42 protein-coding genes, 2 tRNA genes and 1 pseudogene (2 of these 45 cut by a window edge) are annotated in these 57,671 nt (G+C 59.3%); 30 read left to right on the top strand and 15 right to left on the bottom strand.

The window, feature by feature from the left end; translation table 11 throughout:
• Positions 1-484, bottom strand: the 5' portion of a protein-coding gene (locus O8B93_RS14990) for a methyl-accepting chemotaxis protein (RefSeq protein WP_269710739.1). It extends 1,826 nt beyond the left edge of the window; only the first 484 of its 2,310 coding nucleotides appear in the window; its start codon is at positions 482-484; the stop codon falls past the left edge of the window.
• A 247-nt stretch (positions 485-731) separates the two neighbouring features.
• Here O8B93_RS14990 and ruvC point away from each other — a divergent pair, with 247 nt between their 5' ends.
• The 24 genes and pseudogenes from ruvC to O8B93_RS14870 all read left to right on the top strand — a co-directional run bounded on the left by ruvC (position 732) and on the right by O8B93_RS14870 (position 24,618).
• A complete protein-coding gene (gene ruvC, locus O8B93_RS14985; RefSeq protein WP_004445748.1) occupies positions 732-1,244 on the top strand; it encodes a crossover junction endodeoxyribonuclease RuvC in 513 nt (170 codons plus the stop codon).
• Positions 1,245-1,271: 27 nt separating this feature from the next.
• Entirely contained in the window at positions 1,272-1,889 is a 618-nt protein-coding gene (ruvA, locus tag O8B93_RS14980; RefSeq protein ID WP_269710738.1) for a Holliday junction branch migration protein RuvA, read from the top strand.
• A 128-nt stretch (positions 1,890-2,017) separates the two neighbouring features.
• The gene (ruvB, locus tag O8B93_RS14975; protein ID WP_269710737.1) at positions 2,018-3,058 is read left to right on the top strand and encodes a Holliday junction branch migration DNA helicase RuvB; all 1,041 of its coding nucleotides are present in this window, start codon (positions 2,018-2,020) and stop codon (positions 3,056-3,058) included.
• 51 nt (positions 3,059-3,109) lie between these two features.
• Positions 3,110-3,328: a hypervirulence associated TUDOR domain-containing protein gene (locus tag O8B93_RS14970; protein WP_269710736.1), complete on the top strand. Its 219-nt coding sequence runs from the start codon at positions 3,110-3,112 to the stop codon at positions 3,326-3,328.
• A gap of 38 nt (positions 3,329-3,366) precedes the next feature.
• On the top strand, positions 3,367-3,948 hold the full coding sequence (locus O8B93_RS14965; protein WP_269710735.1) for a DinB family protein: 582 nt from the start codon (positions 3,367-3,369) through the stop codon (positions 3,946-3,948).
• Positions 3,945-4,469 (top strand): NUDIX hydrolase, encoded by a 525-nt coding sequence (locus O8B93_RS14960; RefSeq protein WP_269710734.1) that lies wholly within the window; start codon positions 3,945-3,947, stop codon positions 4,467-4,469. The genes O8B93_RS14965 and O8B93_RS14960 overlap by 4 nt, the downstream gene beginning before the upstream one ends.
• Positions 4,466-4,555: pseudogene (locus tag O8B93_RS27890) on the top strand (NUDIX hydrolase); the annotation flags it as partial. The gene O8B93_RS14960 and the pseudogene O8B93_RS27890, both read left to right, overlap by 4 nt.
• A gap of 38 nt (positions 4,556-4,593) precedes the next feature.
• Positions 4,594-5,034: a tol-pal system-associated acyl-CoA thioesterase gene (ybgC, locus tag O8B93_RS14950; RefSeq protein ID WP_020812213.1), complete on the top strand. Its 441-nt coding sequence runs from the start codon at positions 4,594-4,596 to the stop codon at positions 5,032-5,034.
• A gap of 261 nt (positions 5,035-5,295) precedes the next feature.
• Positions 5,296-6,015: a protein TolQ gene (tolQ, locus tag O8B93_RS14945; RefSeq protein WP_269710732.1), complete on the top strand. Its 720-nt coding sequence runs from the start codon at positions 5,296-5,298 to the stop codon at positions 6,013-6,015.
• Between the two features lie 59 nt (positions 6,016-6,074).
• The gene (gene tolR, locus O8B93_RS14940) at positions 6,075-6,536 is read left to right on the top strand and encodes a protein TolR (protein WP_004445732.1); all 462 of its coding nucleotides are present in this window, start codon (positions 6,075-6,077) and stop codon (positions 6,534-6,536) included.
• 9 nt (positions 6,537-6,545) lie between these two features.
• Positions 6,546-7,715 carry a hypothetical protein gene (locus tag O8B93_RS14935; RefSeq protein WP_269710731.1) on the top strand — a complete coding sequence of 390 codons (1,170 nt, stop codon included), beginning with the start codon at positions 6,546-6,548 and terminating at the stop codon, positions 7,713-7,715.
• A 20-nt stretch (positions 7,716-7,735) separates the two neighbouring features.
• Positions 7,736-9,043: a Tol-Pal system beta propeller repeat protein TolB gene (gene tolB, locus O8B93_RS14930; RefSeq protein WP_269710730.1), complete on the top strand. Its 1,308-nt coding sequence runs from the start codon at positions 7,736-7,738 to the stop codon at positions 9,041-9,043.
• Positions 9,044-9,251: 208 nt separating this feature from the next.
• Positions 9,252-9,785 (top strand): peptidoglycan-associated lipoprotein Pal, encoded by a 534-nt coding sequence (gene pal, locus O8B93_RS14925; RefSeq protein WP_174010210.1) that lies wholly within the window; start codon positions 9,252-9,254, stop codon positions 9,783-9,785.
• A gap of 158 nt (positions 9,786-9,943) precedes the next feature.
• Positions 9,944-10,960: a tol-pal system protein YbgF gene (gene ybgF, locus O8B93_RS14920; RefSeq protein WP_269710729.1), complete on the top strand. Its 1,017-nt coding sequence runs from the start codon at positions 9,944-9,946 to the stop codon at positions 10,958-10,960.
• Between the two features lie 24 nt (positions 10,961-10,984).
• Positions 10,985-12,325, top strand: coding sequence for a tRNA lysidine(34) synthetase TilS (gene tilS / locus O8B93_RS14915; RefSeq protein ID WP_269710728.1), 1,341 nt, complete (start codon positions 10,985-10,987; stop codon positions 12,323-12,325).
• Between the two features lie 154 nt (positions 12,326-12,479).
• Positions 12,480-14,426 carry an ATP-dependent zinc metalloprotease FtsH gene (gene ftsH / locus O8B93_RS14910; protein WP_269710727.1) on the top strand — a complete coding sequence of 649 codons (1,947 nt, stop codon included), beginning with the start codon at positions 12,480-12,482 and terminating at the stop codon, positions 14,424-14,426.
• 188 nt (positions 14,427-14,614) lie between these two features.
• A complete protein-coding gene (gene glmM / locus O8B93_RS14905; RefSeq protein WP_173988975.1) occupies positions 14,615-15,967 on the top strand; it encodes a phosphoglucosamine mutase in 1,353 nt (450 codons plus the stop codon).
• Between the two features lie 184 nt (positions 15,968-16,151).
• Entirely contained in the window at positions 16,152-17,000 is an 849-nt protein-coding gene (locus tag O8B93_RS14900) for an outer membrane protein (protein WP_269710726.1), read from the top strand.
• A gap of 211 nt (positions 17,001-17,211) precedes the next feature.
• Complete coding sequence (locus tag O8B93_RS14895) at positions 17,212-18,390, top strand: phosphoserine transaminase (RefSeq protein WP_269710725.1); 1,179 nt, start codon at positions 17,212-17,214, stop codon at positions 18,388-18,390.
• Between the two features lie 85 nt (positions 18,391-18,475).
• Positions 18,476-20,071 (top strand): phosphoglycerate dehydrogenase, encoded by a 1,596-nt coding sequence (serA, locus tag O8B93_RS14890; RefSeq protein ID WP_174010194.1) that lies wholly within the window; start codon positions 18,476-18,478, stop codon positions 20,069-20,071.
• A 225-nt stretch (positions 20,072-20,296) separates the two neighbouring features.
• Positions 20,297-21,373 (top strand): Tim44 domain-containing protein, encoded by a 1,077-nt coding sequence (locus O8B93_RS14885; protein WP_269710724.1) that lies wholly within the window; start codon positions 20,297-20,299, stop codon positions 21,371-21,373.
• Positions 21,374-21,811: 438 nt separating this feature from the next.
• The gene (locus O8B93_RS14880; protein ID WP_269710723.1) at positions 21,812-23,002 is read left to right on the top strand and encodes an OpgC family protein; all 1,191 of its coding nucleotides are present in this window, start codon (positions 21,812-21,814) and stop codon (positions 23,000-23,002) included.
• Positions 23,003-23,208: 206 nt separating this feature from the next.
• Positions 23,209-24,405: a tRNA 2-thiouridine(34) synthase MnmA gene (gene mnmA, locus O8B93_RS14875; RefSeq protein ID WP_269710722.1), complete on the top strand. Its 1,197-nt coding sequence runs from the start codon at positions 23,209-23,211 to the stop codon at positions 24,403-24,405.
• A gap of 136 nt (positions 24,406-24,541) precedes the next feature.
• Positions 24,542-24,618 (top strand) — tRNA-Met (locus O8B93_RS14870).
• A 289-nt stretch (positions 24,619-24,907) separates the two neighbouring features.
• Here the strand turns inward: O8B93_RS14870 and O8B93_RS14865 are convergent.
• Both O8B93_RS14865 and O8B93_RS14860 read right to left on the bottom strand, forming a co-directional pair.
• A complete protein-coding gene (locus O8B93_RS14865) occupies positions 24,908-25,600 on the bottom strand; it encodes a glutathione S-transferase family protein (RefSeq protein WP_269710721.1) in 693 nt (230 codons plus the stop codon).
• Between the two features lie 232 nt (positions 25,601-25,832).
• Positions 25,833-25,907 (bottom strand) — tRNA-Gly (locus O8B93_RS14860).
• 253 nt (positions 25,908-26,160) lie between these two features.
• Between O8B93_RS14860 and O8B93_RS14855 the strand changes: the two genes are divergently transcribed.
• The 6 genes from O8B93_RS14855 to pbpC all read left to right on the top strand — a co-directional run bounded on the left by O8B93_RS14855 (position 26,161) and on the right by pbpC (position 36,282).
• The gene (locus O8B93_RS14855) at positions 26,161-26,670 is read left to right on the top strand and encodes a prolyl-tRNA synthetase associated domain-containing protein (RefSeq protein WP_269710720.1); all 510 of its coding nucleotides are present in this window, start codon (positions 26,161-26,163) and stop codon (positions 26,668-26,670) included.
• A 53-nt stretch (positions 26,671-26,723) separates the two neighbouring features.
• Positions 26,724-27,692, top strand: a complete 969-nt coding sequence (trxA, locus tag O8B93_RS14850; RefSeq protein WP_269710719.1) for a thioredoxin — start codon at positions 26,724-26,726, stop codon at positions 27,690-27,692.
• 68 nt (positions 27,693-27,760) lie between these two features.
• Positions 27,761-28,432: an LON peptidase substrate-binding domain-containing protein gene (locus tag O8B93_RS14845; protein WP_269710718.1), complete on the top strand. Its 672-nt coding sequence runs from the start codon at positions 27,761-27,763 to the stop codon at positions 28,430-28,432.
• Between the two features lie 10 nt (positions 28,433-28,442).
• Positions 28,443-28,631 (top strand): Trm112 family protein, encoded by a 189-nt coding sequence (locus O8B93_RS14840; RefSeq protein WP_006310303.1) that lies wholly within the window; start codon positions 28,443-28,445, stop codon positions 28,629-28,631.
• Between the two features lie 119 nt (positions 28,632-28,750).
• The gene (locus O8B93_RS14835; protein ID WP_269710717.1) at positions 28,751-34,207 is read left to right on the top strand and encodes an alpha-2-macroglobulin family protein; all 5,457 of its coding nucleotides are present in this window, start codon (positions 28,751-28,753) and stop codon (positions 34,205-34,207) included.
• Positions 34,204-36,282: a penicillin-binding protein 1C gene (gene pbpC, locus O8B93_RS14830; protein WP_269710716.1), complete on the top strand. Its 2,079-nt coding sequence runs from the start codon at positions 34,204-34,206 to the stop codon at positions 36,280-36,282. The genes O8B93_RS14835 and pbpC overlap by 4 nt, the downstream gene beginning before the upstream one ends.
• A 64-nt stretch (positions 36,283-36,346) precedes the next feature.
• On the opposite strand, the gene O8B93_RS14825 is transcribed toward pbpC, so the two are convergent.
• The 12 genes from O8B93_RS14825 to O8B93_RS14770 all read right to left on the bottom strand — a co-directional run.
• Positions 36,347-37,306 (bottom strand): FecR family protein, encoded by a 960-nt coding sequence (locus O8B93_RS14825; protein ID WP_269710715.1) that lies wholly within the window; start codon positions 37,304-37,306, stop codon positions 36,347-36,349.
• A 59-nt stretch (positions 37,307-37,365) separates the two neighbouring features.
• On the bottom strand, positions 37,366-37,908 hold the full coding sequence (locus tag O8B93_RS14820; RefSeq protein ID WP_269710714.1) for an RNA polymerase sigma factor: 543 nt from the start codon (positions 37,906-37,908) through the stop codon (positions 37,366-37,368).
• Positions 37,909-38,258: 350 nt separating this feature from the next.
• A complete protein-coding gene (locus O8B93_RS14815) occupies positions 38,259-39,062 on the bottom strand; it encodes an ABC transporter ATP-binding protein (RefSeq protein ID WP_269710713.1) in 804 nt (267 codons plus the stop codon).
• The gene (locus O8B93_RS14810; protein WP_269710712.1) at positions 39,055-40,029 is read right to left on the bottom strand and encodes a FecCD family ABC transporter permease; all 975 of its coding nucleotides are present in this window, start codon (positions 40,027-40,029) and stop codon (positions 39,055-39,057) included. Before O8B93_RS14810 ends, O8B93_RS14815 begins: the two co-directional genes overlap by 8 nt.
• Positions 40,026-41,075 (bottom strand): FecCD family ABC transporter permease, encoded by a 1,050-nt coding sequence (locus tag O8B93_RS14805; protein WP_269710711.1) that lies wholly within the window; start codon positions 41,073-41,075, stop codon positions 40,026-40,028. Before O8B93_RS14805 ends, O8B93_RS14810 begins: the two co-directional genes overlap by 4 nt.
• The gene (locus O8B93_RS14800) at positions 41,072-41,992 is read right to left on the bottom strand and encodes an iron-siderophore ABC transporter substrate-binding protein (protein WP_269710710.1); all 921 of its coding nucleotides are present in this window, start codon (positions 41,990-41,992) and stop codon (positions 41,072-41,074) included. Before O8B93_RS14800 ends, O8B93_RS14805 begins: the two co-directional genes overlap by 4 nt.
• A gap of 53 nt (positions 41,993-42,045) precedes the next feature.
• On the bottom strand, positions 42,046-44,484 hold the full coding sequence (locus tag O8B93_RS14795) for a TonB-dependent receptor (RefSeq protein WP_269710709.1): 2,439 nt from the start codon (positions 44,482-44,484) through the stop codon (positions 42,046-42,048).
• 133 nt (positions 44,485-44,617) lie between these two features.
• Entirely contained in the window at positions 44,618-45,502 is an 885-nt protein-coding gene (locus O8B93_RS14790) for a ferric iron reductase (RefSeq protein WP_269710708.1), read from the bottom strand.
• A 39-nt stretch (positions 45,503-45,541) separates the two neighbouring features.
• Entirely contained in the window at positions 45,542-46,288 is a 747-nt protein-coding gene (locus tag O8B93_RS14785; RefSeq protein ID WP_269710707.1) for a thioesterase II family protein, read from the bottom strand.
• 14 nt (positions 46,289-46,302) lie between these two features.
• Positions 46,303-47,961 carry a condensation domain-containing protein gene (locus O8B93_RS14780; protein WP_269710706.1) on the bottom strand — a complete coding sequence of 553 codons (1,659 nt, stop codon included), beginning with the start codon at positions 47,959-47,961 and terminating at the stop codon, positions 46,303-46,305.
• Positions 47,962-47,965: 4 nt separating this feature from the next.
• The gene (locus tag O8B93_RS14775) at positions 47,966-55,669 is read right to left on the bottom strand and encodes a non-ribosomal peptide synthetase (protein ID WP_269710820.1); all 7,704 of its coding nucleotides are present in this window, start codon (positions 55,667-55,669) and stop codon (positions 47,966-47,968) included.
• A gap of 11 nt (positions 55,670-55,680) precedes the next feature.
• On the bottom strand, positions 55,681-57,671 hold the end of the coding sequence (locus O8B93_RS14770; RefSeq protein ID WP_269710705.1) for a non-ribosomal peptide synthetase. The gene runs 5,209 nt beyond the window's last position; 1,991 of the gene's 7,200 nt are visible here — the last part of the coding sequence; its start codon lies off the right edge, out of view; it ends in the stop codon at positions 55,681-55,683.

Genomic DNA, 57,671 nt, shown 5'->3' with positions numbered 1-57,671 from the left:
AGACCGCACCGGCGGGATCGATGAAGAGCACGTCGCTGAACGGCGTTCCCTTGAGATAACCGGCCATATCCGTCTGGGTCTTTTCATGGGTGGAATAATAAAAGCCGCTGGGGCTTTCCGGCTTGATAAGTTTTTCCCTGTCACCGAAGGGGTTTTCCTTGATGAAGACGCGTTGCAATTCCGCCTTCGCGTCACCGGAGTTCTTCTGCACCGTGGTCCAGCCGCTGCGCATGGAGACGACCGCCATCTGCAGGGATTCGATCTTGGCAATGGAATCCGCCTGCGTCTTCAGCTGCTCAAGACGCTCCTGGAGCATGTCGCCGCGGAAGACGAGAATGCTCTCCATGGATTTCGACGCCTGTTCCTCGAGAACGCCGCTGCTGCTCTGATAACCGAGAAGCGTGAGAGCCCCGGTCGAGATCGCCATCAGCGCCAGGAAAATGACGAGTACTTTGGTGGATATGGAATGAAAACGGTTCAGCATGGCCGATGCAGCCCCCAATGCCGGATCAGTTCCCACGCCATGCATGAATGGCGCCATCGGACGGCTGATATGGCGAAACTATTGTGCTGCGGATCATCATGTCCGCAGCTCCCCATTTTTTATTTTGTGGGGAAAAATGCGGTACGCGGTTTAAACAGAAGTAAATGCTGCACTGCAAATTTGATGAATGTTGTCGTTTTGTTCACTTATCGCTGGCAGGGTCGCAGCCGGAAAGATAAGGTAGCTCATGCAAAAGACGATTCGAATCATCGGCATCGATCCGGGATTGCGGCGCACCGGCTGGGGTGTCATCGACACCCTAGGCAACAGCCTGCGGTTTGTCGCCTCCGGCACGGTGACGTCGGATGGCGATATGGACCTCGCCTCCCGGCTTTGCCAGCTGCATGACGGGCTGGCGGAGATCGTGCACAGCCATCAGCCCGATGAAGCGGCCGTGGAGCAGACCTTCGTGAACAAGGATGCTGTCGCCACGCTGAAACTCGGACAGGCGCGCGGCATTGCCATGCTGGTTCCGGCAAGGGCGGGATTGCCGGTTTTCGAATATGCGCCGAATGCGGTCAAAAAGGCCGTCATCGGCGTCGGGCACGGCGAAAAGCAGCAAATTCACATGATGCTGAAAATCCTGATGCCGAAGGCGGAATTCAAGGGTAACGATGCGGCGGACGCGCTCGCCATCGCCATCTGCCACGCCCATAATCGCGGCGGTGACAGGATGCGGCGGCTCCTGGCGGCTGGTTAATTTCATTTTTAGTGAGCGGGCGGCATCATGATCGGAAAACTCAAAGGCAGCATCGAGGAAATCGGCGCGGATTACGTGCTGGTGGATGTGCATGGCGTCTGTTACGTCGCCCATTGTTCGGCGCGCACCTTGTCGAAAATCGGCTCTGTCGGGGAGGCGGTCGTGCTGTTCATCGAAACCTATGTGCGTGAGGACCAGTTGAAGCTGTTCGGCTTTGTCTCGGCGCTGGAGCGGGAATGGTTCAACCTGCTGCAGAGCGTGCAGGGCGTAGGTTCGAAAGTGGCGCTCGCCGTTCTTTCCACGCTGTCGCCTTCAGAGCTTGCCAATGCGATAGCGCTGCAAGACAAAACCATGATCTCACGCGCGCCGGGTGTTGGGCCCAAGGTGGCCGTTCGCCTCGTGACCGAGTTGCGCAACAAAGCGCCAGCCTTTGCAGGAGACGCGTCCGCCTCCATCGGGCTCAAGCAGGAACTTGGGGAGGGTGTCGCCTCCGCGCCGGTTGCGGATGCCGTCTCAGCGCTTACCAATCTCGGCTATTCGCGCGACCAGGCCGCCAATGCAGTTGCCGCCGCTTTGAAGAACGGCGGGGAAGGCGGCGATAGCGCAAAGCTCATCCGGCTTGGGCTGAAGGAGCTTTCGCGGTAAAGGCGGCCTGCCAATCGGACGTTGAGCCCATACATATGCTGAATTTCGTGAGGCGCGTTGTCGCGATAGTCATGATATAGCGGCTGCGGTCACCTGATGAATTCGACCAGAACAATGGAATGCCCTGAATGAGCGATGCGGACAGATTGATTACTCCGGAAAAGCGCGGTGAGGACATCGACACCACGCTGCGCCCGCAATCGCTGGATGATTTTACCGGCCAGGCGGAAGCCCGCGCCAATCTCAAAGTCTTCATCGAGGCGGCCAAGAACCGCGGCGAGGCGCTGGATCACGTGCTGTTCGTCGGCCCGCCCGGCCTTGGCAAGACGACGCTGGCGCAGATCATGGCCAAGGAACTTGGCGTCAATTTCAAGTCCACCTCCGGGCCGGTGATTGCCAAAGCGGGCGATCTCGCAGCCCTCCTCACCAATCTCGAGGAGCGCGACGTGCTCTTCATTGACGAAATCCACCGGCTCAACCCGGCGGTGGAGGAGATCCTCTATCCGGCCATGGAGGATTTCCAGCTCGATCTGATCATCGGCGAGGGACCGGCGGCGCGTTCGGTGAAGATCGATCTCTCCAAATTCACGCTTGTGGCTGCCACCACCCGTCTCGGCCTGCTGACCACGCCGCTGCGCGACCGCTTCGGCATCCCCGTCCGCCTTTCGTTCTACACCGTCGATGAGCTTGAACTGATCGTACGGCGCGGCGCGCGGCTCATGGGCCTCAACATGACGGATGAGGGCGCACGCGAGGTAGCGAGGCGCGCGCGCGGCACGCCACGCATTGCCGGGCGGCTTCTGCGCCGGGTGCGGGATTTCGCCGAAGTGGCACGGGCGCAAGCCGTCACGCGCGAGATCGCCGACGAGGCTTTGACGCGGCTTTTGGTCGACAATATGGGCCTCGACCAGCTGGATATGCGGTATCTCACCATGATCGCCGTCAATTTCGGCGGTGGTCCCGTCGGCATCGAAACCATCGCCGCCGGTCTTTCGGAGCCGCGTGATGCCATCGAGGACATCATCGAACCCTATATGATCCAGCAGGGCTTCATCCAGCGCACGCCGCGCGGGCGTATCCTCACCGCGACAGCCTGGAAACATCTCGGCATGCAACCGCCGAAGGATCTCGAGGCGGCGCAGTTCCGGCTCACGCTGGACGATGATTGAGGGAACAAAGCAGACTTGCCGGCTTTGATCGTCTTTGAAATGGAGATGACCATGTCGTCATATCGCAAGGGTACGAAGGTTCGCTGGAAATGGGGTAATGGAACCGGGGAGGGAAAAATCATCGAGACCTTCACGGAAGATGTCGAGAAAACGATTTCCGGTTCCAAGATAAAACGCAAGGCAAGCAAGGAAGAACCCGCCTATCTGATCGAGCAGGACGATGGTGCGAAGGTTCTGAAAAGCAAATCCGAGCTTGAACACACCGATTGAGAGGCGCCCTTATCTGGCGTCGCTGAAAGGGGTAGCCCATGCCTTACGATCCGTTGCGGGTTTTCAGCAAACTCGCTCGCAATAACCGGCTGGCTAATTTCAGGCTGCATCAGGCCTGTCTTCAGCTTTCGCAGGATGATTTCATCGCACACCGCGTCAGTTTTTTCCCGACGCTGAGAGCGACACTCAATCATATCTACACCGTTGACCGGTTCTATATCGACGCCCTCAAGGGCGGCACGCTTGGCTATGCCGCGTTTGCCGAAGAAGAGCCCTTTGCTACCATGGCGGAGCTGCACGAGGCTCAGGTGGTGCTTGATGAGGTGTTGATCGACTTTGTCGATGGGCTCGATGAAGACGGTCTTGCTGAGATTGTTGATATCCATCGTGGCACGCGTATTCAGCAGGATCGCTGCGACGATGTCCTCTCCCATCTCTTCCAGCATCAGACGCACCATCGCGGGCAAGCGCATGCGATGTTGTCGGGAACACCTGTTAAGCCGCCGCAGCTGGATGAATTCATTGTGGGAGATGATGCAAAAGCGAGAAAAGACGACATGGATGCGTTAGGGTGGACGGAAAACGATTTGATGTTTCCAGCCCGCAGGCCAGTACCATGACGCATGATAGCAAGCAGGACACCCGCATCCGCATGAAATTCAAGCCGAAGCGCATCTTCCAGATGCGTGTTGCAGGGCTGGCGTTTCGCGATGGCCATGTGCTGGTGCACCGGGCAACGCATGAAAAATTCTGGACCTTTCCGGGTGGCCGCGCCGAAATGGGCGAACGTTCCGACGAGACGCTGGCGCGTGAAATGGTCGAGGAACTTGGCGTCGAGGCCAAGGTCGGGCGGCTACTCTGGGCAGTGGAGAATTTTTTCCACTATGAAGGCAAGGACTGGCACGAACTCGGTTTTTATTACCTGATGGATTTGCCGGACACACTCGCATTTCACCCCTCTGACATCGTCCACCGCGTTCAGGACGGCGATAATGAGCTTGAGTTCCGCTGGGTCGCGGCAACCCGGAAGGCATTGACGGAGCTTGATATTCCGCCCTATTTCATCGCCGACGAAATAGAGAACCTGCCGAAGGCCACAAGACATCTCGTCTGGCATGACGGCGATCTGGACGATAAATGACCTCTGCGCCTGAACGCCACATGATCCGGCTGGACCGGAAACCGCAGCTTTTCACCATGCGGGTTGCGGCGCTGATCGTTCGCGATGGCCGTCCCCCTGCGGCCGAAATTCTCAAGGAGACAATATGAGCGAACTCGTGGTTTCGCTTTCAGGCGAGCTTATCGAACACGGCCACCGCCTGACCCAGCGGGTCTATTATGAGGACACGGATTTTTCCGGTCTCGTTTATCATGCGCGTTATCTGCATTTTCTCGAGCGCGGCCGCACCGATTACCTGCGTTGCCTCGGCTGCGAACAAAGCGCGCTTCTCACCGCCGATGAGGAGGGTCTGGTCTTCGTTGTTCACCGCATGGAAATCGATTTCAAAAGCCCTGCGCGGATGGATGACGTCTTGACCATCACCACCGTCACCGAAAAGGCGGGCGGCGCGAAAATGGTGCTCAATCAGGAAATCCGGCGCGGCGAAACGCTGCTCGTCGCCGCCAAGGTGATCATCGCCGTTATCAATGCTAATGGTCGGCCAAGGCGCCTTCCGGAGACGGTGGCGGAAAAATTCCTGAAGTAATTGACGGGCCCATCCAGTAAATCCAACCGGCGTGGCCCGGCTGTAACACTCCTTTAACCATAATGGTGTCTTACTTTAGCAACTGGCATTTGTGCGGCGCACGCCTTCCTTTCACCAAATTTATTGGCAAGTAAGGCTTACTGGCAAGTATCGGGGTATGGCAAAGGGGTTAACGGCTGCGGCCGCATAGCTTCGAGCGTTAACACGCGTTTGAATCGCCCGGTCCTGTACCGGGCGTTTGGATTCGGGGATTGGATATTTATGGAACAGGCAGGTTTGGCAGCGGCGACGCACGATGTAAGTCTCTGGGCGCTGTTTATGCAGGCGGGCTTGATCGTGAAGTTCGTGATGATCGGGCTTATCGCCGCCTCGGTCTGGACGTGGGCGATCGTCTTCGACAAATATGTGAGCTTCGGCAAGGCAAAGCGCCAGTTCGATCAGTTCGAACAGGTGTTCTGGTCCGGCCAGTCGCTTGAAGAGCTTTATCGCACGCTGGCGGAACGCCAGAATGGCGGTCTTGCAGCGATTTTTGTTTCCGCCATGCGGGAATGGAAAAAATCCTTTGAGCGCGGCGCGCGTTCGCCCATCGGTCTGCAGATGCGTATCGACCGGGCAATGGATGTGACGATCGCGCGCGAAGGCGAACAATACGAGGCGCGTCTCGGTTCGCTGGCGACGATCGGCTCTGCCGGCCCCTTCATCGGCCTTTTTGGTACGGTCGTTGGTATCATGACCTCGTTCCAGGCGATTGCCGGTTCGAAGTCCACCAACCTTGCCGTTGTGGCGCCGGGTATCGCCGAAGCACTTCTGGCAACGGCTATCGGCCTCGTCGCGGCTATTCCGGCGGTTATCGCCTACAACAAGTTCACGGCCGATGCGCACAAGCTTTCCGCCCGCATGGAAGGTTTTGCCGACGAGTTCTCCGCGATCCTGTCGCGCCAGATCGATGAAAAACTTCAGACACGGCAGGCCGCCCAGTAAGCGACCACGACTGAAATGCCGTTGAGTGATTTGCCGCAAGGCAAAATGGAGTAGATGATATGGGTATGTCAGCAGGTGGCAGCGGCGGCGGTTCCGGTGGACGCCGGGGTGGGCGCGGCGGACGACGCAGAGGCGGCGCGATCAGCGAGATCAACGTCACGCCGCTGGTCGACGTCATGCTCGTGCTGCTCATCATCTTCATGGTGGCCGCGCCGATGATGACGGTCGGCGTGCCGATCGATCTGCCGCAGACATCCGCCAATGCGCTGAACTCGGACACGCAGCCGATCACCATTTCCGTCAACGCCAATGGCCAGATCCATTTGCAGGAAACGGAAATCCAGGCGGCTGAAGTGGCGGACAAGCTGCAGGCGATTGCCACGACAGGCTATAACGAACGCATTTTCGTGCGGGCGGATTCAGTTGCCGCTTATGGCGTCGTTGCCGATGTGATGGCGCGTATCCAGGCGGCAGGCTTCAAGAATATCGGCCTTGTGACCCAGCAGAAACAGGACAATTGACGTAAAGCGATGAAGGGCAGCCTTACCACATCCGCGATCGTGCACGCGTCGCTTCTGGCTTTCGCCCTTGTTTCTCTGGGCTCGCCGGAGCCTCTCGACGTGTCGCAGGCCGAGGCACTGCCGGTGGAGCTGGTGCCGATCGAGGAAATGACCCAGATACAGCAGGGCGACAAGAAGGCGCCGAAGGCCGAGAAGTCCGCCCCTGTTCCCACGACACGTCCTGATATCATCGAGAATGCGCAGAATATCGGCAACAACACCGCCGATATCGAAGCGCCGCCGACGCCGACCACCAAGCCCAACGACAATATCGCAGCTGCCGCCCCGCCCAAGCAGGAGAAGCCGCAGCCGGTTGTCGATACCAAGGCGAACGAGGTGAAGGAAATCGTCAAGGAAGAAACCTCGGCTCCCAAGCCGCAGGAAATGGCCGCCTTGCCGCAGACCAAACCCGAAATAACGCCGCAGCCGAAGACGGAACCACCGCCGCAGGAAACCAAGGCGGAAGAGCCGCCGCCGGCAACGCAGGAGCCGGCCGAAATTCCCGTGCCGCAGAACGTTCCACGTCCGAATTCCAGGCCCGAGCCGCCGAAGCCGGAAGAGCCGAAACAGGCCGAGACGAAGCCCGCCGAGCAGAAGCCGGCCGAAAAACCGGCTGAGAAAAAGCCCGATCAGGCAAAGTCCACGGACAAGCCTTCCGACAAGAAGCCCGGCGAGAAGAAGCAGGAAACGGCAAAATCCGCTTCCTCGAAGGAAAGCGATTTCAATGCCGACGACGTCGCCGCGCTATTGAACAAGCAGGCGCCTTCGGGTGGCGGCGCGAAGCGCTCCACGCAGACGGCAGCCCTGGGTGGCAAAAAATCGACCGGCGGCTCGACGCTTAGCCAGACGGAAATGGATGCGCTACGCGGTGCAATCCAGAAGAACTGGCAGATCATTCCCGGTATGGCGGATGCCTCGGACGTTCGCGTCCGGGTTACCATGAAGCTTGACCGTGATGGGTCCATCATCGGCAGGCCCGAGATCGAAGCAACGGGTGGTTCCGAGGGAACACGCCGTGCGCTTTCCGGCGGAGCCTATCGTGCCATCATGCGTTCTGCTCCGTTCACGAACCTTCCTGCCGACAAATATGATGCATGGAACGAAGTCGTCGTGAACTTCGATCCCAGTGAATTGCTATGAATGCTGAAAGGCCTGGCAACATGAAGATATTTTCGCCGATCCGGCTGGTGCTCGCTGTCGCGGCCCTCATGTCGGTTTTCTCCGCACCGGCTTTTGCGCGGGTGGAAATCAACATCAACAAGGGCAATGTCGAGCCGCTGCCCATCGCCATCACCGACTTCATGTCGAGCGACGGCATTGGCGCACAGGTTTCGGCGGTCATCGCCGCCGACCTGCAGCGCTCCGGCCTCTTCGCGCCGGTCAACAAGAACGCCTTCATCGAAAAAATCAGCAATCCGGATCAGCAGCCGCGTTTCGAGGACTGGAAGGTCATCAATGCGCAGGCGCTTGTGACCGGCCGTGTCACGCGTGAAAGCGATGGCCGTCTGCGCGCCGAGTTCCGCTTGTGGGATACTTTCGCCGGCCAGCAGATGACCGGCCAGCAGTTCTTCACTCAGCCGGAAAACTGGCGTCGTGTCGCCCATATCATCGCTGACGCCATCTACGAACGCATCACCGGTGAAAAGGGCTACTTCGACACCCGCGTCGTTTTCGTCTCCGAAAGCGGCCCGAAGACGGCGCGCAAGCGTCAGCTGTCGATCATGGACCAGGACGGTTTCAACGTCCGCAACCTTACCAATTCGAACGACATCGTTCTGACGCCGCGTTTCTCGCCGAACCGTCAGGAAGTCACCTACATGTCCTTCGAAGGCCAGCAGCCACGCGTTTACCTGTTGCAGCTGGAAACCGGACAGCGTGAAGTTGTCGGCAACTTCCCCGGCATGACGTTCTCGCCGCGCTTCTCACCGGATGGACAGAAGGTCATCATGAGCCTGCAGCAGGATGGTAACGCCAATATCTACACCATGGACCTGCGCTCGCGCACGACGACGCGCCTGACGAATACGGCGGCGATCGATACTGCGCCTTCCTATTCGCCTGATGGTCAGCGTGTCGCCTTCGAAAGCGACCGTGGCGGCCGCCAGCAGATCTACGTCATGAATGCCGATGGCTCCGGCCAACAGCGCGTGTCCTTCGGTGATGGTTCCTATTCCACGCCCGTCTGGTCTCCGCGCGGCGATCTGATCGCCTTCACCAAGCAGTCGGGTGGCAAGTTCTCGATTGGCGTGATGAAGACCGACGGTTCGGGCGAACGCATCCTGACCAGCGGTTTCCACAATGAAGGCCCCACCTGGGCGCCGAACGGCCGCGTGCTGATGTTCTTCCGCCAGAATGCCGGCGCGGGTGGTCCGCAGCTCTATTCGATCGACCTGACGGGCTATAACGAACAGCTCATCAAGACGCCGACCTTCGCTTCGGACCCGGCATGGTCGCCGCTTCTGGACTGATATGACTGCCATGACGGCGCCGGACCCATCCGGCGCCGTCATGTTTTACGCATGCCTACGGGAAACCGCCTCTTTCTTGCCGCAAAGTGTTGTGAGGGAGCAAAAAAGTGGGACGTTTCCTTTCTGTTAACCATAAGCGTTTGCCGGCTATTAACCGCGATCAGTTAGTGTCTGGCAACGTTATTGAAATCCCAAGGAGAGACCGGCGATGAGCCGTACAAACATTTCGGCACTCAGCCCCATGCAGAAACTGGCCCGTAACCCGGCTGTCATCGCCATGACGCTCGCTCTTGCTCTTGCAGGCTGCGCGAACAAGAAGAACATGCCGAACAGCGCCGGTGAACTCGGCCTTGGTGGCGCAGGCTCCGCAACGCCGGGCTCCCAGCAGGACTTCACGGTTAATGTCGGTGATCGCATCTTCTTCGACACCGACTCCACCTCGATCCGCGCCGACGCTCAGCAGACCCTGCAGCGCCAGGCCCAGTGGCTGGCCCGTTACCCGAACTACGCCATCACCGTCGAAGGCCATGCCGACGAGCGCGGTACGCGTGAATACAACCTGGCGCTCGGCGCCCGTCGTGCCGCTGCAACCCGTGACTTCCTGGCTTCCCAGGGCGTTCCGGCAAGCCGCATGAAGACCATCTCCTACGGCAAGGAAAAGCCGGTCGCGGTTTGCGACGACATTTCCTGCTGGTCCCAGAACCGCCGCGCTGTGACGGTTCTCGGTGGCGCGGGCATGTAATTGCCTGACGTTATTGTGAACGAGAATGAAAGGCGGTCTTCGGGCCGCCTTTCGTTTTTTTCATAGTTTGGCCGAAGTTAAGTTGCTTTTTCGGTTGATATGGAAAAAATCCGGCTTGCGCCATTCCGGTGCAAATCAGTTAAGGCAGGACGAATGAGATGAAGAAACTTGTCGTGGCGGGAATGCTGGGGCTTGCAGCCTGCACCGGCTTGAGCGGCACAGCCGTTTCGGGTCCGTTGTTCGGTGCGGGGGGTAGCTTCGGCACGATCAACTCTCAGCAGCCCCCGATTGTTAGGGTTCAGGCTAATGAAGCCTATAAGGTTCAGCAGCTTGAAGAACAGATCCGGCAGCTCAACGGCCGTATCGAAGAAATGAGCTTCCAGCTTCTGCAGATGCAGGAAACGATCCGCAAGGCGCAGGAAGACAACGAGTTCCGCTTCCAGGAACTGGAAGGCGGCAACACAGGCGGCAAGGGTGCGAGCCCGACCGCTGCACCGAAAAAGAAGGCGGAAGCCAGTCCGGTCAATCCGGCCACGCCGCCGACCGACGACGTTGCAACGATCATCGAAACGCCACCCCAGGGTGGCGCTTCCGTTTCTCCGCCTGCTTCCTCCAGCGCTTCGACAGCCGCGCCGGGAGAAACGACGCTTGGCTCCATCGAGCTCGATTCCAAGGGCATGCCTGTCGGCGGCACGCTGAACCAGGGCGCCAACAATTCCTCCGGCAACCTTCCGGGCGTCACCACCGGTAACGGCACCCGCAAGACCGATCCGGTCAATACGGCGGCGCTGACCAGCGAGGGCGATATCTATCAGGCCGCTTACGGCCATGTGCTTTCCGGCGATTACAAACTGGCGGAACAGGGTTTCCAGCAGTATCTGCAGGGTTATCCCAAGGGCACCAAAGCCGCGGATGCGAGTTTCTGGCTGGGTGAGGCGCAGTACTCCCAGGGCAAGTTCAACGAGGCGGCGAAGACCTTCCTCAACGGTCATCAGACCTATGGCAAATCTCCGAAGGCGCCGGAAATGCTGATGAAGCTCGGCATGTCGCTTGCTGCTCTCGACAATACCGAAACAGCCTGCGCCACTCTGCGCGAGGTGCCGAAGCGTTATCCCAATGCCTCGAAGACCGTGCTGAGCAAGGTTGCCAGCGAACAGAAACGGTTGAGCTGCTGATTTTTCCTGCGTCGCGGGTGTTCCATGCCGGTTGATGCCCGCATTCCCAGTGAAAAGACAATTGCGCCGCTTGCGGCGGCGAGGTCTTTTGTCGAAAGCCTCCGCAAACACACCCATATTCTCGTTGCAATCTCAGGCGGCAGCGACTCCACCGGCTTGTTGCTGGCATTACAAGAATCGAAATCGGCTAATGACGGTGGTTTTCGACTTTCCGCCGTCACGGTTGATCATGCGCTGAGACCAGAATCCGCTGATGAAGCGCGCAAGGTTGCCATGCTTTGCGCCGAACTCGGAATTTCCCACACCACACGCCGATGGGATGGCGCCAAACCGGCATCCGGCCTTTCCGAGGCTTCGCGTCTGGCGCGTTATCGCCTGATTGCTGATGTCGCTGATACGATCGGCGCGGACGTCATTGTGACGGGGCATACACAGGGCGACCAAAAAGAAACAATTGCGATGCGTTCCGCCCGCAGCAATCGGGCCGATAATCTCGGTTTGTCTGGCATGTCAGACGCCGTGCTTTATGGTGGGCGTCACTGGGTCATGCGGCCATTTCTGTATTGCGAGCGCCAAGCCATTCGCGATTATCTTCTCGAAAAGGCGCAAGGCTGGATCGATGATCCCAGCAACGAAAACCGCAAATATGAGCGGGTGAGGGTGCGGCAGGCGCTGGATGATACTAATCGTCTTTTTTCGAATGGAACGACCGACATAAGGTCGGAATTATCTGCGCGCGCAGCCCGGTTTATACATCATAACGCTGTTTTTTTTCTCCTTAGTTTAGTCAGGATCAATGCTGAGAGCCTCGGTGAAGACCCCTCCGTTATCCGGTACGCCTTATCGGCGCTATCCGGCGTTATCGGCGGGCGACGATATCCGATGGCCTCCGACACGATGGACAGGGTGATGGCGCTTGTCGCGAATCAAGAACCGGGAAGGATAACGGCGCACCGCGTCGTGTTCGATTACCGCAAGGATGCCCTCTACCTGATGCGGGAAAACAGAAACATTCCATCACTGCGAATGCCGCCGGGCGCGAGGATGGTTTGGGACGAGCGCTTTGACGTGTTCAACCGTTCCGATGCAGAGATAGTCGTCCGCGCTTTTGGCGCCGGAGACACAATGGGTATTCCGATCAAACCTTCCGGTGCCATTCCTCCGGGGATATTGAAACGCTCCAGCCAGACAATGCCGGTCTTCGTGCGCGAAAATCACGATCTGGAATTTCCGGGGTCCGGCGTGGCGGCGATCCGCCCGCTGCTTGCGCCTTATGATCTTTTTCTTCCGCGTTTCGACCTTGAGTTGGCCAATGTGATTGCCATGCGCCTCCTGCGCGCCGCCTATCCACAGCCCCCGGTTTAAATCCGGCCTCTTTTTCGTGAATTGCCATGGAATAGTTTTTACACCAAAACGCATCAGATAATGCGCTTTGCCTTGGCAACGGCATATGTCGTCCTTATGTTAGGGGCACATAATGGCGGGCAGCAGATATGTCCGTGTGAGTTCGGGGAGTTCGATGAACCCAAATTTCAGAAATTTCGCCTTGTGGGCCGTGATCGCCCTCTTGCTGATCGCGCTGTTCAGCATGTTCCAGACGTCGCCGACGCAAACGGGTTCACGGGAGATTCCGTATTCCCAGTTTATTCGTGACGTGGATTCCGGGCGAGTTCGCGACGTGACCGTCACCGGCAACCGGGTTCTTGGAACCTATACCGAAAATGGCACGGCCTTTCAGACCTATTCCCCCGTCATTGACGACAGCCTAATGGAGCGCTTGCAGAGCAAGAACGTCACCATTGTGGCGCGTCCGGAAAGCGACGGCTCCTCGGGTTTCCTGAGCTATCTCGGCACGCTTCTGCCGATGTTCCTCATCCTCGGTGTCTGGCTGTTCTTCATGCGGCAGATGCAGGGCGGCTCGCGCGGCGCGATGGGCTTTGGCAAGTCCAAGGCGAAGTTGCTGACGGAAGCCCATGGCCGCGTGACGTTTGACGATGTTGCCGGCGTGGACGAAGCCAAGCAGGACCTTGAGGAAATCGTTGAATTCCTGCGTGATCCGCAGAAGTTCCAGCGCCTCGGCGGTAAAATCCCGCGCGGTGTGCTGCTGGTCGGCCCTCCGGGCACCGGTAAGACGCTTCTGGCGCGTTCCGTTGCTGGCGAAGCCAATGTGCCGTTCTTCACCATTTCCGGTTCGGACTTCGTGGAAATGTTCGTGGGCGTCGGCGCAAGCCGCGTGCGCGACATGTTCGAGCAGGCCAAGAAGAACGCACCCTGCATCATCTTCATCGACGAAATCGACGCCGTTGGCCGCCATCGTGGCGCCGGTCTCGGCGGCGGTAACGACGAACGCGAACAGACGCTGAACCAGCTGCTGGTCGAGATGGACGGTTTCGAGGCGAATGAAGGCATCATCCTCATCGCCGCCACCAACCGTCCTGATGTGCTTGACCCCGCACTTCTGCGTCCAGGCCGTTTCGACCGTCAGGTCGTTGTGCCGAACCCTGACATTGTCGGCCGCGAGCGCATTCTCAAGGTGCATATCCGCAACGTGCCGCTGGCGCCGAATGTCGATCTCAAGGTTCTGGCCCGTGGCACACCCGGCTTTTCCGGCGCGGATTTGATGAACCTCGTCAACGAAGCAGCCCTCATGGCCGCCCGCCGCAACAAGCGTGTGGTCACCATGCAGGAATTCGAGGACGCCAAGGACAAGATCATGATGGGTGCGGAGCGCCGCTCCTCTGCCATGACCGAGGCCGAAAAGAAGTTGACTGCCTATCATGAGGCCGGTCACGCGATTACCGCGCTGAAGGTTGCCGTGGCCGATCCGTTGCACAAGGCGACGATCATCCCGCGTGGCCGCGCGCTCGGCATGGTGATGCAGTTGCCGGAAGGCGACCGCTATTCCATGAGCTACAAGTGGATGGTATCGCGCCTTGTGATCATGATGGGTGGACGCGTTGCCGAAGAACTGACTTTCGGCAAGGAGAATATCACCTCGGGTGCTTCCTCGGACATTGAGCAGGCTACCAAGCTTGCCCGCGCCATGGTCACGCAATGGGGCTTCTCGGATGCTCTCGGTCAGGTGGCTTACGGTGAGAACCAGCAGGAAGTGTTCCTCGGTCATTCCGTCTCGCAGTCGAAGAACGTCTCCGAGGCAACGGCCCAGACGATCGACACCGAAGTCCGCCGTCTGATCGACGAGGCCTATACCGAAGCACGGCGTATCCTCACGGACAACCACGATGGCTTTGTCGCAATTGCCGAGGGTCTTCTCGAATATGAGACCCTGACAGGTGAAGAGATCAAGGCGTTGCTGAGGGGCGAAAAGCCCGCTCGCGATCTGGGTGACGATTCTCCCGGCAGTCGTGGTTCGGCTGTGCCGAAAGCCGGCGCCAAGAAGGACGGCCCGAGTGAAGCCAAGGGCGATGGCGAGGCCGAAGGCGGCATGGAGCCGCAGCCGCACTGATCGCCTGCGCGAAGGAATGATTGTAAAAGGCCATCCGGGTTTCCGGGTGGCCTTTTCATTTTGGTAACAAGATATAAGCCATTTTTGCGGTAATTTACGTGCTGTTTATCGTGGTTTGTGGCATCTAGCCAAAAACGCTTCCGGCTATTTTATCCTTTGCCGGAATGCCCGAGAGATTTGGAGTTCAAATGGCACGCCGTTATTTCGGAACCGATGGTATCCGCGGACAATCGAACGTCTTTCCCATGACACCTGACCTGGCGATGCGTGTTGGCATCGCCGTCGGAACGATTTTCCGCCGTGGCCATCATCGCCATCGTGTCGTGATCGGCAAGGATACGCGCCTTTCCGGTTATATGCTGGAAAACGCGCTGGTTGCCGGTTTCACCGCAGCCGGTCTCGATGTCTTCCTGCTTGGCCCTATCCCAACACCGGCCGTTGCCATGCTCACCCGATCGTTGCGTGCGGATATCGGTGTGATGATCTCCGCCTCGCACAACCCTTTTTCCGATAATGGCATCAAGCTTTTCGGGCCTGACGGATACAAGCTTTCCGATGAGCTGGAGCTGGAGATCGAGGATCTTCTCGACAAGGATATCTATGCCCAGCTGGCCAAGCCGGCCGAAATCGGTCGCGCCAAGCGCGTGGATGGGGATATCTATCGCTACATCGAATTCGTCAAACGCACCCTGCCGCGCGATGTGACGCTGAGCGGGCTTCGGATCGCCATCGACTGCGCCAATGGTGCTGCTTACAAGGTAGCGCCGGCAGCACTCTGGGAACTGGGCGCTGAAGTCGTCACCATCGGCAATGAGCCGAACGGCATCAACATCAATCTCGAATGTGGTTCCACCCACCCGGAAGCACTACAGAAAAAGGTGCATGAGGTACGGGCTGATATCGGCATCGCGCTCGATGGCGATGCGGACCGCGTCATCATCGTTGATGAGCGCGGCGAGATCGTTGATGGCGACCAGTTGATGGCCGTCATCGCCGATAGCTGGGCCGATGACAACACGTTGCGCGGTGGTGGCATCGTTGCGACCGTCATGTCCAATCTCGGTCTGGAACGTTTTCTTGGAGACAAGGGCCTCACCCTTGCCCGCACCAAGGTTGGCGACCGTTATGTCGTCGAGCATATGCGCAACCACAATTTCAACGTCGGCGGCGAGCAGTCCGGTCATATTGTGCTCTCGGATTACGGTACGACGGGTGATGGTCTTGTCGCAGCCTTGCAGGTTCTCGCCAAGGTCAAGCGCTCCGGCCTCACGGTCAGCGAAGTGTGCCGCAAGTTCGAGCCTGTGCCGCAGCTTCTGAAGAATGTGCGTATTTCCGGCGGCAAGCCGCTGGAAAATCCGGTCGTGCTGCAGGCGATTGCCGATGCGGAAAGTGCGCTGGCCAATAATGGCCGCCTCGTCATCCGCCCTTCCGGCACGGAGCCGCTGATCCGCGTCATGGCCGAAGGCGATGATAGCGCAAAGGTGGAAAAGATCGTCAATGATCTCGTCGGCGTCATCTCCAGTGCCCGCTCGGCCGCGTGAGTTGCCGCGACAGTAACGAAAGACAAAAGCCGGCCTCAAGGTCGGCTTTTTCTTTGAGTATTTGCTAATAAATATAGTGAATGATCGTGGTTAATCGGGACTTAACCATTTTACGCCACTCTCCAGAACTGAACAGTTCACTGGCAGCTGCCGCAACGCACGTGCCTCTTCTGGAGTGGAAGTCATGAAAAACGCCCTGGCCGGATTTCTGGCCGTTCTGCTGACCGGCACAAGCGCCGTCGGCGCCGACCTTTACCAAGCCGAACCAGCACCCGCCTATGTCGATGCACCTGAAGTGACCGTCACCCAAGCGAGTGGCTGGTACCTGCGCGGCGACGTCGGTTATTCCTTCAACAAGCTGCGCGGCGCCCATTATTATCAGGGTGGTCCGGGTGGTTATCTCGCCGATTTCGATACGGCGACGATCAAGGACAGCTATGTCATCGGTGCAGGTGTCGGTTATCAGTTCAACAACTATTTCCGCAGCGACGTCACCTTCGATTACATGGGTAAATCAGACTTCCGCGGCTCGACGAGTGGCGGTTGCGGTGTTTCGCCCTTGGGTGGGTGCGTCTCGACAGACCTGAGCTCGCTCCGCGCCTATACGCTGATGGCCAACGCCTATGTCGATCTCGGCACCTATGGCCGCGTCACCCCTTATGTCGGTGGTGGTATCGGCGGCTCTTACGTCAAGTGGGACAAGCTGCGCAATACCTCGTGCAGCACCAATGGCCTCGGCTGCGATCCGACCACGGAACACGGCGGCAAGGGCAAGTGGCGCTTCGCCTACGCCCTGATGGCCGGTGCCTCCATTGATGTCACCTGTAACCTGAAGGCCGATGTCGGCTATCGTTTCCGCCATATCAACAAGGGCGACATGTTCGGTTACGAGAACAATGGCGGTCCTGGCCGCGACAAGGGCCTCTATTCGCATGAAGTGCGTGTCGGTGGCCGTTATGTCTTCAATGGCTGCGATACGGCACAATACATGCCGCCTGCCGATATTCCGCTGCAGCCTGCCGTTTATAAATAAACGTCACGCCAGACTGCTAGTTTCAAACCGTCCGCATCCTCCGGGTGCGGGCGGTTTTGTTTGACGGCATCTGGTGCGACGCATGACGCATATGGACCAAAATTCTTCTGCGTAGCGACATATTCCGCTTGACTGAGGTCGATGACAGGCATAGCAACGACGGCAGGACACCTCTCCCTAACGAGAGGCGCCTATCTGAAAGGGTAGTCAAATGACAGATATAGTGAAGCCGGACCTCCGTCCGGGCAATACGCATTTTTCCTCTGGTCCCTGCTCGAAGCGTCCCGGTTGGTCGCTAGATGCTCTCTCCGATGCACCGCTCGGTCGCTCGCATCGCGCCAAGGTTGGTAAAGCCAAGCTGAAGCAGGCCATCGATCTCACCCGTGAAATTCTAAACGTTCCCGCCGACTATCGCATCGGCATCGTTCCCGCATCCGACACCGGCGCTGTTGAAATGGCGCTCTGGTCGCTGCTCGGTGAACGTGGCGTCGATATGCTGGCCTGGGAAAGCTTCGGCGCAGGCTGGGTTACCGACGTTGTCAAGCAGCTGAAGCTGAAGGATGTGCGCAAGTTCGAGGCCGATTATGGCCTGCTGCCGAACCTTGCCGAAGTCGATTTCGACCGTGACGTGGTCTTCACCTGGAACGGCACGACCTCCGGCGTTCGCGTTGCCAACGCCGATTTCATTCCTGCCGACCGTAAGGGCCTGACCATCTGCGACGCCACCTCGGCGGCTTTCGCTCAGGACATGGACTTTACGAAACTCGACGTCGTCACTTTCTCTTGGCAGAAGGTTCTGGGCGGTGAGGGCGGCCATGGCGTCATCATCCTTTCGCCGCGCGCCGTCGAGCGCCTGCTGAGCTATTCGCCGGCCTGGCCTCTGCCGAAAATCTTCCGTATGGTCTCCGGCGGCAAGCTGATCGAAGGCATCTTCACCGGTGAAACCATCAATACGCCGTCCATGCTCTGCGTTGAAGACTATATCGATGCGTTGCTGTGGGCGAAGAACCTCGGTGGTCTGAAGGCTCTCATCGGCCGTGCTGACGCCAATGCCAAGGTCATCTACGACTTCATCGAGAAGAACAACTGGATCGCCAACCTGGCGGTCAAGCCGGAAACCCGCTCCAACACCTCCGTCTGCCTGAAGATCGTCGATCCCGAAGTACAGACGCTGGACGCGGCTGCGCAGGCCGATTTCGCCAAGGGCATCGTCACCCTGCTCGAAAAGGAAAATGTCGCCCTCGATATCGGCGCCTACCGTGACGCACCGTCCGGTCTGCGCATCTGGGCCGGCGCCACCATCGAGACGGCCGATATGGAAGCCGTTATGCCCTGGCTCGCCTGGGCTTACCAGACGCAGAAGGCAGCACTTTCCAAGGCTGCCGCCTGATTTTGATACCGGCCCTGCGCAGATGCAGGGCCGCACATTCTCCATTCGCACATTTCAATCGTTTCCTCCAAGGAGCCCGTGAACCATGGCACCTCGCGTACTCGTATCCGACGAACTGTCGGAAACCGCCGTCCAGATTTTTCGTGATCGTGGCGTCGAAGTCGATTTCCAGCCGAAGCTCGGCAAGGACAAGGACAAGCTTGCCGAAATCATCGGCAATTATGATGGTCTGGCCATTCGCTCCGCCACCAAGGCAACCGAAAAGCTGATCGAGGCTGCGACCAACCTCAAGGTCATCGGCCGCGCCGGCATCGGCGTCGACAATGTCGATATTCCGGCAGCCTCGCGCCGCGGTATCATCGTCATGAACACGCCGTTCGGCAACTCCATCACCACGGCCGAACATGCGATTGCGCTGATGTTTGCCGTCGCGCGCCAGCTTCCGGCCGCCGATAGCTCCACGCAGGCCGGCAAGTGGGAAAAATCGAAATTCATGGGTGTCGAAATCACCGGCAAGACGCTCGGCGTCATCGGTGCGGGTAACATCGGCGGCATCGTCTGCTCGCGCGCTCTTGGCCTCAAGATGCATGTTCTCGCTTATGACCCCTTCCTCTCGCCGGAGCGCGCGCAGGAAATGGGCGTAACCAAGGTTGAGTTGGACGAGCTTCTGGCGCAGGCCGATTTCATCACCCTGCACGTGCCGATGACCGACAAGACGCGTGGCATTCTCAACGCTGAAAACCTTGCCAAGACCAAGAAGGGCGTGCGTATCGTCAACTGCGCCCGTGGCGGTCTGGTGGATGAAGCAGCCCTTGCCGAAGCCATCAAGTCCGGCCATGTCGCCGGCGCCGGTTTCGACGTGTTCGAGGTCGAGCCCGCCACCGAGAGCCCGCTCTTTGGCCTGCCCAACGTCGTCTGCACGCCGCATCTTGGCGCGTCGACTACGGAAGCGCAGGAAAATGTTGCCCTGCAGGTTGCCGAACAGATGTCGGATTATCTCGTCAAGGGTGCCGTTTCCAACGCCATCAACATGCCGTCGATCACCGCGGAAGAAGCGCCGCGCCTGAAGCCTTTCATCCGTCTGGCGGATGTCCTCGGCTCCTTTGTCGGCCAGGTGCAGGAAAGCGCCACCAAGGAAATCGAAATCCTTTATGATGGCGCAACCGCCAACATGAACACGAAGGCATTGACCAGTGCATTGCTGGCCGGCCTCATCCGCAGCCAGGTTGCGGATGTGAACATGGTTTCGGCCCCTGTCATGATCAAGGAAAAGGGTATCATCCTCTCCGAAGTCAAGCGCGACAAGACCGGCGTTTATGACGGTTACATCAAGCTGACGGTCAAGACGGAAAACCAGATTCGTTCGGTTGCCGGCACGGTGTTCTCGGATGGCAAGCCGCGCTTCATCCAGATCAAGAACATCAACATGGATGCTGATGTCGGATCGCATATGATCTACATCACCAATACCGACGTTCCCGGCATGATCGGTTTCATGGGCACCACGCTCGGCGAGGCTGGCGTCAACATCGCCAACTTCCAACTCGGCCGTGAAAAGGAAGCCGGCGATGCGATTGCGCTGCTTTACGTCGATGGCCCGGTTTCCGAAGAGGTGCTGGACAAGCTGCGCGCCAACCCGGCAATCCGCCAGGTCAAGCCGCTGACGTTCAACGTCGACTGATCTTATCGTTCCTCCCAAGGGGACAATAAGGCCCGGTGCAGGGGAAACCCTGTGCCGGGTTTTTCGTTTTTCCAGCCATCGTTTTTCCGGCAATATGCGTCTGCTTCGCGTTTTGGTTGCATATCACAAAAAATTTAAGCCGGGTGGTCTAAAAATGATGATCATGAGTTGCTATATGGCCTGCTGAGATGCTGCTCATGGGAGGGCGGCCAACAGGAGATAGTGATGTTTGCTGCCTTTCGGCGCTTCAAGGGTTTGTTCGCAGTCGCCGCGCTTGGTATCGCGGTGTCTTTCGTGGCGGTTGACATGGCAGAGGCGCGCCGCGCCAGTGGCGGTTTCGGCAGCCGTGGTACGCGGACCTATTCCGCTCCGCCTTCGACCAGCACGGCACCCGGCCAGACGGCCCCGATCAACCGCAGCATGACGCCGAACACCAATCAGGCAGCGCCGAGTGCAGCCCAGCCCGCACGCCCGGGCGCGCAGGCGCCGCAGCAGAGCCGCGGCCTGTTCGGCGGCATGATGGGTGGTCTGATGGGCGGCCTGTTGATGGGCGGTCTGTTCGGTATGCTGATGGGCGGTGGTTTTGGCGGCATGGCCGGTTTCTTCGGCATGCTGCTGCAGGTACTGCTTATCGGCGGTCTGGTCATGCTCGCCATGCGTTTCTTCGCCTCGCGCCGTCAGGGCCAGCCGGCCTATGGTTCTGCTGGTGGATCGCAGCGCACGGATCATTCCGGTTCCTCCTATAATGGCGGTTCGCAGGCGGGTCCTTCAGCATCCTCGTTCAAGATTCCGAAAATCGGTGCGCTTGCCGGTGCCGCGGGCGGTACAGCCGCCGCGACTGCCGCCACCGCCAAACCGGTGCCGCATGCCAATGCCGTGTCGGAAGGCGATGAAATCGGCATTACCCAGAGTGACCTCGAAACCTTCCAGAAGATGCTGCAAGACGTTCAGTCGGCTTATGGTGCCGAGGATTACGGCACATTGCGCAAGCTGACGACGCCGGAAGCGATGTCCTATCTGGCCGAAGAACTGAGCGACAATGCCACCAGCGGCGTGAAAAACGACGTGCGCGACGTGACGCTGCTGCAGGGTGATGTTGCCGAAGCCTGGCACGAAGAGGGACAGGATTATGCGACGGTGGCCATGCGCTACTCCGCCATCGACGTGATGCGCGACCGCACCTCCGGCAAGGTGATCGAGGGCGACGAGCAGCATCCGTCCGAAGCGGTGGAAATGTGGACCTTCGTGCGCCGCCCCGGCAACGACAACTGGCAGGTCGCCGCCATTCAGGCCGCCGCCTAAGAAATCGTCGTCGCCCTTTTAAAAATATAAGGCCCGGATCTTGATAGCTCCGGGCTTCTTTTATTTCCGCCCGGATTACCGTCTCGAATGGGCGAAAAAGGACGGCAAAATTTTACCGACGACATCTCGGCATCTGTCTGCCGCAATTTTTTGCTTCGCATTGCTATGCAAGGCTTTACACCCTCAAAGCCGAGGCATATCAACCGCGCATGGCTGCTTCGTTCCACGGAGTCGCCTTTTTTCATTCATCTGTCATTCAGTCCAGGCGTCCTAACCACGGATCGTACACGTCAATGTGACTTTTCGCTTCGGTTCCAAACCGCTCTGGAAAGGGAACCTCAGCCGCAAAACAGCGTTGACAATCCAATTCCCGGCGCCTCGCAGGCCGGGCTGGGTGGCCGGGCAATGCACGGTCCGCGAGAACGGAGAGCTATCGATATGAAACGCTTTGACCTGATCGACGGGATGCGTGGTTACTTCCTCGTCTTCATGCTGATCAACCATCTGGTGTTTGCCGGCGGCTTCTGGCTGGTGGAAATCAATCACCGGCAGTTTGCATTTGTAGAGGATGCGCAAGGCTTCGTGTTCCTGTCCGGTCTGCTGATTGGCATGGTTTATGCGCGCAAGATGATGAAATACGGATACGATGCCGGCAAGCAGATGATCTGGAACCGGGCGATGGAGCTCTATCGTTATGCGATGGGCCTTGTCATCGCCGTGCTGTTCTTCCGCATGGTCATCCCGCATGCGCCTTACATCTGGTACAACTGGCTTGGCATGACGTCTTTTGACGATCCGCTGCGTCTGGCGGCCATTGCGACATTCCTCTTCCAGCCGACCTTCATGGATATTCTGCCGCAATATATCGTCTACATGCTGTTTGCGCCTGTTCTTGTTAAGCTCTGCCTTGATGGCAAGTGGGCTTATGTCATGGCCGGCTCCCTGCTGGTCTGGATGGCCGGTCAGCTTGGTCTTCAGCAGATCGTCACCACGCCGCTCAACGAACTAGTCAAGGGTGCGGACGAGCAGGGCATCCGTGTCAGCTTCAACCTGCTTGGCTGGCAGCTTGTGTTCTATTCGGCGCTGGTGATGGGCGCGATGACAGCACAGAACCGCATTCCGTGGAAGAAGATTTTCTCGCCGGAGCATACGTGGCTGCCGAAGGCGGCGCTTCTCATCTGCCTGTTCTTCATGCCGCTGCGCATCGCCACCGCCTGGGGCCTGATGCCGGAATTCATGATGGGCAAATTCTCCACCATGGAAATCCGCGCCGATTTCGGTCCGGTCTACCTCATCAACTTCCTGGCTGTGGGCGTCGGCCTCACCTGGCTGGTGATTGCGGGTCCATATCACCACCGTCCGCTGGTGCGTTCCATTGCCGAAGGTGTGATCTGGGTGCTGTCGCTGAAGTTCCTGCAGTTGCTCGGCCGCCATTCGCTGCAGGTCTATGTCTGGCACGTGGCGATCGTCTACGGCGTCTATTATCTGGATGGCCGCACGGCGGAGCTTTCGCAGCTGAACAAGACGCTGATTGCCTTTACGGCTATCGGACTGTTGGCCTTGCCCGCCCTGTGGCGGGAGCGTGACAAGTGGTTTGGCACCAGTGGCCAGAAGACCGCCGGCGCATAAATACCTGCCGTCATCGGAATCTGATGGCTTTACGGGGCGGTTTTCCGCCCCGTACTTGCGTGCGCGGCCATTCCTTTCTATATGCAGCCCTTAAATCCGCAGGATAGTGAGGCAAGACGGCTCAATTGATGGCCAGTTTCCCCTTAGCGGATGACCGACAGGCGGCGGGGCCTTTACCCCCGTTATGACTGACGATGGGAAAAAACGTGAATACGCTCGATTTTGACAAGAGGCCGGAAGATACCCGGATCGTTGTCGCCATGTCCGGTGGCGTCGATTCTTCGGTGGTGGCCGGTATCCTCAAGCGCGAGGGCTATGATGTCCTCGGCATTACGCTTCAGCTTTACGATCATGGCGCCGCCGTTCACCGCGCCGGCTCCTGTTGCGCCGGTCAGGATATCGATGATGCGCGCCGGGTCTGCGAAACGCTGGGCATTCCGCATTATGTGCTCGACTACGAGGCGCGTTTTCGAGAAACCGTCATCAATCCCTTTGCCGAAGCCTACGCGATGGGCGAAACGCCTATCCCCTGTGTCGCCTGCAACCAGACGGTAAAATTTGCCGATCTGCTTGCCACCGCGCAGGAACTGGGTGCCGATGCGCTGGCGACCGGCCATTATATCCGCTCGCGCCCCAATCCCGCTTCCGGTCAGCCGGGACGGCGTGCGCTTTACCGCCCGATCGACAGCGATCGTGACCAGAGCTGGTTCCTGTTTGCCACCACGCAGGAGCAGATCGATTACCTGCGGTTTCCGCTCGGCGGCCTCTCCAAGGCCGAAACCCGGGCGCTGGCGGAAGAGATGGGGCTTGTGGTGGCCAAGAAGGCCGACAGCCAGGACATCTGTTTCGTGCCGCAGGGCAAATATACCGATATCATCAACAAGCTGAAGCCGAATGCGGCTCTGGCCGGCGATATCGTCCATCTGGATGGCCGTGTGCTCGGCCGCCACGTTGGCATCGTGCATTATACGATCGGCCAGCGTCGTGGCATCGGTGTTGCCACCGGGGAGCCTCTCTACGTCGTGCATCTCGATGCGCGTGGCCGCCGTGTCATTGTCGGCCCGCGTGAAGCGCTGGAAACCCGCCGCGTCTATCTTCGTGACATGAACTGGCTGGGTGACGGCGAACTGGCTGTCGACGCCGGGCGGGGTTTTGCCTGCTTCGCCAAAGTGCGCTCCACGCGCCCACCAACCGAAGCGGTGCTGCATGCCGACGAAAACGGCATCTATGTGGATCTGATGACCGGCGAAGCCGGCGTCGCCCCGGGCCAGGCCTGTGTGCTCTATTCAGCGCCGGGCGCGGATGCCCGCGTTTACGGTGGTGGTTTCATCGAACGTTCGGAACGCTCGGTGGAAGCCGAGACTTTGCTGAAGGCACTTCTGGAAAAGCCGGTTGCGGCCTGAAACAGTTCGCTTTTTGCCGCGAGGTGGAAAGCGAATTTTTTGCGCATCTTGCGCTTGACACTTTGGGGAGCGGCACCTTATAAGCCGCTCATCCTGATGGAGCGAGCCAGTCACATGACTGTCACGTTTCCCCTGTGGCGGGGTAGCTCAGGTGGTTAGAGCAGCGGAATCATAATCCGCGTGTCGGGGGTTCAAGTCCCTCTCCCGCTACCATTTCTCACATAATTACATATCAAATCTGCGGATAGCTTAACGCTTGCACATCCCATCGCGCAACGATGGCTGACGTGTATCTCCTGCGCTTTATCTGAGTGCCGTCCAAAAAAAGGGAAACCCGCTTACTGTTAAACACAGCCAGCGGGTCTCAACCTTTACCCCCTCCCACAAGGGCGGCTGCACAAAAGCACATGAAATGAAATATGGCAAGATCATGGCGAACATATTCTTGTGATGCATTGCCGCCTTTGGCTGATTTTGGATCAGGAATAGGGTCGCGCCGGGGTCAGTTCTTTGGTGCCGCCGTGAATACTGCCAATTGGGCGTCATAGGCCCGCTGGAACGCCGGACGGACCTTGCCTCGGTCAACATAGGCCAAAAGGTTCCGGTAGTCTTTCAATATGCGTGATGATTCCAGCCGACGTAATACGCAGATCATCAGAATATCTGCGGCACTGAAAGAACCCTCAAGCCATTCGCTGTCGCCAAACCATGCGGATAACTCGTCAAGGCGTTTCAGGAGTTGTTCCTTCACTCGGGCAAGTCGGGCTTCGTGCCAGGGTTCATCGCGCTCGAAGAGCCAGACGGTGGAGAAATTGAGGACGGGTGGTTCGATCGTGTTCAATGCAGCAAACATCCAGGCAATGGTCCGGGCTCGTCGCAGCGGGTCCTCCGGCAGCAGGCCGCTATGATGTTGCGCGATGTAGAGTACAATCGCGCCCGACTCGAACAGAACGAGGTCACCCTGCTCATAGGAGGGTATCTGGCCGAAAGGCTGGTAAGCGAAGTGCGAAGCTTCCTTCATCGCTTTGAACGACAGGCACCGGACATGATAGGGCTGGCCCACTTCCTCCAGCGCCCACCGCACCGGCATATCGCGCGCGAGACCACGGCCGCCATCGGGAGAGCGCTCGAAAACGGTTATCGTAGGGTTCGCCGTCATCTCCGTAGAAGCAGGGACTGTTTCGATATTTGACATCCTGTGTCTCCCATACGAGGTCCATATTTCCGTAAGGAACAACCTCCGCCTTGCGGGACGTTCAGTCAACCGTGCCGCGCTGTACACAGGCCGTATATGTCGATATCGAGATGGGTGAGGACACGGTCTTCGGCAGCGTGGAATGAGAGCGCCGATCGCAAGCCGAAACGGCGACAAAAATCCCGTTATCTGGACGGAATACTGTCTAAATATCGATTTTCCTGGGAAAATTTGGAGCGGGCGAAGGGATTTGAACCCTCGACCCCAACCTTGGCAAGGTTGTGCTCTACCCCTGAGCTACACCCGCTCAAATCCACCGGTCCGGGGTAGTTCGCTGAACCGTGGGCCGCCAAGCGGCGACGGGCGCTATATCGCTCAATCGATTTTGGAATGCAACAGGGAAATGACAAAAACGCGAAAATTTCTTTGGGAAATGCGACAAGCGGCGGAAATGATTGATAATTTTTCACTTCGCCGGTTTTTCCTGCGTTGCCAAGCGCCGGTCGCCCCCTTAATCAGGAAAGAACGATAACGGAATCGGCGGAGGCAGGCGGCAGGATATGACGGAAAATTCCCGGAAGACGGCAACGGAGCTGTTCGAGTTTCTCGACGATCTCGGCATTTCGCACACCACGAAACAGCACGAGCCGGTGTTCACCGTCGCAGAATCCCAGTCGCTGCGCGATCTCATTCCTGGCGGTCATACAAAGAACCTCTTTGTGAAGGACAAGAAGGACCAGTATTTTGTTCTGACCGTCGAGGAAAATGCCACCGTGGACCTCAAAAGCGTCCACAAGACCATCGGTGCAGCAAGTCGCGTCTCCTTCGGCAGGCCGGAAAAAATGCTGGAATATCTGGGCGTCGTGCCGGGCTCCGTCACCGTGTTCGGAGCCATCAACGACACGGCCAGACAGGTCACTTTCGTGCTCGATAGCGATCTCCTGGAAAACGAGCTGGTCAATGGCCATCCGCTTTCCAACGACCAGACGACAACGATCGCGTCCAAGGATCTCATTCGCTTTCTCGAGGCAACCGGACATGCACCGCTTGTCTTGAAAGTCAGCGAGTGAGATACGATCTTTGCTTCAACTGAGACATGCGACAGAGATTACGGGAGACCGGCATGAGCGACACGAATAACCCCTACGGCGGTTCTTATGGCGGGCAGATGACCGCAAGCGCGCATCATAATGGCGAGCTGAACGGTGCGGCCTCCGGCCACATCAAGGACACCACGACGGCGGGGTTTTCCAAGGACGTTCTCGAAGAGTCGCGCCGCCAGCCGGTTCTGGTGGACTTCTGGGCGCCCTGGTGCGGCCCGTGCAAGCAGCTGACGCCGGTGCTCGAAAAGGTCATCAACGAGGCGAATGGCCGCGTGAAGCTCGTGAAGCTGAATATTGACGATCACCCGTCCATTCCCGGCCAGCTCGGCATACAGTCCATTCCCGCCATCGTCGCTTTTGCCGATGGCCGGCCGGTGGATGGTTTCATGGGTGCTGTGCCGGAAAGCCAGATCAGGCAGTTCATCGACAAGATCGCCGGCCCGGATGCCGGTGATCCGAAAGCCGAGATCGAGGCGGCTCTCTCCGAGGCGAAGCAGCTTCTGGCCGATGGCGATTTTAATGGCGCGGCACAGCTCTTCGGCGCCGTCATGCAGGCCGATCCGGAAAACCCCGCGGCGATTGCCGGTATCGCCGAATGCATGATCGCCGCCGGTCAATATGAGCGGGCCAGCGAATTGCTTTCCTCCCTTCCTGCCGAACTCAATGACGATGCGGGCATTCAGCTCGTGTCGAAGAAGATCGCGCAATATGAAGAAGCTCGTAAAATAGGTGACCCTGTCGCACTTGAGCAGGATCTCGCGCAAAATCCTGACCATCACGAGGCACGGGTGAAACTCGCCAAGGTGCTGAACGCACAGGGGCGGCGTGACGAGGCGGCGGACCATCTGCTTTACGTCATGCGCAAGGACCGGACCTTTGATGACGATGGCGCCCGCCGCCAGCTTCTGGAATTTTTCGAGGCTTGGGGCTTCAAGGATCCGGCAAGTGTTGCCGGTCGCAGGAAGCTTTCGGCGATACTGTTTTCGTAATGCGGGCATATCCCGACCGTGGCGGCTGAGCCGCCGACCGGGCAGCAGTGAACAGGGGGCTTGATCCCATGCATGTCGGAAATGCGAGATATGTGAAGAATGACGATCTGCCGGAAACCGTGCCGGTCTTTCCATTGCCGGGCGCGCTGCTTCTGCCGGAAGGCCATCTTCCGCTGAATATTTTCGAGCCGCGCTATCTCGCCATGATCGACACGGCACTGGCGAGCCATCGTCTCATCGGCATGGTGCAGCCGGCCCTTCATGTCATCGAGGCGGGGATTGAAGGCGGACCTCTGAGTGCAGTCGGTTGCCTCGGCCGCATCACCTCCTTTTCCGAGACGGGGGATGGCCGTTACATCATCTCGCTCACCGGTGTCTGCCGCTTCCGCCTGCTGGAGGAGGTCGCTGCCAGCGAACCCTATCGCAGCTTCCGGCACGCGCCTTTCATCGCCGATCTTACCGGCGAATATGACGAGGAGGCTGTGGACCGCGAGAATCTGCTGCGGGTATTCCGATCGTTTCTGGATGCCAATCAGCTGGAGGCGGATTGGGAAAGTGTCGAGAGGGCGGGCAATCGCGTTCTCGTCAATTCGCTTTCCATGATGTCTCCTTTCGGACCGGCCGAAAAACAGGCGCTGCTGGAAGCGCCTGATCTGAAGACGCGGGCCGAAACATTGATCGCCATCACCGAGATCGTTCTTGCCCAGGGTTCGGGCGAGGGCGGCACCGTGCTGCAATAGGATCGCCGCCATGGACGACAGGATGAGCAATGTCGATCCGAAGCTGCTGGAGCTTTTGGTCTGCCCTTTGACGAAGGGCCGTCTTTCTTATGACCGGACCCACAACGAGCTCATCTCCGAAAGCGCGAGGCTCGCCTATCCGATCCGTGACGGCGTGCCGATCATGCTGATTTCGGAAGCGCGCAAAATAGAAGACTAGTCTCCCCTTCTTCCGCTCTCCACAGATTGTCATGTCGCGAATTGACGAAGATGCGTTGACAACCATGCGTGGATTTGACCAGAGTCCCGCCCGACATGTCTGTTGCGGGGAGAATACTGATGTCGTTGCGCGCTCTTGTCCGGGTCTCGTTGGTTGCGGTCTCTGCCGCCTTCATTTTTCTTCCAGCCACGGCAGCAGAACCTTCGCGCAAGGTGGTAACCACCCAGAACGGCGATTATTTCGGCTTCGATCTTCGGACGGAGCAGAATGTCTCGCTGGAGCAATGCGGCGAGATTTGCGTGGGCGACGCAGCCTGCAAGGCCTTCACCTACAATCCCAAGGTGAAATGGTGCTTCCTCAAATCCGATTTCAATCAGCTGAACGCCTTCCCCGGCGCTGTTGCCGGCAAGATCGTGGAAGTGGCGACGGAGGCCGATATCGGCGCACCGCAGCGCCTGTCCTTCGTCACCGACAGTCTGCAGCAGGAAGCGCGCCGGCTGAAATCCGGCCTTGCGGCAACTGACGGTGAGACCGGGCAGGGTGTCGAAGCGCTGGTCGAAACGGCGCGGCAGCAAGTGGCTTCCGGCAATATTCCTGATGCGGTCGCGACGTACAAGGCGGCCCTTGCAATCACGCCTGATGATGGTGCGCTCTGGGCGGAACTATCGGAAAAAGCAGCGCAGGTTACTGATAATTATTCGATTGCAGGGCAGGCGGCGTCTGCCGCCATCAATGCCTATCAGCTGAGCCGCACGGTCAGCGCCCGCACCGAGGCCCTGAACCGGCTGGCGAAGTCTTTTGAGAGAACCCAGAATTATCGCGCGGCACTCAATGCCTATAAGGAGAGCCTCGCGCTCACCGACGATGCACAGACAAAAGCGGCCTATGCCGATCTACGCACCCGCCAGGGCTTCCGTGTCATCAACAACACGGTGGATACGGATAGCGTCAGCCCGCGCGCCTGCGTGCAGTTTTCTGAACCGCTGGTGAAGAATGGCGTCGATTATTCCTCCTTCATCACGCTGGATGGGGCGGCCCCCAAGGCCATCGAAGCGAAGGGCAGCGAGATATGTGTCGAAGGCCTGACCCATGGCCAGCGTTACAAGATCGCGTTTCGCGCCGGCCTGCCGTCCTCGGTGGAAGAGCCGCTGGAAAAGCAGGTCAATCTGGATATTTACGTGCGCGACCGCGCCGCGACCGTGCGCTTTACGGGTGAGAATTTCGTGCTGCCGGGCACCGCGCGTCGTGGCATCCCCATCGTCTCGGTTAATGCCGACAAGGCCGACCTGAAGCTCTATCGCGTTGGCGACCGTAACATCACCTCGCTTCTTTCCAATTCGCAGTTCCTGACGCAGATGGACGGCTACAATGCCGACCGTATCGAAAACGAGATCGGTGAGCTTGTCTGGCAGGGCTCGATCGAGATCAAGCCTGATCTCAACAAGGATGTGGTGACGAGCTTCCCGGTGGATGAGGCCCTGCCGGAGCGCAAACCCGGCATCTATGTGCTGACCGCCGTTCCGCCGGGCACGGCACCGGAAACATGGGATTCGCGCGCCACGCAATGGTTCCTGGTCTCCGATACCGGCATCACGACCTATGCCGGCACCGACGGCCTGAATGTCTTCGTCCGCGCCCTTGGCAGCGCCAAGCCGCTTGCGGATGTGGATTTGCAGCTGCTTGCCAAGAATAACGAGGTGCTGGGCACGGCAAAGACCGACGCGGATGGCCGTGCGGTGTTCTCGGCTGGCCTAATGCGCGGCACCGCTGCGCAGGCGCCGGCAATCCTGACCGCGCGCAATGGCGACAAGGACTACGTCTTCCTCGACATGACCCGCGCCGGCTTCGACCTCTCAGACCGTGGCGTGACGGGACGTGCAGCACCCGGTGCCATCGACGTGTTCAGCTGGACGGAACGCGGCATCTACCGCGCTGGCGAGACCGTGCATGCCGCAGCGCTTGCCCGTGATGTCGATGGCAAGGCAATCGAGGATCTACCGCTCACCTTCATCTTCTCGCGTCCGGATGGCGTGGAAGACCGGCGCTTCGTCAGCGACGGCAAGGCGCTTGGCGGCCATGCGGTCGATCTGCCGCTGCAGGCAAATGCCATGCGCGGCACCTGGACGCTGCGCATCCATACCGATCCGAAGACGGCTGCCATCAGCGAAAAGAGCTTCCTCGTTGACGATTTCGTGCCTGACCGCACCGAGTTCGACCTTTCGAGCAAGGCAAAACAGATCGACCCGGGCGCGGAAACGGCAATCGATGTCGATGGCCGTTACCTCTACGGCGCGCCCGCTGCCGGGCTGACGCTGGAAGGCGAGATTGCGATCAAGCCGACTCGCACGAATGCCGATTTCGAGGGTTATTTCTTCGGTCTGGCGGATGAGGAAAGCGAAGAGGAAAACCGCACCACGCTTGCCGATCTGCCTGTTCTCGACGAAGAGGGCAAAGCAAGTTTCAACGTTGATCTGACCGATCTGCCCTCCACCACCCAGCTTCTTTCGGCCAACATCACCGTGCGCATGCAGGAGGCCGGCGGCCGTGCCGTCGAGCGCTCGCTGACGTTGCCCATCAAGGCGGAAGCACCTGTCATCGGCATCAAGCCGCAATTCTCCGGCGATCTCGCTCAAAATTCCGTTGGTCGTTTCCACATCATTGGCGTCAGCGCCGATGGCGCGAAGCAGGCAATGAACGGTCTTACCTGGAAGCTCATCAAGGTCGAGCGAAACTATCAATGGTATCGTCAGGGCAATTCCTGGCGTTACGAGCCGGTGGAATATACCAAGCAGCAGGAAACCGGCACCCTGTCCGTCGATGCCAATGGCGGCGAGATTTCCGTTCCCGTCACCTGGGGCCGCTATCGGCTGGAAGTGGAGGGCGCCGGCAATGGCGCGCCGGTTTCCAGCGTTGAATTTGATGCCGGTTTCTACGTCGAGGCAAGCTCGACGGAAACGCCGGATGCGCTGGAAATCGCGCTGGACAAACAGAGCTACGAGATCGGCGATACGGCCAAACTCAAGATTTCCTCCCGTTTTGCCGGCGAACTGATGATCACGTCAGGTTCCGAGAAGCTGATTTCCGTTCAGAATGCCGAGATCGGCGCGGATGGCGGCGAGATCGACATTCCGGTCACCGAGGAATGGGGTGCGGGCGCTTATGTGACGGCCACGTTGTTCCGTCCCGGTGATGCGCAGGAAAGCCGCATGCCGATGCGCGCTATCGGCATCAAGTGGCTTGCCGTCGATCCGGCCGAGCGCAAGCTTGCCGTCACCCTCGGCGCGCCACAGAAGACGCTGCCGCGCCAACCGCTTGAAATTCCGATCACCGTTGCGGGTGCTGGCGTCGGCGAAAAAGCCTATGCCATCGTTGCGGCGGTGGATGTCGGCATTCTGAACCTCACCCGCTACGAGCCGCCAAAGCCGGATGAATGGTATTTCGGCCAGCGCCGGCTGGGGCTGGAAATCCGCGACCTCTATGGCCGCCTGATCGACGGTTCGCTTGGCGCCACCGGCCGGTTGCGCACCGGCGGTGATGGCGCAGGAGCGGCCCTTCAGGGCAGCCCGCCCACCGAAAAGCTGGTGGCCTTCTTTGCCGGACCGGTCGAACTCGACGGTGACGGCAAGGCGACGATCAGCTTCGATATTCCGCAGTTCAACGGCACGGCCCGCATCATGGCTGTGGCCTGGACGAAGACGGGTGTCGGCCATGCGGTCTCCGATGCCATCATCCGTGATCCCGTCGTGGTCATCGCCAGCGCGCCGAAATTCCTCGCACCCGGCGATGTCTCGCAATTGCGCCTCGATATCGCCAATACCGATGGCGAGGCCGGCGATTACCGGCTGGACGTGACAAGCAACACGGCCTTGACGGTTGATCAGGGCGAGATGTCGCAGACATTGGCGCTTCAAAAGGGCGGTAAATCGTCGCTGACCGTTCCGCTGACGGGCGAACAGCCCGGCAATGGAGCGATCACCATCAAGGTCTCCAACGCATCAGGTATCTCGCTGGAGCAGGTCCTGAATGTTCCGGTACGCCCGGCCGTTCTGCCGGTCACGACGCGGCGTGAAATCAAGATTGCGCCCAATAGCAGCCTGACGATCAATGGCGATCTGTTGGCCGACAGCATGCTGCTGGGGTCTTCCGTCGCGGTCAACGTCACGCGCTCGCCGGCCTTCGATATTCCGGCGCTGGTGATGATGCTGGATAAATACCCCTACGGCTGCGCCGAACAGACCACGAGCCGGGCTTTGCCGCTGCTCTACGTCTCGGAACTAACGAAGGATAGCGGCATGGCCGAGGACCCGGATACCCGCAAGCGGGTGCAGGAGGCGATCTACCGCGTGCTGTCCTTCCAGTCGAGTTCGGGCAGCTTCGGCCTCTGGTCGCCGGGTTACGGCGATCTGTGGCTCGATGCCTATATCACCGACTTCCTGACCCGCGCCCGCGAGCAGAGTTACGATGTTCCCGAAGCCGCCATGGTGCAGGCGCTGAACAACCTGCAGAACGGCCTTTCCTATGACAGCAATGTCAAGGATCGCGGCAACGAGATCGCCTATTCGCTTTACGTGCTGGCGCGCAACCGCAAGGCGGCGATCAACGATCTGCGTTATTACGCGGATACGGCGCTTGCCGATTTCCCGACTCCGCTTGCCAAGGCGCAGGTTGCCGCGGCCCTTTCGCTTTATGGCGATCAGGCCCGTTCGAAGAGCGTGTTCGGCGCCTCGCTCGATATGGCAAGCCGTGCCACCAATGTCAGTCTCGCGCGTGCAGATTATGGCTCTGCGCTGCGCGATGGTGCGGCGACGCTGGCGCTGGCGGCCGAAAGCCGCCCGGTTCCGGCTGTCGTGCCGCAGCTTGCCGGTGCCGTGGCGAAGGAATGGGAAAAGAAGCCCTATACCAGCACGCAGGAACAGGCCTGGATGCTGCTTGCCGCCCGCGCCGTCAAAGGCGAGGACAAGGCCATCCGCCTCGATGTGAACGGTGACTTGCAGACCGGCGGTTTTGGCAAGCGAATGAGCGGTGACGAGTTGCTGGCCGCACCCTTGAAGATCGCCAATGCCTCTGCCGATCCGGTTACGGCTGTTGTCACCACGGTTGCGCCGCCGGCGCAGCCGCTTGCCGCCGGTGGCGAGGGCTTCACCATCACCCGCACCTATTATTCCATGGATGGCGAGGAAGTGAACCCGAGCGAGGTCACGCAGAACGAGCGTTATGTGGTGGTGCTGAATGTGGTGCCGCAGAATAACTGGCAGTCGCGCATTCTGGTGACGGATCTCTTGCCCTCCGGCTTTGAAATCGACAATCCGAGCCTCGTCAATTCTGCGCAACTGTCGAATTTCGACTGGTTGCCGGAAACGGAAGCGGCACATACCGAATTCCGCTACGACCGTTTCGTCGCGGCCTTCGACCGCTCGGCCGGTGACAGTTCGGAGATTGCGCTCGCTTATGTGGTTCGCGCCGTCACCCCGGGCACCTATGATCATCCGGCAGCCTCGGTTGAAGATATGTACCGGCCGCAATTTGCCGCCCGCACGGCAACCGGCCGCATGGAGGTGCGTTCGGCAACCCCATGAGGCGGAAAAAGGCTGTTATCGTCGGCATCGTTACGGCCGCGCTGCTTATCGGCGGCGCGGCCTTTGGTCTTGATGCGCTCGACAAGGCCTATCCGCCACCGCTGGAGGCTGCACAGCAGCGATCCTTCGAGGTGCTGGACCGCGATGGAAAGCTGTTGCGCGCCTTCGCAACACCGGATGGCCGCTGGCGGCTGAAGACCACGGCTGCGGAGGTCGATCCGCAATTCCTGCGCATGCTGGTCGCTTATGAAGACCAGCGCTTTTACGATCATCACGGCGTCGACCCCTGGGCGCTTTTGCGCTCCGCCTGGCAATTGGCCAGCAACGGCCGGATCGTCTCCGGCGCCTCGACGCTGTCCATGCAGGTGGCGCGGCTGATCGAGCCGCGCGCCGACCGATCTTTTTCGGCCAAGTTCCTGCAGGCTGCGCGCGCGTTCCAGATAGAGAGACGGCTGGATAAGGCCGAGATTCTCGATCTTTATCTCAATATTGCCCCCTATGGCGGCAATCTCGAAGGCGTCAGAGCCGCAAGCTTTGCCTGGTTCGGCAAGGAACCGGGCCGGCTGGACACGGCCGAGGCCGCCCTTCTGGTGGCGCTGCCGCAATTGCCGGAAAAACGCCGTCCGGACCGTTTTCCGGAGGCGGCGAAACAGGCGCGCGAGCGGGTGCTGCAACGGCTTGCCGTGGAGCGTGTGGTGGGTGAAGGAGAGGCGGAGCGGGCCGCATCGGCGGTGGTGCCGGTCAACCGGCGAGACCTGCCGTCCTATGCGCCACATATGGCGGTTGCGGCGCGCGCGAAATTCCAAAATGCCGCTGAGGCACGTTCGACGCTGAGATTGCCGATCCAGCGGGAACTGGAGGGCGTTGCCCGCCATGCCGCGGAAAAGCTGGGCGACAAGGTTTCCGTCGCCATAGTCATGGCCGATGCTCAAACCGGCGATATTCTGGCAGAGGTCGGTTCTGCGGATTATCTCGATACGGCAAGGCGCGGTTTCGTGGAGATGAGCCGGGCCGTGCGCTCGCCGGGCTCCACCCTCAAGCCGTTCATTTACGGCCTTGCGTTTGAAGACGGTCTTGTCGGGCAGGAGACCATCATCGAGGATCGTCCGGCTGATTTTTCCGGCTACCGGCCGCGCAATTTCGACATGCATTATCAGGGCGATGTCAGCATCCGTCAGGCGTTGCAACTGTCGCTCAACGTGCCGGCTGTCAAGCTGCTTGATGCCGTCAGCCCCTCGGCACTGATGGTGCGGTTCCGGCGGGCGGGCGTAAAACTGGTGCTTCCGGCCAATGAAGCGCCGGGGCTTGCCATTGCGCTCGGCGGTGCCGGCATTTCTCTGGTCGATCTGGTGCAGCTTTACGCCGGGCTTGCCGGCAGCGGTGATCCCGTGCGGCTCGGAGACGGTGTCCGCGCCGTCCCGGAACGGCTGGAGGGTGACCGGCTGTTTTCCGATGCCGCGATCTGGAACGTCACCGACATACTCTCCGGCGTGCTGCCGCCGCTTGGCATGAAACAGCGCGGCATCGCCTACAAGACCGGCACCAGCTATGGTTATCGCGACGCGTGGTCGGTGGGCTATGACGGGCGGCATGTGATCGGCGTCTGGGTCGGCCGCGCCGATAATGGTGCGGTGCCAGGCATTGCCGGTTATGCGACGGCAGCTCCCATCCTGTTCGAGGCTTTCGCGAAATCGGGCGTGGCGGTGACGCCGATGCCTGCGGCACCTTCCGGCATTGCGCGCGTCGCCGTCAGCGACCTTCCCGCCAACCAGCGGCGCTTCACAACGACTGCAAACGGCCTGCTTTCCGCCTCCAGACGCGAAAGCGCGCCGCGCATCGTCTATCCGCCGGAAGGCGCGCGGGTGGAACTCTCCAGCCAATCAGGCATTTCGCCGCTGGTGCTGAAGCTGCAGGGCGGGCGCGCGCCCTTTCGCTGGCTCGCCAACGGCTTGCCTTTGCCGGATGCCTCTCATCGCCGCAACAGCGAATGGCGACCGGAGGGGCAGGGGTTTTCGACGCTCACGGTGATTGACGCCGATGGCCGCGCCTCGAGCGTGCGGGTTTTTGTCGAGTAATTTCATTCGTTGGACCGTTAAATCGTGCTTCCCCCGTCCAAGCGGCGAAGACAGCCTGCCGGGATCAGGAGGTTACAATGATGATGGGGCCAACCTTATATGTCTGGATGTTGAGCGCGGTGCGTAGGAAGTTCAGTGCGGCCTCCGTATCGGTTACGAAGAGCGTGCCGCTGACGACACGCCGTGCCGTCGCTTCGTTTCCTATGACAATGCGCCCATGAAAATGCCGTTGTATTTCCTCGACCACATAGGAGAGGGGCACATTGTCCACGGTGAGCTGGCCCCGGCGCCAGGCAAGCGCCGTACTGACATCCGTTTTCCGGATTGTGCTTTTGCCTGTCTCGTTCAAGTGAAGCACTTCTTCGCCTTCTCCGACTTTCACCGGAACACTTCCCTGCTCCTTGAAATCGACGCGCACAGAATGTTCCGTAACGGCAATGCGGGTGTCCGTGGCGCTTTGGCGAACATCGAAAGCCGTGCCGAGAGCCGTGACCAGCGTATCGTCGGTGCTGACGGAGAAAGGTCGCTTCGCGTCCGGGCTGACCTGAAAAAAGGCCTGTCCTCGCAGGAGCCGGACTGTCCGTCGTTCGCTGGTGAAATCGAGCGCGATTGCAGACGACGCGTTTAATTGTACCCGGGAACCATCTTCCAGTGTCACTTCAGGCATCTCATCGGCGCCAGACATGATATCGGCACTCAGACGCATGGGGCCATCCAGAGCAACGAACAATGTTCCGGCCGCGATGATCGCGACGACCGAGGAGATGATCGTGTTGCGGGTGCGCGATGAGGATGCGGCCGGCGCTTCACGCAGCCCGGCGTCAGAGCGTATCGCCGTTCTCGCTTCGCCGAGAATGCGCTTCGCCGCCGTGTAGGCCCGACAGTTTTCCGGATCCATCTCCATCCAGCGACGAAATTCCGCCACTTCGGTTTCGTGCTGGTCCGGATCGCGGTTGCGAAACACCCAGTCGGCTGCTTCTCTGTTTCGTTTGCGCTGATCACGCGTCAGACGTCTACGTTGCACGGAACGCTCCAATTATGCTCTTCCATGTGTAGACGAATGAGCTGTGTTGATTGGGATGTCTACTCCATTTCAAAAAGCCGGTCGAGGCAATGGCTGAGCGCACGCCGGAGGTGCCGGTCGACCATATTGCGTGAAATTTTGAGCTTTGAGGCGATCTGGTCCGGCGAGAGATGATGCAGCCTGTGCAGGACGAAGGCCGTGCGCCGTTTTTCGGGAAGGTCGGCGATGGCCTGTTTCAGCACCGTCAGCCGCGCCTCGACAGCCAACCTCTGATCGGGCGCGTTATCTGCCGCGAACACCGCCCTGGCATCTTCATCCGAACCGGAAAAAAGCCTGGATTCGAACTGCTCGCGCCTGATCCGGTCGATCCGCATATTGGAAGCGGCGCGGCACAGGAACGCCTTTATGGATCGTTTGCCGGAGAGCGCATCGGGCTGCAAGGCGAGTTTGACGTAGAGATCGTGCACGATTTCCCGCGCGGCCCCGTCTGAGCGGTTGCGTCCCCCCACGGCCTTGATGATGTCGCCGTAATGCTCGACGATCGCCCTGTTCAACAGGTCGGTTCCGTCATTTTCACTGAGGCTGGCCGTCGACGTCCGCATTGCTTTCCTGAACCTCCGCAATCTGCAAGGTGTGACAACTGAAGGCGGACACAGAGCGTAAACCGGGTGCTCTCCGTAGGGTTTGTCCGAACCAGATCGTCATCCGGCATCGAGGTTTTGGCCTTCATTGCCGCTGAGGAATTTCTAGTCACGGGTAAAAAGCGATGCAAGTGCAATGATTTAAGGTTGGATCCGTAAAAAATCCTCTTGACGCTTAAAAGAGGACAATTTTTATCATGTTTATGTCTGGATTCATTACATCTTTTGGCCTACGGGCGAATGCGCACCAAGGCGGGAGACAGAAGTGTCTTTTACGAAAAACCCAGAGAATGTTGCGTGGCAGCCACAGGTCACGGGCTTCCAGCCTGTGATGGAACGGGCACGCACATTGGTGTTCCCGAAATCGGATCCGGCATGATGACGGCATTGACGCCAAAGACATCAAGGACATTTCTCGCCGTGATGACGGCGCTTGGGGCGCCCGCGTCGAATACCCTGCCATCCCTGACAAGAACGATTTCGTCGGCGTAACGGGCAGCCTGATTGAGATCATGGAGGACCGCGACGATGGTGCGGCCCTGATCATGAACAAGCTGTCTGATGAGATCCAGTATCTCGATCTGGTGGGCGAGATCGAGGAAAGTCGTTGGTTCATCCAGAAGAAGAATGTCCGTTTCCTGGGCGAGCGTCATCGCGATCCAGGCGCGCTGCCGCTGGCCGCCGGAGAGAGCCTCTACCGGACGGCCGGAAAGCGCTGTCATGTCGGTCAGGTCGAGAGCACGGCTACACGCGTCCTCGTCACGGCTGGACCAGCGCTCGAAAAGCCTGCGATGGGGATAACGTCCTTGCCGGACCAGTTCGGCGACCGACAATCCCTCCGGAGCCTGCGGCCCCTGCGTGAGGACGCCGATGTGTTTTGCGCGTTCCCGTGATGGAATTTTCCGCGTCGATGTACCGTCCAGAAATATCTCGCCTTTCATGGGGCTGAGAAGTCCGGCGAGGGCACGCAATATCGTGGATTTGCCGCATCCGTTTTTCCCGACGAGAACGGTGAAATGCCCGGACGGAATTTTCAGGTTCAAGTCTTCGACAATGACGGCGCCATTATATCCAAGGGACAGATTGCGTGTCGCAAGGCGATGATCTTCATGCATGCCGGCGGCCCTTCAGAAGATAGGCAAAAAATGGAGCCCCCAGCAGGGCTGTGACGATACCGGCCGGCAACTGCGCCGGTGCGATGACCGTGCGACCGATAATATCGGCGACCAACAGCAAAAGACTGCCCGTCAGAGCCGCAACCGGAATGAGGGTCCGGTGAGCCGGGCCAACGATCCGCCTCGCAACATGCGGGGCGATAAGGCCGACAAACCCCACCAACCCCACCATCGCGACGGTGGCGCCCGATATCAGCGTGCAGAGCAATATCAGGAATGCACGCACGAGGTTGACCTTCTGTCCAAGTCCGGTCGCCACATCGTCGCCGAAACGGATGAGGTCCAGCTGCCGGCAGGAGAACCACGTCAGGGCCAGCGGAACTGAGAGCCAGAGCAGAAGGCTTTTGACCTTGGTCCAGTCAGCGCCGTAGACGCTGCCCGAAAGCCAGATCATTGCCCGCTGCACGTCCATGACATTGCCGAATGCGGTCAGAAAGCTGGTGCCCGCGCCGGCCATGGCGCTGAGGCCTATGCCGACGAGGATGATCCGGAGAGAGGACGTACCACGTTTCCAGGCAAGCGCGTAGACGGCCGCCGCCATTGTGACGGCTCCCGCAAAGCCCGCCCAGGGCAGAACGGCTGGCGAAACATTCGCAAAAAGGATGATAACCACGCTTGCGACGAGCGCTGCCCCCGCATTGATCCCCAGAACGCCGGGCTCTGCCAGGGGATTGCGCATGACGGTCTGCGAGATTGTGCCCGCAACGGCAAGGCCTGTGCCGGCAAGCAGAGCGAGGATTGCTCTTGAAAGCCGGAATTCGATGACGATCATGTGCAGATCGGCCGGCGCATTGCCAATGAGGGCATTGGCGACATCACGCCAGGCAATCGACTGGTCTCCCCAGATCATGGCAGCAATGACGGCCAGAAGGTTGAGAATGATCAGAACAGTTATTGCGCGTGTCACGGCCTGCCTGCCCCCGCGCGATAACGCGCCAGCCAGAGGAAAAATGGCGCTCCGATCAGGGCCATCGTGACGCCGACAGGAAAACTCTGGTTGGCGAGGATGATCCGTCCGGCGAGATCGGCGATAACAACCATGATCGCACCGATGACGGCGCTGAAGGGAATGACCCACCGGTAATCCACGCTGACGGCGAGGCGAACGATGTGCGGCACGACGAGGCCAACGAAGCCGACAGGGCCGACCAGTGCGACGGCGCTGCCGGAGAGGAGAATGACGATCACGACCGACAGGCCGCGCCAAAGGGCGAGGTTCTGACCAAGCGCCGTGGCGACATCTGTGCCAAGGCTGAGTGTCGTTAGATGACGGGCGAGCAGCAGTGAGCCGAGCAGTCCCGCAAGCCAATATGGCACCACAGTGAAGACGTGCTCCATCGTCCGGCCGCTTAAGGAACCGACGGTCCATAAGCGCACGGCATCGAGCGTCGTCTGGTCGAAGATCAGAATTGCCGTGGTCAGTGAGGTGAGGAATGTCGCGACCACCGCTCCCGCCAGCACCATGATCAGCGGTGTCGCGCCAACACGGCCGATAGAACCGATGAAGAAAACGAAGAGCGCGGCAAATGCCGCGCCGCCGAAGGCAAACCAGACCAGCGCGTCGCCCGAAACGCCCATGATCGACAGGCCGGCGACGACTGCAAAAGCCGCACCGGCGTTGATGCCGAGCAGACCCGGCGAAGCCAGAGGGTTTTTTGTCACCGCCTGCATGATTGCGCCTGAAACGGCAAGACCCGCTCCTGCGATCATGGCCGCCGCGACGCGTGGCAAGCGTAGCAACGTCACGACGAGATGATCACGCGAGCCGTCAAAGTGGAAGATTGCAGAGAACACCGTCGACGGTGAAAGCGGCGCTGAGCCGGCCATTATTGCCAGCATGGCGGAAACCAGCAGGCCAGCAATGGCGAGCAGAAGCAGGACCGAGCAGAAAAATTCTGCCCTGCGAGGATGTGTCGGTCTTTCCGCTTTCGATAATCCGCGAAACGATGTCACGGCTTGTCCAGCAGATATTGCTCGATGTCATCGAGAACTTTGTTGGCGGAGCCGATGCCGTTGAAGCTCATCCATGTTTCACGCTTAACCCGGTGGGCGTTTCCGGATGCGACTGCCGGCAACATTTGCCAGAAGGGGTTGCTGGTCGTGCGGTCGGCGAGCGCGTCGTCCATGGTCGTATCGTATCTGCCGGCAACGACGTAAAGCAGGATGTCTCCGTCGAGGAGCGCGAGGTCCTCCCATTCGGGCCGTTTGAAGACCGTGTTGTCCTCAGTCGTTTCGTAAGCGCTGCGTTTTACGCCGGCATCACGAAGAACCTCATAGGGCGCATAGGCGGCCGGACCGTCGAGATAGACATGAAAACCGCTTGGTGTCACCCGCAATACCGATACCTTATGGGAAGCAGTTTTATCCCTGATGGCGGCAACACGTTTTTCGTAAGCGGCCAGCATCCCTGCCGCCTCATCACTTTTTCCCGAAAGGAGCGCCAATGTGCGGAAATGGTCTTTCCAGTTCTTTGCGTCGATGAGCGCGGTCGGCGCAATCTTGGCGAAGCTCTGGTAGGATTGGCCGTGCAGGGCTGCGTCCCCGACGATCAGGTCCGGCTTTAGGGCCACGATACGCTCGAGACTGGGCTGCCGGGCCTCGCCAATATCGGAAACCGTCGCCTTGTCGGCTTTTTCCTTCAGTTCGTGGTCCTGAACCGACATAAGCGGCGCGCCGACCAAAGGCAGGCCGAGTTCAAGCGCCATTCCCAGATCGTAGAAAGGATCGAGCACAACGATCCTGCGAGGCGTGTCCGGTACGCAGATCGGTGCGCCATAAACCCCTGTCGTGAGGGAACGGCCCGAACATTGCGCCGAGGCGCCGGAGGCAAAAAGTCCCATCAGCAAGATGAGAAACGACCGCAGGATCATTCATTACTCCAGAAGTGGAAGCCTGCGCGGCGTGGAGCCGCGCAGGAAATGGATCAGAATTTGACCTTCATGTTCAAACCGACGCTGCGGCGCTCGCCGAGCGTGGCGGCAATATCATTGTCGTTGTAGACAAAATATTTCTCGTCCAGCAGGTTCTGTGCGAAGGCGTTGATTTCCCACCGCTCTGTCTTGTAGCCCGCCTGCAGGTTCACGATCCAACGGCTGTCGAGATAATCGTGCGGCAGGCTGCCAAGACGTGCCAGGTAGCTCGAGGTATATTTGGCGTCCGCGCCGACATAAACGCCGTTATCGAAGGTGTAGCGAGCGCCAAGACCCAGCGACCACTCCGGCGCTTCCGGGAATGGCAGGCCGGACAGATTACCGTAGGTCAGATCGTTGAAGTTCTTGAACTCGGTATGAACGTAGCCGAGCGATGCGAAGGTTTCGAGGTTGTCAGTGACCTTGAACGACGGCTCGAACTCGAAGCCCCAGGCTTCCGACGACGCGGCGTTGATGATGCGCCGGCTCAGCAGATCCGTGGGATCGAGCTGCATCAGAACCTGCTGGTCCGAATATTTGGTGAGGAACACGTTTGAATTTACAGTCAGCCGGTCATCCATGAACGAGCCTTTGTAGAAAATCTCGTAGGTCGATGCCGTTTCCGGTTCGTAGCTATAGGCCGTCCGACGATAGGAATCGTAGCTCGCGCCACCTGTCCGGAAACCTTGGGAATAGGTGATGCCGACCGTCTGTGTGTCCGTCAGTTCTTTTGAAAGGCCGATTTTCGGTACGAAATTGACCTCGTTAAAGGACGCAGCATAGTCCGTCAGAACGCTCGTCGCGCCGCCAAGAGGCTGGGTCCGCACCAGATGTTGCGTTATATCCTGATCCGTGTAGTCCAGCCGGCCGCCGAGCGTGATTTTCCATGTCGGAACGAACTCGTATGTCGCCTCTCCGAACACGGCGGCATTGAACGATTTCTGCGTATTGTGCTGGACCTGGTTGCGGTTGACGGTGGCTGTCAGCGGAATGGTGCGATCGTAGAAATTCTTCTCATCTTCATAAGAAAAATAGACGCCGCCGACCCAGTCCCATTTGTCGCCGTCATAATTGAGGCGGACTTCCTGGGAGCCTATCCATTCCTTGTAGTAGCCGTGATAGGTGTTGATTTCACCTGGGGTACCGTAATTGACCGAAAGGCGATCGGCATCGGAATAGCTGAAGGCCGAAAGTGACGTCAGCTTCAGCTCGTCTGAAAAGTCATGCGTTACCTCCAGTCCGACGTTATGGACGTCAGTCGGGCGATATTCGATGTAGACCGGAAGCTGATAGTCGCCGCGTTTCTCATCGAAGCTGAAGGGGATGGAGCCTTTGGGGCCACCGATATCGCGAACGGCGGGGTTGTCATGTGAAAACGAGTAGCTGAGAAGGGCGCGCGTTTCCGGCATTTCCGCCGGTTCAAACAGCACCTTGCCTCGGACCTGGTAATAAAAGTCGTGGGTGAACTCGTTATAGTTCTCAAAACGCTCGAAGGTCGGGTAATTGATATCGTTCTTGCTGCGCTGAATTTCGCCAGACATGCGAATGGCGATCTGATCGTCTACCAGCGGCGTATTGAACATGAAGCCGGTGCCGTAGAGATTGCCGGTGGCGATCGTGGTCGAAAGTTCCGCCTCTTTTTCGAATGTGGGATCCTTGGTCTTGATGTAAATGGCACCCGCCATTGCAGCGCGCCCGGACAGGGTGGACTGCGGCCCGCGATAGACTTCGACCTGCTCGACGTCAAACAGCCCACGTGCCCCGCGGCGCGCACCACGCACCGTCTGCTGAACGCCGTCGATGTAGAGTGTTGCAAGAGGCGCGCCACCGGGAACAAGACCCTCGGAGCTGACACCGCGAATGATGAAACCGGCATCGGCCCAGTCGCCATCCATGACGTTCGCCATGCGGCGGAAGCTATCGCGGAAACTCCTTATCTGGCCGTCGGAGATCTGTTCCGCGTTGACGATGCCGATGCTCGAGGACGTGCTGGCAAGCGTCGTGGCGTTGCGCGAACCGTAAATCGTGATGGCCTGCAGTTGCGTCGAACCGTCAGCACCGACGGCTGCGGCATTTGCAGGCGACTCCGCAAGGCTGAGGGCGATCTGGTTTTGGCCGGCAAACCGCGACTGCACACCCGTCCCAGCAAGCACTGCGGCGAGCGCCTGAGAGGGTGTGAGATTACCGCTGGCACCGCGAGAGGTTTTGCCATTGGCAACGGACCCGTCAAAGAGAATCTGCAGGCCGGTCTGCGTGGCAAGCTGATTGAGCGCTGAGGTCAGTGGCCCGGCGGCGATCGAAATCTGTCGTGGCGCGGTGCTGGCCTGACTGGTGGTCTGGGCTGCGGCCGGCACATGCAAGGCCAGAGCAGAAACCGAAGTTGTGAGCAGCAGCGCTACCCATCCCGCCAGCCCGGTTCCAGCCGTTCTGCCGTTAATTCCCTTGCATTCCATTGAAGCCCCCGCTCCCGCGCACTTGATAAGCGTTTCAGATAAAAGGCGGCAATATCCGCCCACTCATGCTGAAGACGATCAAAGGCGGCGCTATGGGACTCCCGAGTAAAAAAAATTATTGAAAATAATAATCTTATTTTAGGCAGAAATGGGCGCGCATTTCCTGGAGAAGAATGTCGTCGCGCTCTTCATTCGACTTGAGGACGCAGGTAGGGCACTTTTCCGCACCTTGAACGGTATAGTACCGGCAGCATCCACCGCGCGCGCGAAACGTGTAGGTGAAGGGTTCTTTTAAGGCGCTGTCATGCAGGGTGAGGTCGAAATAACCAAGCTGGCGGTTGTTCAGCGGCGATCCCTGTACCTTGACGATCGCCATGGCCGAGGCCAACGCTTCGGATAGACAGCCGAACCGTCTTCCGACATCGAGAAATCTACCGGCTATCGCGTCTCCCACCAGCCGCCATTGCGCGTTTTTCGAAAAGCCGGTCCTTTTTACCAATGCTTCCACCAGCGGATGGAAATGTTGCTCGACGCCCATGCGGAACCGCTCGCACAGGCCCGCCTGGTCCGTGACCGTCGAAAAAGGCCCGGCATCCCGATCTGTAAAAATATGCGGCGACAACAGCCGGACATGTGCCCGCCGCACCGTCATCGGTTCCCCGTCATGTTCGCCATGATGGGTATAGAACTGCAATGAAACGGCTTCGGGCGACATATCCGGCACCACGCCGCGACCCACCAGCAGCGGAACCGTGGCCATGAAGAAAATGTAGCAATAGTCGCTTATCAGGAATGCGGCGCGGCTTTTGAGATCGACGCCGGGATCAAACGACCCCTCATAGTCCAGGAATTCCTCCAGTGCCGCGGGGCTGGAGAACAGCTCGGCGGACGTTTTCCAGCCCGCAAGCATCGGGCCGGCACTGCAGGGCACCTCCGGCCACATGGACTGCTGGAGGGTAGTCGCTTCCGTCAGAATATCGTCGGCGGCGGAGACGCCGGCTGTCTCATGATCTCTCATTGTCTGCCGCATCCATCAGTTTGGCATCACAAATCAGGCTCATGCCGTTCTGGTTGAAACAGTGCAAGCCTGCACCTGATCGGTTTGCCATAATTGGCTGAGTTTTCCAATGAACTGTGTGAAGGCTTCTGGCGCAAGCATATGCGACCCTTCGATTCGATGCATCGTGATGTCTTGCCCGATACAGTTTTCCCAGGCACCTGCCGCCTTCCAGCTGACGAGATGGTCGGCATCGGCAACGAAGACATGGACCGGGAATGTAACCGGCAGATGCGGAGGGGTGAATTGATAGGTCTCGCAAATGCGAAAATCATTGCGCAGAACCGGCTCGAACAGCGCCATGGCCTCCCTGTCGCGCAATATTGCGTCCGGCGTGCCGCCGATTTCGACCAGCGATTGATGAAAATCCTCACTCGTCATGCTGTGGATAGGCTCACGCCCTTCAAGGACGCGGTCGGGCGCGTTGGAACCGAGAATGTAAAAGGCGTCGGGGAGCGGCAGGTGCCGGACAGAGAGGTACCGTAGCAGCTCATAGGCCACGACTGCGCCCATGGAATAACCGAACAGGGCGTAAGGAGCCTGCAGCAGTCCGGTGATTTCGCTGCCGACGTGGTCGGCGAGGCTCTGGATGTCTCGCGGCAGCGGCTTGGTGAAATGCGCTTCGCGACCTGGCAGGGCGACCGGGACAACGTCAAAGACGCTCTCGGAATTCTGCACCCATGACCGGAAAATGCTCGGGCCGGCGCCGGCCGGCGGAAGGCAGATCAACCGGGGACGAACTGTCATCGGGGCTCCTCTCATCAAATTTCAATCGCATTGTGTTTATCCACGGGTGCAGCGGTTGCCTTCAGCGCGTCGATGAATGCCGCAAACGCCGCAAGGACAGGACGGTCGAACAGGACTTTTACGGGAAAATTGATCGCAAACTCTCTCCGCACCCGGTTGACGACCCTGGCCGCCAGAAGCGAGTGGCCGCCGAGTTCGAAGAAATTATCGCTGTTGCGCTGGGCGTCAACTTTCAGAACCTCTGACCAGATCCGGGCAATCTTTTCTTCCGTTTCCGTCCAGGCGGTAGAGGGAAGGGGCTGATCACCGTATGTTTCCGCCACCGAAGGCTTGGCGATATCGACCGGCCTTGTGTCCGTAGCGGATACGTGCGGAACCGTCGGAATGCCGCCGGCCATCTCGCCGATTGTCGCGCCAAGCTCATGCAGAAATTCTTCTACTTCCTGCTCGGCAATGCGCCGCCTGTCGTGTCGGGCGGAAACCGAAATTTTCGCGGCGTCGGCAACGGCAAACAGGGTGAGGGGGTAGTGGGTCCATTCATCGACCTCGACGCCGGTCACGGCGAATGTTGCCTCCGCCGAGATATCGCGCGGCACGGGATAGTTTTCAAAGACCAGCAGGCAGTCGAAAAGATCGCCTCGCCCGGCCTGTATCTCACGCAGTGGAAGATAGTCGTGCTCCGCACAGGCGGACTGGCGTTGCTGCAATGTCTGCAGCCACGGGGCAAGAGGGCCATTTTCAACATCGATGCAGACCGGCAGCGTGTTGATGAACAGGCCGACCATGTTTTCCACACCCTGTAGTTCGGAAGGTCGCCCGGCTGTCGTCGCACCGAAGACGACGTGTCTGCCGCCGGTCTTGCGGGCGATGACGATGGCAAGTGCGGCCTGCAAAAGTGTGTTGGGGGTAATCCCCATCTCCCTGCACAGTTTTGCCGCCTGCGCGGAAACTGCGGGATCGCAGGTGAAGTGATGACTGGAGAAATCCGCCTCGCCTCCGGTAGCGTTGCGGGTCATTCTGCACGGCACCTCGATCTTCGCCGTGTAATCCGTCCAGAACGCTCGCGTCGCCTCACGTTTCCTGCTTTTCAGCCAGGCAATGTAGTCCACATAGGGCCGCGGTGCGGGCAGTGGCGGACGTGATGAGCCGCACCGTCTCTGATAAATCCTGAAGGCGTCTTCGACGATGCGGCCCGCCGACCATCCGTCGAGAGTGATATGGTGGTACTGAAGCACGAGACGCGAATTTTCGCCGCCGTAATCGATCCATTGCAGGCGGATCAGCGGTGCCGTCTTCAGATCGAAAGCCTGGTGCCGGTTGGTGGACAGAAGTGCGCCGAGGCGGCTTTGCTGCTCCTCTACACCAATACCGGACCAATCCAGTTGCGACCAGGCAAGGCTGGCATCGCTGTGGACCACCTGAAAGGGTTCGTCTCTTTCTTCCCAGTGAAATGTAGTGCGCAAAACGGCATGGCGTGACACCATCTCGCTCCAGCAGTCATGCATGATTTGCGGATCGACCGCGCCTTTCAGTTGCAGGACGATCTGCGGCACGTAGACGCCTTCGTCAGGCGTGGCGATGGAGTGGAACAGCAATCCTTCCTGCATGGGTGACAGCGGATAGATGTTTTCGATAGCCGGGCGACGGCGGCTTTCAAGCGGGCGATTGTCCATTGTGTCACAAGCTCTTTAGCAGATTGTCGAGTTCGTCCTGGCCGAGATCCATCAGCGGGAAATCAGAAATGCTGTAACCAGCACCTGAACCATCAAGGCAATGCTGGATCAGCGTTTCAAGATTGTCCCGAAAATGGCCGGCCAGCATCTTGATGGTGTCCCCGGAATGCAGCTGCGCGCCATAGACCCATTGCAATTGCAATTCGCCGCGCACCACCATGGCATTGATCTCGAGGATCGTATCGCGCGGGTTGCCGGGGCCATACATCGGACCGGATGTTATGCCGGAGGGAGCAAACAGGCTGTCGGCGCCGAACATGGCATCCATCTGGCCGAGATAGTTGAAGCGGACCTGCGGTTGGCCGTAGTCCAAATGCTCACCCCTGTTGCGAAGATATTTCAGAACACCGAAACCCACGCCATTATTGGGAATTCGCCGCAGGGTGTCCTTGACGTCGAGAAGCAGGCGGTCTGGCGTAGCGTCATCGGGCGTATCGAACAACACGGGATAAAGCGCGGTCAGCCACCCCACCGTTTCGGAAACGTCGATGTCTTCGAACAGATGCGGTCTGCCGTGGCTTTCCATTTCAAGGCGCAGGCGTGGTTTTCCGCTCCATTGCCGCAGCGCCAGATAAAGGGCTGCAACCAGAACTTCGTTCGAGGCGATGCTGAAGCATTCCGGCACATCCCGAAGCAGTTGCCTTGTTGTTTCGGCATCGATCGTCTGCCGGTACGCCACCGCATCCGATTGAGGATTGCTGCCACTCTGGTTGTCGAGCGGCAGCGCCTGCACGTCTTCTTCGCAGATGCCGCGCCAATATGCTTCTTCTCCATCGAAAAGCACCGACCGCGAAAGCCGGCTGTTCCAGCTGCCCGCCGCGACCGTGCCGGAGCGGATGGTGCCCGTTTCCAGATAATGCCGCTCGACATCCGCGACGATCATTCGCCAGGACACGCCATCGACGATGAGGTGGTGGGCCGCGAGAATGAGGCGTCCGGAACCATCGGGCAATGTCGCGAAAATCGCGCCGAAAAGAGGCCCGGCATCAAGGTCGAAGCTGGCGTGGAGCTTTCTGGCAAAATCCGTGACGTCGTTCTCATCCGTGGCGGCCAGTCGTTGCATGAGGGGAATCGCCGAAATGGGGGCGAATTTCTGTTGCCATTGCCCGTTTTCACGCAAAAATCTGGCGCGAAGCGACTGATGTTCATCGAGAACTCTGGCGATCGCCTTTTCGAGCCGGTCGAGATCGAGAGATCGGGTGGGTTTCAGGATCAGTCCCTGGTTCCAGTGGGAGAGATGTGGCAGGTCCTGATCCAGCAGCCAGCGCTGAATAGCGCCGAGCGTAGCGTCGCCATCGGCATCACCGTTTTCGGCCGTCGCAGTGCTTTCCGTGCATGTCGCTTCTGCGAGCGATGCGAGCGTGGGGTGGAGGAACACGTCGCGCGGGGTCATCCTCAACCCCTTCTGGCGGGCCTGTGAAACCAGCTGGATGGCAAGGATGGAATCGCCGCCGAGCGAGAAGAAATTGTCGTTTCGCCGGATGTCTCCGCAACCGAGCAAGCCTTGCCATATCTGCGCCAGCACGTCTTCCTGGTCATTGAGCGGACTTGCAATTTCAGCGGAGCGCTCGCCATGGGCTGCCGGGTCCGGCAGCGCGGATCTATCCAGCTTGCCATTCGGCAGGCGTGGAAGTGCGTCGAGCCTGGTCGCAAGCACGGGAATGAAATGCTCGGGCAGGCGTTGCCGGAGAATTGCGACAAGTTTGGCGATTTCGAGGGCAGGATCGCCGGCAATCCACATTGCCAGGCGCTGATGATTGGAGGCGTCGCGCCAGAGCCCGGCAACGGCCTCGTGCACACCGTCCTGCTGAAGCAATACGGCCTCAATTTCACCCGGTTCGATACGAAAGCCGTTGAGCTTCAACTGCCGGTCGCCGCGCCCCATGTAATCGAGGCCACCATCATCACGTCTGCGCACGATATCGCCGGTCTGATACATGACGCGGTGTTCGCTGCAATCGGCAAAAGGGTTGGGCAGAAAACGCTCGGCGGTCTGGCCGGGCCGGTTCCAGTAGCCACGCGCCAGCCCGCTGCCGGACAGGAACAATTCACCGGGAACTCCAACCGGCACCTCGTTTAACTCGCCGTCGAGCACATAGGCGCGGGTATTGGCAATCGGCACGCCGATGCCGAACCATTCTCCCGATTTGGGCACCGGCGCCACCGTCGAATACGTTGTGTCTTCCGAGGGGCCGTACAGGTTGTAGAGGCCTTCGACATGGTCGTTGGCGTAAATCCGCGCGACAAGTTCACGCGGCAGCGGCTCTCCCGCCAGGCAAACCGTTTTCACGCTCTCCGGCAGGGGGCCGAGTTTGAGCAATTCGGACATCGGCGTCGGAACGGTGTTCACCAGCGTTACTTCACCTGAAAACGGTGCGCTCGGGAAGGCGAAGAGATCGTCCACCATGAAGATACGCCCGCCTGCTGCAAGCGTCGCAAATATTTCGAAGATCGAAAGATCAAAGCAGATCGAGGTGGAGGCGAGCACGCCGGACAGCTGGTCGCTGGTGAAGCTGTGCAGGCACCATTGCACGAAAGCAACGGCGTTGCGATGTTCGATGGCCACGCCCTTCGGCCTGCCGGTCGAGCCTGATGTGTAGATGATATAGGCAAGATCGGAGCCTGACGTCGCCGGCACCGGCACGACCCCGCCTGGCAGACTTTCCACCATACCCGGCGTCATGCAGCGGAAATTCTGTCCGACAGTCGAAATATCATCCTCTGTCGTGACCAGAATAAGTGCCAGATCGGCGTCCGTGGCGATGAATTCTATGCGGTCGGCGGGGTAACGCGGGTCGAGCGGCACATAGGCCGCGCCGGTGCGAAGAACGGCCAATATGGCGACCACCAGCCCCACGCTTCTTTCAAGGCGAATGCCGACGCGTTTCCCACTGCTTATGCCGGCTGCGGTGAGCCCGCTGGCGAGCCGGTCGGCTCTTCGGTCAAGTTCGGCATAGGACAGGCTCCGGTCCTGATCAGTGACTGCTATTGCCTGCGGATTGGCGTCAGCACTCGCTTTCACGAAGTCGTGCAGGCAGCGCCGCTGCGGCTGAAAGGCCGCCTCCGTCTCGTTCCACTGCCGCAGCCTTTTCTGCTGGCTGCCCGACAGCAGGGAGAGCCTGTCGAGTGGCACATCAGGATGTTCGACAATCTTTTCAAGCAGGGCGACCAGCGCATCACCAAGAGATTCCATGGTTGAGCGGCGGAAAAGATCGCTGCGATATTCCAGACGGCACGAAAGTTCGTGCGCCGTTTCATGGATGAACAATGTCAGGTCCACACGCGACGACGTATCGGGAAGCACCAGTCTTTCCCAATCCATGCCGGCAAGCGAAATGGCTTCGCGCCGGGTTTCGACGGTCGAGACGAGCATGGCCTGGAACAGCGGGTTGTGGCTCCATGTCCGGGGTAGTGAGAGCGCATCAACCACTTTCTCAAACGGCGCGGCCTGGTTGGCGAAAGCGCTTAATGCCGTGTCGCGGGTTGCCTTCAGTGCTTCGTTGAAGCTCTCGCCGCCCTGGGTCTGCAATCGGATCGCCAGCGTATTGGCAAACATCCCGATGATGTTTTCCAGATCGGGGTGGAACCGCTCGGATATCGGTGTCCCGATGACGATATCGCGCATGCCGCTGGCGCGCTGGAGCAGCGTCGAGAATGCTGTCAGCATTCCCATGAAGAGGGTAGCGCCTCGCTGGTCGCAGAGTTTTCGCAATCCTGCGAGCAAAACTGCATCGAGCGAAAAGCGGATGCTGTCACCCGAGAAGCCCTGTATGGCGGGCCGCACAAAATCCGTCGGCAACTCCAGCAGCGGCGGAGCGCCCGCAAGTGTTTTATGCCAATAATCGACCTCGCCCTTCGTGTCCTGTTCCCGCTGCCAGATTGCAAAATCCGCATATTGCAGCGGCAGCGCCCCGTCTGGCGGTGCGGTTTTCTTTAAGAGGGACCCGTAAAACTCAGCAACGTCGTTGAGCAGAATTTCCGCTGAAAGGGCGTCACCGATGATGTGGTGCAAAATGAAAAGCAGAACATGGTCCTGCGGGCCGGTGCGGAAGGCGTGAATGCGCAGCAGCGGCGCAACGGCAAGATCGAATGGCCGGCGCGCGCAATCGAGCAGGGTAGTCTCGAGTTCCCTATCGCCGATCTCTTCCGGCACGATCCGGAATGTCATCTCGGGGTCAGTCTCGACGAATGGCTTGCCATCGACGGAGACGAACCGGCTGCGCAGGATATCCTGTCTCTGCGCCGTCAGTTCCAGCGCATGCGAGAGGATTGCGAAATCGAGCGGTCCCCTGATCTTCAGGGCAAACGGAATATTATAAAGCGGGCTGTCCGGTTCAAGCTGCGCCAGCGCCCATTGCCTGTTCTGTGCATGCGATAGCGGTGTTCGGCCGGTATGGTTCCGCTTTGCCAGTCCGGATGAACCCGGTTCCGATCCGCGTCCGGTGATGGCCACCAGCGCATCGATGGCACCGGCAAATTCCGCAAGTCTGGGTTTCTCAAAAATGGTGCGCAGCGGCAGGTCAATGGTAAAGGACGTCCGCAAACGCGCGAGCATCCGCGTCGCCAGCAGGGAATGGCCGCCAACCGTGAAAAAACTGTCGTCGCGGCCGATCTTTTCGGCGCCGAGCAATTCACGCCATATGGCCGCAACCATCTGCTCGGTGCCATCGCGCGGAGCGGCATAGGCGGCTGACGAGATTATCTGTTTTGGTCGTTCAAGCCGCTTGCGATCGATCTTGCCATTGGCGTTTAATGGAAAACTGTCCATCCAGACATAGGCTGAGGGAAGCATGTAGGAGGGAAGCAGTGACGCGAGCGCGGTGCGGATCGCTTCCTCGTCCACCACGCCAGTCCCGCGGCGGCAATAGGCGACGAGGGTGCCTGAGCCTTCCTCATCCTGCCAAAGGGTAACGACGGCCTGTTCGATGGATGGCTGCGAGGCGAGGATCGCCTCGATCTCGCTGAGTTCGATGCGGAAACCGCGAAGCTTGACCTGAAAATCGGCGCGGCCAACATAAAGAAGGTGTCCGGCGGCGGAACGTCGCATCAGGTCACCGGTTCGATATAGCCTTGATGTTTCAGGCCGACCGTTCGAGCCTGCGGCTGGGCCTTGAACGAATGCGCGCGACGTCAGATCGTCCCGGTTGAAATAGCCGAGGCTCAGACCTTCGCCACCGATATACAATTCTCCGACAACGCCTGCGGGCACCGGCATCAGCGCGTCATCGAGCAAATGCAGCTGCGTGTTGGCGATCGGCTCGCCGATCGGCAGGGCAGGAAGTTCCAGATGTTCGGGGGTTATGCGAGTGCAGGTGGACCAGATCGTCGTTTCGGTCGGGCCGTAGAGATTCCACAATTCGCCACCCGTCTCCAGCAGGCGGCGGGCAAGGCCCGGCTCGAGCGCTTCGCCGCCGCAAAGCATCCTGAAACCCGCCGGAGCCTTCCAGTCGGCATCTGCCATCAGCCGCCATGTCGCGGGGGTTGCCTGCATCATCGTCGCGCCATGGTTGCGGATAAGCTCCGAAAGGGCCATATCGTCATAGACATCATCGGCTTCGGCGATGATCAGCAGGCCGCCGACCATGAGCGGCATCAAAAGCTCGAGGGTGGCGATGTCAAAGGCCGGCGTGGTGACGGCGAGGAACCGGTCTTCAGCAGACATGCCCGGCCGCCCCGCCATGCTGGTCAGAAGATTGACCAGGCTTTTCTGTCGGATCGGCACGCCTTTCGGCCTGCCCGTCGAACCTGACGTGTAGATGATATAGGCCAGATCGTCAGGCAACGTCTCACGGTGCGGATTGCTGAAGGAGCCGGTTGCGCGCAGCAGAGGTTCAATCGCCATGCAATCGGAAGGATATGCCGCTTTCGCAGCGTCATCGTCAGCCTCGTTGACGAGAATGATGTCAGGCCTGCAGTCCTCGAGAATGAGTGAGCGCCGTTCCGCCGGGTGCCCGGGGTCGAGAGGCACATAATGGCCACCGAGTTTCAGCACCGCGAGGATGGCGATGACGAGGTTTTCGGAACGCGGCAGGCAAATGGCGATGCGGGGATGAGATTTGCCTTTGCCGATGCGATCACGCAACCCTGACGCCACGCGGTTGGCGGTATCATTGATATCACTATGGGAATATTGCCGGTCGCCGCAGCGCACGGCCGCAAACGAACCGCGCGTCTGGGCGGTCTCTTCCAGCAGCGATGCGACATCTTTTAATGGAAAGGCGGTGGTCGTCCGGTTCGCAACCGCTATAGCCGCATGCTCTGTTTCGTCCAGCAGGTCGATTTCGGCGATGCGACCGCCGGGATTTGACACGAGCCTGCCGAGCAGTCTCATGAAATAGCCGGAGAAGCGCGCCGCCGTCTCAGGCAGGAAAAGTTCGGTATTGAACTCGAAAATGCCGCTGAAACCTTCGCTCCCTCGTCTCTCGTGCATGTCGAGGCTGAGATCGAAACGCGAGGCGCCTGAATCGAGCGCGATCGGCGTGACCTTGATATCGCCGAGGTCGAAAGTTGCACCCGAGGCGTTGTGAAGCACGAAAGTCGACTGGAACAGGGCGTTATGGCCGATGTCACGCTCGACATTCAGCGCATCCACCACCTGCTCAAAGGGGACATCCTGGTTGGACAGGGCTTCAAGCGTCGTTTCCCGAACCCGTTCGAGCAGCGCATCGAAAGTGTCATTCGGTTGCAGGCGCGTCCGCATGACGAGATTGTTGACGAACAGCCCGATGAGATTGCGGGTCTGCGCCCTGTTGCGGTTCGATGCCGTCGTGCCGATGCAGATGTCGTCGGATCTCGAAAGGCGGGCGAGCAGAATTTGATAGGCCGCCAGCAGCACCATGAATGTCGTCAGGTTTCGGCTTTTCGCCAGATCCTTGATGGCGGCGGACAGGTCCGGCCCAAGGTGGAATTTATGCCGGGCGCCGCGAAACGCCTGCGTCACCGGCCGGGCGAAATCGAACGGAAGTTGAAGCAGCAGCGGTGCGTCACGAAGCTGTTCGCGCCAGTAATCGACCTGGCCGGAAAGCTCCGCAGTGCCGTTGCGCTGCCATTCGGCATAGTCGCGATACTGGATATCGAGTGCCGGAAGCTGGCCGGTGGCAGGAGATCCGGACGCGCCATAGAGCCGGTGGACCTCGTCGATGAGGATCTGCAACGAGGCGTAGTCGGAAATGATGTGATGGATGACCATGACGAGGATATGCTCGTCAGGTGCGACGGAAAACAGGCCAACGCGAAACAGCGGACCTTGCGAGAGCTCGAACGGCTCCCGCGCGAAGCGGCTTATGGCGGCATCGCGTGCGGTCTCGTCATCGCCCGGTTGGTGAAAGCTGAAGTCTGCCGTTGATCGGGAGGAGATGACCTGGAACGGCTCTCCGTCAATAACCTTAAAAACCGTCCGCAGGCTTTCATGGCGCTCTACGACGATATCGAAGCAGGTCTTCAGCCTGTCGCGGTCGAGCGGACCTTTCAGCCTGATGGCCAGAGGTATCGAATATGCGCCTGAGCCTGGCTGCATCTGCTCGACGAACCAGATACGTTCCTGAGCATGGCTTAGGCGGAAACTCTTTTTTTCGGATGCCTTCTGTCCGGCCATCATGCGCTGCAGAAGCTGGCGCTTTTCATCTGCGGTCAGTCGGGAAATATCCATCGTGTTCACGTCTACTGGTCCTTTTGGCCGGAGAGCAGCTGCTCCAGCATTTTATCCACGTCATCATCGGAAAGGTCGCTTACGGATGTCTGCGCGGCGATCGGGGAAATTCCCGCTTCCACGCCGCCCGGCAGGGACGGTGAAAGAGAGCCGAGCAATTCCGACTGGGCTTTGACGGTGGTGGCCCCGAAGAGCTGAGCGAGCGTCAGGTGCACCGAAAACTCCTGCCTTATGCGCGACAGCAGCTGCATGATCGTCAGGGAATCACCGCCCGCTTCGAAGAAGTTATCCTCCACGCCGGCGCTGTTACCGGACAGGAGCTCGTGCCAGATCGCCAGCAATGCGGCCTCGTTTTCGGTTGCCGGAGCAACGCTGTGGTGTGCCCTCGCGCCCGGTGCGGGCAGGGCCTTTCGGTCAACCTTGCCGTTGGCGCTGAGAGGCAGCCGCTCCATGATCACGAATTCGCGGGGGACCATATAGGCGGGAAGTTTTGCGGCAAGAAAGGCGCGCAGCCGCTCAGACAGGGTTTCACCCCGCATTTGCGCGGAGGCCTGCCACTGTGTGCTCCATGCGGGATCGATGGACCCACCGGCGAGCACGTAAAGCGGCTCCTCGTCTTCGTCCGTTGCCAGAGCCGATGCGATGGCGGTCAGATCGACGCCGCCGGCCGCGCACAGGCCGATATCGAGACGCGGTGCATGCAGCATCATCACCTGCGCCATATGGCCGGCTTCCAGCAGGCAGAAGTCTCTGGCCTTTTGCCCGTAGCTGCGCGCCATGGCCGCCTTGAGGCCGGTGAAAACCACGAGGAAAGCGCTTTGCCGGACGATATCGTCGCTTTTACCGGCGATTGCCGCGATCTGTTCCTGCGAAACGGCCGCCAGAAATTCCAGCCGGTGTTCGGCGGGATGATGACGATACCAGCCGGCGGACAGCCCGTCGATCCGACCGTCCTGGACCAGAATGTGGGTCTGAACCGGATAAAGTCCGCCCGCTGACGGGTAAAGCGCCTTTTTCAGCGGTGCGCCGGGGACATCGAAGGCCCTTATGCTGGCGAGCAGGTGGCCGATGCTCTGAAGCTCGGCGGGAGCGCTCAAAAACCGGCGATGACTTTGCCGGGCGATCGCTTCGTGGAACAGGCCGTCCGGCGTGGCCAAGTCGATGGTTCTTCCGGCATCGCCCAATCTACCATCGCCTGACCGGCCGGCCTTCGCTTCCAGTTTGCCGATGAGGCTGCCTTGGGTATCTGGAACGATATAGGCAACGAGGGCAGGTGGCTGGCCTGTCGTCGTTACCACGGCTTCGGCGACATTTTCATTTTGCAGCAGCGCGGTCTCGATTTCCCCGAGCTCGATCCTGAAGCCGTTGACCTTCACCTGGAAATCTTCGCGCCCCAGAAACTCCAGCAGTCCCTCCGGCCGCAGCCGCCCGAGATCGCCGGTTTCGTAAAGCAGCAGCGCGCCGTTTTCAGCCTGTTCTTCGTCCGCGAAACTGTCGGGAATGAAGCGATCGGCGGTCAGCTGCGGCCGCCCCCAGTAACCACGCGCAACACCGATGCCGCCGATAAACAGCCGGCCCGTGACCCATGGCGGGCAGGGCCGCCCCTGATCATCGAGGACATACCAGCGCTGGTTTGCCAGCGGCTGGCCATAGGGGATGCTCGTCCAGTCCCGCAGTGCTTCCTCGATCGGGTGGAAAATCGACCAGATGGAAGCTTCGGTTGCCCCGCCGAGGCTGATGAGATCGGCATCTGGCAATTGTGCTTTCAAGGAGGGAGGCAGGCTGACGGGAATCCAGTCTCCGCTCATCATGATCAGGCGCAGGGGTGGCTTTTCATTGAGCGCCGGCAGCTCGGCCAGCAGCAATTGCGCAAGGGCCGGCACCGAGTTCCATACCGTCACCCGATGTTGCAGCAGAAGCTTCATCCAGCGGGCATTATCCGACACTTCCTCGCGCACGGGAATGACGATGGCGCCGCCAACCGCAAGCGGGCCGAATATAT

It is taken from the genome of Martinezella rhizogenes, from assembly GCF_027460065.1.
GTDB lineage: Bacteria > Pseudomonadota > Alphaproteobacteria > Rhizobiales > Rhizobiaceae > Agrobacterium > Agrobacterium rhizogenes_C.
This window is presented reverse-complemented; position numbering and strand designations above follow the sequence as displayed.

Coding starts and splice junctions, on each gene's coding strand:
- ruvC (WP_004445748.1), top strand. CDS start 732: ATGCAAAAGACGATTCGAATCATCGGCATCGATCCGGGATTGCGGCGC.
- ruvA (WP_269710738.1), top strand. CDS start 1,272: ATGATCGGAAAACTCAAAGGCAGCATCGAGGAAATCGGCGCGGATTAC.
- ruvB (WP_269710737.1), top strand. CDS start 2,018: ATGAGCGATGCGGACAGATTGATTACTCCGGAAAAGCGCGGTGAGGAC.
- O8B93_RS14970 (WP_269710736.1), top strand. CDS start 3,110: ATGTCGTCATATCGCAAGGGTACGAAGGTTCGCTGGAAATGGGGTAAT.
- O8B93_RS14965 (WP_269710735.1), top strand. CDS start 3,367: ATGCCTTACGATCCGTTGCGGGTTTTCAGCAAACTCGCTCGCAATAAC.
- O8B93_RS14960 (WP_269710734.1), top strand. CDS start 3,945: ATGACGCATGATAGCAAGCAGGACACCCGCATCCGCATGAAATTCAAG.
- ybgC (WP_020812213.1), top strand. CDS start 4,594: ATGAGCGAACTCGTGGTTTCGCTTTCAGGCGAGCTTATCGAACACGGC.
- tolQ (WP_269710732.1), top strand. CDS start 5,296: ATGGAACAGGCAGGTTTGGCAGCGGCGACGCACGATGTAAGTCTCTGG.
- tolR (WP_004445732.1), top strand. CDS start 6,075: ATGGGTATGTCAGCAGGTGGCAGCGGCGGCGGTTCCGGTGGACGCCGG.
- O8B93_RS14935 (WP_269710731.1), top strand. CDS start 6,546: ATGAAGGGCAGCCTTACCACATCCGCGATCGTGCACGCGTCGCTTCTG.
- tolB (WP_269710730.1), top strand. CDS start 7,736: ATGAAGATATTTTCGCCGATCCGGCTGGTGCTCGCTGTCGCGGCCCTC.
- pal (WP_174010210.1), top strand. CDS start 9,252: ATGAGCCGTACAAACATTTCGGCACTCAGCCCCATGCAGAAACTGGCC.
- ybgF (WP_269710729.1), top strand. CDS start 9,944: ATGAAGAAACTTGTCGTGGCGGGAATGCTGGGGCTTGCAGCCTGCACC.
- tilS (WP_269710728.1), top strand. CDS start 10,985: ATGCCGGTTGATGCCCGCATTCCCAGTGAAAAGACAATTGCGCCGCTT.
- ftsH (WP_269710727.1), top strand. CDS start 12,480: ATGAACCCAAATTTCAGAAATTTCGCCTTGTGGGCCGTGATCGCCCTC.
- glmM (WP_173988975.1), top strand. CDS start 14,615: ATGGCACGCCGTTATTTCGGAACCGATGGTATCCGCGGACAATCGAAC.
- O8B93_RS14900 (WP_269710726.1), top strand. CDS start 16,152: ATGAAAAACGCCCTGGCCGGATTTCTGGCCGTTCTGCTGACCGGCACA.
- O8B93_RS14895 (WP_269710725.1), top strand. CDS start 17,212: ATGACAGATATAGTGAAGCCGGACCTCCGTCCGGGCAATACGCATTTT.
- serA (WP_174010194.1), top strand. CDS start 18,476: ATGGCACCTCGCGTACTCGTATCCGACGAACTGTCGGAAACCGCCGTC.
- O8B93_RS14885 (WP_269710724.1), top strand. CDS start 20,297: ATGTTTGCTGCCTTTCGGCGCTTCAAGGGTTTGTTCGCAGTCGCCGCG.
- O8B93_RS14880 (WP_269710723.1), top strand. CDS start 21,812: ATGAAACGCTTTGACCTGATCGACGGGATGCGTGGTTACTTCCTCGTC.
- O8B93_RS14865 (WP_269710721.1), bottom strand. CDS start 25,600: ATGTCAAATATCGAAACAGTCCCTGCTTCTACGGAGATGACGGCGAAC.
- O8B93_RS14855 (WP_269710720.1), top strand. CDS start 26,161: ATGACGGAAAATTCCCGGAAGACGGCAACGGAGCTGTTCGAGTTTCTC.
- trxA (WP_269710719.1), top strand. CDS start 26,724: ATGAGCGACACGAATAACCCCTACGGCGGTTCTTATGGCGGGCAGATG.
- O8B93_RS14845 (WP_269710718.1), top strand. CDS start 27,761: ATGCATGTCGGAAATGCGAGATATGTGAAGAATGACGATCTGCCGGAA.
- O8B93_RS14840 (WP_006310303.1), top strand. CDS start 28,443: ATGGACGACAGGATGAGCAATGTCGATCCGAAGCTGCTGGAGCTTTTG.
- O8B93_RS14835 (WP_269710717.1), top strand. CDS start 28,751: ATGTCGTTGCGCGCTCTTGTCCGGGTCTCGTTGGTTGCGGTCTCTGCC.
- pbpC (WP_269710716.1), top strand. CDS start 34,204: ATGAGGCGGAAAAAGGCTGTTATCGTCGGCATCGTTACGGCCGCGCTG.
- O8B93_RS14820 (WP_269710714.1), bottom strand. CDS start 37,908: ATGCGGACGTCGACGGCCAGCCTCAGTGAAAATGACGGAACCGACCTG.
- O8B93_RS14815 (WP_269710713.1), bottom strand. CDS start 39,062: ATGCATGAAGATCATCGCCTTGCGACACGCAATCTGTCCCTTGGATAT.
- O8B93_RS14800 (WP_269710710.1), bottom strand. CDS start 41,992: ATGATCCTGCGGTCGTTTCTCATCTTGCTGATGGGACTTTTTGCCTCC.
- O8B93_RS14795 (WP_269710709.1), bottom strand. CDS start 44,484: ATGGAATGCAAGGGAATTAACGGCAGAACGGCTGGAACCGGGCTGGCG.
- O8B93_RS14790 (WP_269710708.1), bottom strand. CDS start 45,502: ATGAGAGATCATGAGACAGCCGGCGTCTCCGCCGCCGACGATATTCTG.
- O8B93_RS14785 (WP_269710707.1), bottom strand. CDS start 46,288: ATGACAGTTCGTCCCCGGTTGATCTGCCTTCCGCCGGCCGGCGCCGGC.
- O8B93_RS14780 (WP_269710706.1), bottom strand. CDS start 47,961: ATGGACAATCGCCCGCTTGAAAGCCGCCGTCGCCCGGCTATCGAAAAC.
- O8B93_RS14775 (WP_269710820.1), bottom strand. CDS start 55,669: ATGGATATTTCCCGACTGACCGCAGATGAAAAGCGCCAGCTTCTGCAG.